47 protein-coding genes and 2 tRNA genes (2 of these 49 running past the window's edge) are annotated in these 57,671 nt (G+C 62.1%); 21 read left to right on the top strand and 28 right to left on the bottom strand.

Annotated features, from left to right (window positions below; genetic code table 11):
- Positions 1-1,208: the 3' portion of a glycosyltransferase gene (locus tag GSQ92_RS10255; protein WP_254065499.1), read on the top strand. It extends 97 nt beyond the left edge of the window; 1,208 of the gene's 1,305 nt are visible here — the last part of the coding sequence; its start codon lies off the left edge, out of view; it ends in the stop codon at positions 1,206-1,208.
- 158 nt (positions 1,209-1,366) lie between these two features.
- On the opposite strand, the gene GSQ92_RS10250 is transcribed toward GSQ92_RS10255, so the two are convergent.
- From GSQ92_RS10250 to GSQ92_RS10190, 13 genes are all read right to left on the bottom strand, one after another.
- A complete protein-coding gene (locus tag GSQ92_RS10250; protein WP_158801697.1) occupies positions 1,367-3,163 on the bottom strand; it encodes a long-chain-acyl-CoA synthetase in 1,797 nt (598 codons plus the stop codon).
- A 104-nt stretch (positions 3,164-3,267) separates the two neighbouring features.
- Positions 3,268-3,906, bottom strand: a complete 639-nt coding sequence (locus GSQ92_RS10245; protein ID WP_158801696.1) for a hypothetical protein — start codon at positions 3,904-3,906, stop codon at positions 3,268-3,270.
- Between the two features lie 31 nt (positions 3,907-3,937).
- A complete protein-coding gene (locus tag GSQ92_RS10240; protein WP_158801695.1) occupies positions 3,938-5,362 on the bottom strand; it encodes a pyridoxal-dependent decarboxylase in 1,425 nt (474 codons plus the stop codon).
- Positions 5,363-5,381: 19 nt separating this feature from the next.
- A complete protein-coding gene (locus GSQ92_RS10235; RefSeq protein WP_158801694.1) occupies positions 5,382-6,419 on the bottom strand; it encodes a homoserine O-succinyltransferase in 1,038 nt (345 codons plus the stop codon).
- Positions 6,416-7,750 (bottom strand): O-acetylhomoserine aminocarboxypropyltransferase/cysteine synthase family protein, encoded by a 1,335-nt coding sequence (locus GSQ92_RS10230; RefSeq protein WP_158801693.1) that lies wholly within the window; start codon positions 7,748-7,750, stop codon positions 6,416-6,418. Before GSQ92_RS10230 ends, GSQ92_RS10235 begins: the two co-directional genes overlap by 4 nt.
- Positions 7,751-7,892: 142 nt before the next feature.
- Positions 7,893-8,627 (bottom strand): SDR family NAD(P)-dependent oxidoreductase, encoded by a 735-nt coding sequence (locus tag GSQ92_RS10225; protein WP_158801692.1) that lies wholly within the window; start codon positions 8,625-8,627, stop codon positions 7,893-7,895.
- A complete protein-coding gene (locus tag GSQ92_RS10220) occupies positions 8,620-10,020 on the bottom strand; it encodes a class I adenylate-forming enzyme family protein (RefSeq protein WP_158801691.1) in 1,401 nt (466 codons plus the stop codon). Before GSQ92_RS10220 ends, GSQ92_RS10225 begins: the two co-directional genes overlap by 8 nt.
- Positions 10,007-10,252 (bottom strand): acyl carrier protein, encoded by a 246-nt coding sequence (locus GSQ92_RS10215; RefSeq protein WP_158801690.1) that lies wholly within the window; start codon positions 10,250-10,252, stop codon positions 10,007-10,009. Before GSQ92_RS10215 ends, GSQ92_RS10220 begins: the two co-directional genes overlap by 14 nt.
- A 15-nt stretch (positions 10,253-10,267) precedes the next feature.
- Positions 10,268-11,857 (bottom strand): alpha/beta fold hydrolase, encoded by a 1,590-nt coding sequence (locus GSQ92_RS10210; RefSeq protein WP_159013416.1) that lies wholly within the window; start codon positions 11,855-11,857, stop codon positions 10,268-10,270.
- A 230-nt stretch (positions 11,858-12,087) separates the two neighbouring features.
- A complete protein-coding gene (locus GSQ92_RS10205; RefSeq protein ID WP_159013415.1) occupies positions 12,088-13,293 on the bottom strand; it encodes a hypothetical protein in 1,206 nt (401 codons plus the stop codon).
- A 41-nt stretch (positions 13,294-13,334) separates the two neighbouring features.
- On the bottom strand, positions 13,335-14,948 hold the full coding sequence (locus tag GSQ92_RS10200) for an MBOAT family protein (RefSeq protein ID WP_159013414.1): 1,614 nt from the start codon (positions 14,946-14,948) through the stop codon (positions 13,335-13,337).
- A gap of 26 nt (positions 14,949-14,974) precedes the next feature.
- Positions 14,975-15,235 carry an acyl carrier protein gene (locus GSQ92_RS10195; protein WP_158801686.1) on the bottom strand — a complete coding sequence of 87 codons (261 nt, stop codon included), beginning with the start codon at positions 15,233-15,235 and terminating at the stop codon, positions 14,975-14,977.
- A gap of 218 nt (positions 15,236-15,453) precedes the next feature.
- Complete coding sequence (locus tag GSQ92_RS10190; RefSeq protein ID WP_158801685.1) at positions 15,454-16,353, bottom strand: LysR family transcriptional regulator; 900 nt, start codon at positions 16,351-16,353, stop codon at positions 15,454-15,456.
- A gap of 264 nt (positions 16,354-16,617) precedes the next feature.
- Between GSQ92_RS10190 and GSQ92_RS10185 the strand changes: the two genes are divergently transcribed.
- Positions 16,618-17,562, top strand: coding sequence for an NmrA family NAD(P)-binding protein (locus GSQ92_RS10185; protein WP_254065498.1), 945 nt, complete (start codon positions 16,618-16,620; stop codon positions 17,560-17,562).
- Between the two features lie 20 nt (positions 17,563-17,582).
- On the opposite strand, the gene GSQ92_RS10180 is transcribed toward GSQ92_RS10185, so the two are convergent.
- Positions 17,583-18,563, bottom strand: a complete 981-nt coding sequence (locus GSQ92_RS10180) for a glutathione S-transferase family protein (protein WP_158801684.1) — start codon at positions 18,561-18,563, stop codon at positions 17,583-17,585.
- A gap of 105 nt (positions 18,564-18,668) precedes the next feature.
- Here GSQ92_RS10180 and GSQ92_RS10175 point away from each other — a divergent pair.
- Positions 18,669-18,740 (top strand) — tRNA-Thr (locus GSQ92_RS10175).
- 72 nt (positions 18,741-18,812) lie between these two features.
- Positions 18,813-18,953 carry a hypothetical protein gene (locus GSQ92_RS10170; RefSeq protein WP_158801683.1) on the top strand — a complete coding sequence of 47 codons (141 nt, stop codon included), beginning with the start codon at positions 18,813-18,815 and terminating at the stop codon, positions 18,951-18,953.
- Between the two features lie 22 nt (positions 18,954-18,975).
- On the opposite strand, the gene GSQ92_RS10165 is transcribed toward GSQ92_RS10170, so the two are convergent.
- Positions 18,976-19,119 (bottom strand): hypothetical protein, encoded by a 144-nt coding sequence (locus GSQ92_RS10165; RefSeq protein WP_158801682.1) that lies wholly within the window; start codon positions 19,117-19,119, stop codon positions 18,976-18,978.
- A gap of 199 nt (positions 19,120-19,318) precedes the next feature.
- Here GSQ92_RS10165 and GSQ92_RS10160 point away from each other — a divergent pair, with 199 nt between their 5' ends.
- Complete coding sequence (locus tag GSQ92_RS10160) at positions 19,319-19,930, top strand: GNAT family N-acetyltransferase (RefSeq protein ID WP_158801681.1); 612 nt, start codon at positions 19,319-19,321, stop codon at positions 19,928-19,930.
- A gap of 208 nt (positions 19,931-20,138) precedes the next feature.
- On the opposite strand, the gene GSQ92_RS10155 is transcribed toward GSQ92_RS10160, so the two are convergent.
- The 3 genes from GSQ92_RS10155 to GSQ92_RS10145 form a co-directional block, all read right to left on the bottom strand.
- Complete coding sequence (locus GSQ92_RS10155) at positions 20,139-20,630, bottom strand: hypothetical protein (RefSeq protein WP_158801680.1); 492 nt, start codon at positions 20,628-20,630, stop codon at positions 20,139-20,141.
- A gap of 288 nt (positions 20,631-20,918) precedes the next feature.
- A complete protein-coding gene (locus tag GSQ92_RS10150) occupies positions 20,919-21,140 on the bottom strand; it encodes a hypothetical protein (RefSeq protein ID WP_158801679.1) in 222 nt (73 codons plus the stop codon).
- A 1,026-nt stretch (positions 21,141-22,166) separates the two neighbouring features.
- A tRNA-Gly gene (locus GSQ92_RS10145) sits at positions 22,167-22,242 on the bottom strand.
- A 736-nt stretch (positions 22,243-22,978) separates the two neighbouring features.
- On the opposite strand from GSQ92_RS10145, the gene GSQ92_RS10140 reads away from it, so the two are divergent.
- From GSQ92_RS10140 to GSQ92_RS10115, 6 genes are all read left to right on the top strand, one after another.
- Complete coding sequence (locus tag GSQ92_RS10140; protein ID WP_159013413.1) at positions 22,979-24,019, top strand: ABC transporter permease; 1,041 nt, start codon at positions 22,979-22,981, stop codon at positions 24,017-24,019.
- Positions 24,020-24,110: 91 nt separating this feature from the next.
- Complete coding sequence (locus GSQ92_RS10135; protein WP_159013412.1) at positions 24,111-25,292, top strand: substrate-binding domain-containing protein; 1,182 nt, start codon at positions 24,111-24,113, stop codon at positions 25,290-25,292.
- 96 nt (positions 25,293-25,388) lie between these two features.
- Positions 25,389-27,938, top strand: a complete 2,550-nt coding sequence (locus GSQ92_RS10130) for an ATP-binding cassette domain-containing protein (RefSeq protein ID WP_216849931.1) — start codon at positions 25,389-25,391, stop codon at positions 27,936-27,938.
- Positions 27,939-28,339: 401 nt separating this feature from the next.
- Positions 28,340-29,677 carry an oligosaccharide flippase family protein gene (locus GSQ92_RS10125; RefSeq protein ID WP_158801676.1) on the top strand — a complete coding sequence of 446 codons (1,338 nt, stop codon included), beginning with the start codon at positions 28,340-28,342 and terminating at the stop codon, positions 29,675-29,677.
- Between the two features lie 122 nt (positions 29,678-29,799).
- Positions 29,800-31,515: a GMC oxidoreductase gene (locus GSQ92_RS10120; protein WP_158801675.1), complete on the top strand. Its 1,716-nt coding sequence runs from the start codon at positions 29,800-29,802 to the stop codon at positions 31,513-31,515.
- 9 nt (positions 31,516-31,524) lie between these two features.
- Positions 31,525-32,490, top strand: a complete 966-nt coding sequence (locus GSQ92_RS10115; protein WP_158801674.1) for an NAD(P)-dependent oxidoreductase — start codon at positions 31,525-31,527, stop codon at positions 32,488-32,490.
- On the opposite strand, the gene GSQ92_RS10110 is transcribed toward GSQ92_RS10115, so the two are convergent.
- The gene (locus GSQ92_RS10110; RefSeq protein ID WP_158801673.1) at positions 32,487-33,941 is read right to left on the bottom strand and encodes a hypothetical protein; all 1,455 of its coding nucleotides are present in this window, start codon (positions 33,939-33,941) and stop codon (positions 32,487-32,489) included. The genes GSQ92_RS10115 and GSQ92_RS10110 overlap by 4 nt on opposite strands.
- Positions 33,942-34,485: 544 nt before the next feature.
- Here GSQ92_RS10110 and GSQ92_RS10105 point away from each other — a divergent pair.
- Entirely contained in the window at positions 34,486-35,487 is a 1,002-nt protein-coding gene (locus tag GSQ92_RS10105; RefSeq protein ID WP_158801672.1) for a GNAT family N-acetyltransferase, read from the top strand.
- A gap of 329 nt (positions 35,488-35,816) precedes the next feature.
- On the opposite strand, the gene GSQ92_RS10100 is transcribed toward GSQ92_RS10105, so the two are convergent.
- From GSQ92_RS10100 to GSQ92_RS10075, 6 genes are all read right to left on the bottom strand, one after another.
- Positions 35,817-36,995: a glycosyltransferase gene (locus GSQ92_RS10100; protein WP_158801671.1), complete on the bottom strand. Its 1,179-nt coding sequence runs from the start codon at positions 36,993-36,995 to the stop codon at positions 35,817-35,819.
- A gap of 189 nt (positions 36,996-37,184) precedes the next feature.
- Positions 37,185-37,979, bottom strand: a complete 795-nt coding sequence (locus tag GSQ92_RS10095) for an FkbM family methyltransferase (protein WP_158801670.1) — start codon at positions 37,977-37,979, stop codon at positions 37,185-37,187.
- A gap of 101 nt (positions 37,980-38,080) precedes the next feature.
- Positions 38,081-39,268 (bottom strand): acyltransferase, encoded by a 1,188-nt coding sequence (locus GSQ92_RS10090; RefSeq protein WP_158801669.1) that lies wholly within the window; start codon positions 39,266-39,268, stop codon positions 38,081-38,083.
- 864 nt (positions 39,269-40,132) lie between these two features.
- On the bottom strand, positions 40,133-40,666 hold the full coding sequence (locus tag GSQ92_RS10085; protein ID WP_158801668.1) for a molybdopterin-dependent oxidoreductase: 534 nt from the start codon (positions 40,664-40,666) through the stop codon (positions 40,133-40,135).
- A complete protein-coding gene (locus GSQ92_RS10080) occupies positions 40,663-41,658 on the bottom strand; it encodes a GTP-binding protein (RefSeq protein WP_158801667.1) in 996 nt (331 codons plus the stop codon). Before GSQ92_RS10080 ends, GSQ92_RS10085 begins: the two co-directional genes overlap by 4 nt.
- A complete protein-coding gene (locus GSQ92_RS10075; RefSeq protein ID WP_158801666.1) occupies positions 41,655-42,674 on the bottom strand; it encodes a LacI family DNA-binding transcriptional regulator in 1,020 nt (339 codons plus the stop codon). The genes GSQ92_RS10080 and GSQ92_RS10075 overlap by 4 nt, the downstream gene beginning before the upstream one ends.
- A gap of 159 nt (positions 42,675-42,833) precedes the next feature.
- Here GSQ92_RS10075 and GSQ92_RS10070 point away from each other — a divergent pair, with 159 nt between their 5' ends.
- The 6 genes from GSQ92_RS10070 to GSQ92_RS10045 all read left to right on the top strand — a co-directional run bounded on the left by GSQ92_RS10070 (position 42,834) and on the right by GSQ92_RS10045 (position 50,424).
- Entirely contained in the window at positions 42,834-43,940 is a 1,107-nt protein-coding gene (locus tag GSQ92_RS10070) for a substrate-binding domain-containing protein (protein WP_158801665.1), read from the top strand.
- On the top strand, positions 43,937-45,481 hold the full coding sequence (locus GSQ92_RS10065; RefSeq protein ID WP_159013411.1) for a sugar ABC transporter ATP-binding protein: 1,545 nt from the start codon (positions 43,937-43,939) through the stop codon (positions 45,479-45,481). The genes GSQ92_RS10070 and GSQ92_RS10065 overlap by 4 nt, the downstream gene beginning before the upstream one ends.
- On the top strand, positions 45,478-46,479 hold the full coding sequence (locus GSQ92_RS10060) for an ABC transporter permease (protein WP_158801663.1): 1,002 nt from the start codon (positions 45,478-45,480) through the stop codon (positions 46,477-46,479). The genes GSQ92_RS10065 and GSQ92_RS10060 overlap by 4 nt, the downstream gene beginning before the upstream one ends.
- Before the next feature lie 9 nt (positions 46,480-46,488).
- Positions 46,489-47,442, top strand: coding sequence for a cyclase family protein (locus tag GSQ92_RS10055; RefSeq protein ID WP_158801662.1), 954 nt, complete (start codon positions 46,489-46,491; stop codon positions 47,440-47,442).
- 48 nt (positions 47,443-47,490) lie between these two features.
- Positions 47,491-48,426, top strand: coding sequence for a 2-hydroxyacid dehydrogenase (locus tag GSQ92_RS10050; protein ID WP_158801661.1), 936 nt, complete (start codon positions 47,491-47,493; stop codon positions 48,424-48,426).
- Between the two features lie 93 nt (positions 48,427-48,519).
- On the top strand, positions 48,520-50,424 hold the full coding sequence (locus GSQ92_RS10045) for a bifunctional diguanylate cyclase/phosphodiesterase (RefSeq protein WP_158801660.1): 1,905 nt from the start codon (positions 48,520-48,522) through the stop codon (positions 50,422-50,424).
- 134 nt (positions 50,425-50,558) lie between these two features.
- Here the strand turns inward: GSQ92_RS10045 and glk are convergent, their stop codons facing one another.
- The 3 genes from glk to GSQ92_RS10030 form a co-directional block, all read right to left on the bottom strand.
- On the bottom strand, positions 50,559-51,551 hold the full coding sequence (gene glk, locus GSQ92_RS10040; RefSeq protein ID WP_158801659.1) for a glucokinase: 993 nt from the start codon (positions 51,549-51,551) through the stop codon (positions 50,559-50,561).
- 77 nt (positions 51,552-51,628) lie between these two features.
- Positions 51,629-52,654 carry an inorganic phosphate transporter gene (locus GSQ92_RS10035; RefSeq protein ID WP_216849929.1) on the bottom strand — a complete coding sequence of 342 codons (1,026 nt, stop codon included), beginning with the start codon at positions 52,652-52,654 and terminating at the stop codon, positions 51,629-51,631.
- Between the two features lie 5 nt (positions 52,655-52,659).
- Positions 52,660-53,298 carry a DUF47 domain-containing protein gene (locus tag GSQ92_RS10030; protein ID WP_158801658.1) on the bottom strand — a complete coding sequence of 213 codons (639 nt, stop codon included), beginning with the start codon at positions 53,296-53,298 and terminating at the stop codon, positions 52,660-52,662.
- A gap of 216 nt (positions 53,299-53,514) precedes the next feature.
- Here GSQ92_RS10030 and GSQ92_RS10025 point away from each other — a divergent pair, with 216 nt between their 5' ends.
- The 3 genes from GSQ92_RS10025 to GSQ92_RS10015 form a co-directional block, all read left to right on the top strand.
- The gene (locus GSQ92_RS10025) at positions 53,515-54,732 is read left to right on the top strand and encodes a winged helix-turn-helix domain-containing protein (RefSeq protein WP_158801782.1); all 1,218 of its coding nucleotides are present in this window, start codon (positions 53,515-53,517) and stop codon (positions 54,730-54,732) included.
- A gap of 83 nt (positions 54,733-54,815) precedes the next feature.
- Positions 54,816-55,571 (top strand): SDR family NAD(P)-dependent oxidoreductase, encoded by a 756-nt coding sequence (locus tag GSQ92_RS10020; protein WP_159013410.1) that lies wholly within the window; start codon positions 54,816-54,818, stop codon positions 55,569-55,571.
- 200 nt (positions 55,572-55,771) lie between these two features.
- A protein-coding gene (locus tag GSQ92_RS10015) for a DEAD/DEAH box helicase (RefSeq protein ID WP_158803119.1) crosses the window boundary here: on the top strand, positions 55,772-57,671 show its 5' portion. Its footprint extends 1,322 nt past the window's final position; only the first 1,900 of its 3,222 coding nucleotides appear in the window; its start codon is at positions 55,772-55,774; its stop codon lies off the right edge, out of view.

Below are 57,671 nucleotides of genomic sequence, written 5' to 3'. Positions count from 1 at the left end.
ACGCTGGCCTTGATCTGGATTTCGGTGATTTCGGCCCGGCCTGGTCGCCGGTGATGACACCGCGCGCGACGTCCCAAGCGACCATCGGGATGCGCGTGGCAATCGTCCATGAGTGGCTGGAAACCTTTGCGGGCTCCGAGAGCGTGTTGGAGCAGCTCCTGCTCTGTTTCCCCACCGCCGAGGTGTTCGCGGTTGTCGACTTCATGAAGACGGAAGACCGCGCCTTTCTACAGGGCCGCAAGGTCCATACGACCTTCATCCAGCGCCTTCCGCAGGCGCGGAAGCAGTTCCGCAAATATCTCGGGCTGATGCCGCTTGCGATCGAGCAGTTCGATCTCACGGGCTTTGATCTCATCATCTCCAGCAGCCATGCCGTCGCTAAAGGCGTGATCACTGGGCCGGATCAGATCCATATCAGCTATGTCCATTCCCCGATGCGCTATATCTGGGATTTGCAGCACCAGTATCTGAGGCAAGCGCGGCTGCGCTGGGGGCTCAAGGCGCTCTACGCGCGCTGGCTTTTCGCGCGGCTGCGGCAGTGGGATATGGCGAGCGCCCAGCACGTCGATCATTTCATCGCCAATTCTGCTTATATTTCTCGCCGCATCGAGAAGAACTACCGGCGCGAGGCCACCGTGATTTTTCCGCCAGTCAATGTTGACGGTTTCAGGCCGGGTGCCGGTAAGGAGGATTTCTATCTCCTCGCCTGCCGCTTCGTGCCTTACAAGCGTGCGGAAGTGGTGGTGGAAAGCTTCAGGCAGCAGCCTGGTCGTCGCCTGATCGTCGTTGGTGACGGACCAGAGGCGGCGAGCGTGCGCGCGGCGGCGCGCGGGGCGAAAAATATCGAGTTCCGGGGGGCGATCCCCAAGAAGGATCTTGTCGCTCTGATGCAGGCCGCGAAAGCCGCGGTTTTCGCGGCCGAGGAGGATTTCGGCATCACGATGGTCGAGGCGCAGGCCTGTGGCACGCCGGTAATTGCTTTCCGGCGCGGCGGTGTGACCGACATCGTCGTGAGTGAAGGAGAGGGACCGCCCACGGGTGTTTTGTTCGACCGTCAGGATGCGGCGTCTGTTACGGCGGCGATTGAGGAGTTCGAGGCGATCGGTTCGGCGATCACAAGTGACGCTTGCCGCGCCAATTCTCTGCGTTTCTCGCGGTCTCGGTTCAGGCGGGAAGTCTGCGCGCTAGTGGACCGGATTGTCGCTTAGCTCGATCTAACCCGCCGCACTTCGTAACAATTCCCCGACGTCATCCTCGGCGAAGCCCGGGGATTCACGCCTTGCTTCTGGCGGTGACGGCAGGCGTAGATGCCCGGCCTCGCCGAGCATGACGAGTGCTCTCGGAATTAGTCGTGAGTAAGCAGCTACTACAGCCGCAATTCACCGTCGCAGATTTTGCGCAGCAGCGGTTGGTCGCATTTTACGAACGCCTGTCGCGTCCGGTCATCGAACCACACCGCCGACTCCGGAGCAGCATTCGACAGACCCTCGCGGGAAAGCGAACCCTTCGTCGTCTTGAAGGTGCCGGTGATCTCGATGCCGTCCGTGAGGCGCACGAAAAGCGGCCGGGCGTAGTCCGGCAAGCTCGCATGCATATGGGTTCTGAGAGTTTCGAGGTTGAAGCGCTTGTCGGCGGCAATGGCGGCCATGCCGACGCGGCCCTCTACACCCGGTATCGCCACGCCGTAGACGACCGCGTCGGTCACGCCATGGCACGAGCCGATGACGGCGGCGACTTCCGTGGTCGAGACGTTTTCGCCTTTCCAGCGGAACGTGTCCCCCAGCCGGTCGACGAAGTAGAAAAAGCCGGCCTCGTCTTTGCGCATCATATCGCCGGTGCGAAACCAGCGATCCCCCGGCGCGAAGACATCGCGTAAAATCTTGCGAGCTGAAGCCGACTCGTCTGTGTAGCCATCGAAACGGCGGGCGGGCGAGGAACTGTCGGACAGAAGTTTCCCGAGAGCCTCGCCGGGTTCGTCGGCCGCGCAGCGGATGCAGAATCCGGCCTCGTCACGCAAAGGCTCGCCCGTCTCGACATCGATCTTGACGAGCGCCACAGGAAAGCTGTGCCGCAGGAAACTCGGGATGCGGCCGATCGCGCCGGGCTTGCCCTCGCAATTGTACAGCGAAACATTGCCTTCGGTCGCCGCGTAGAATTCGAGGATGCGGGGCACGGCGAAGCGCGCCTGGAAACGCTCCCAGACCTCGCCCTGAAGACCATTGCCGCAGCACAGTCGCAGTTTGTGAGCGCGCTCGCGGGGATGCTCGGGGGTCTGAACCAGGTAACGGCAAAGCTCGCCGATATACTGGAATACCGTGCAGCCATGATCGACCACATCGTCCCAGAATCGGCTGGCGGAAAAGCGGGTGCGGATCACGATCGAAGCGCCCTGCGTCAGCATCGAGCCGATCGCGACGACACCGCCAACGCTGTGATACATCGGCAGGCAATTATACAGCCGGTCTTCGGGCCGTGCGTCCATCAGACCGGCGAACCAGTAGCTCCATTCGAGTATTCTGGCGTGGCTGACAAACGCCGCCTTGGGCAGGCCCGTGGTGCCGGAAGTATTTATCAGCAACGCACGGTCATGAGCCTTGGGCAAACGCGCACGCGGCGTCTCGGAGGGATCGCAGCTGCCGGTCGCGACATCAAGGTCAATCCGAGGATAACGGATCTCGTCACTTTCGCCGTGGAGCCAGATGTCCATGCCCTCAGGCAGTTTCGCGGAAAGCGCGGTGACGCGGGGCAGCATTAAGCTCGCAACAATAATCTGCTGGGCATTTGCCAGGCGGATGCAATGCGCGAGCGCATCGCCCGTGAGGTTCGTGTTGATGAGCGCGACGGCACAGCCGATCTGCGACAGACCGAGCCAGATCGCCACATAGTCGGGGCAATTCGGCATGAGGAGGCAGACGGTGGCGCCTGGCTCCAGCCCTTGCTCCAATCCCCAGCGCGCATAGCGATGGGACAAATCAACCAGCGCGCGATAGGTCAGCGCGCCATCTTCCCCGATCAGCGCAAGGTTCTCGCCTTTCGTGGCGACCAGATCACCGAGCGCCGACAATAGCGTTGTATGGCCGCTGATCTCGATCTGCTTCCTGTATTGAAGCGCGCGGCTCCAATCCTCGAGCGCAGAACGGGAAGCCTTGGCATCCTCAGTCACGCGGGTATATCCCCTTATGGGAGCCCCGGCGGCCCATTCTCCGGCTCAGATAGCTTTCTGAACCGAACAATGAGCCGCGACCGGTGCTCGAGGCGAGCCTGGCCTCAGGACGACAGTCTCGGAACGCAGGTCACGAGCAGCATCTTGAAGGCTTCCCAAAGCGGCAGCACGCGGTCGTCGAGCTTGATGTGCCGGCTCAGCGCGCCATGGCCCTGCTCCGGGTCGCTGTCGAAACGGACATGCTCGGCCAGGAAGTGCTCGAAGGACCGCAGGAGAGCGTTGTCCCAGTTGCTGTACTGCAGGATCGCGCGGAAAACGGTCTCGAGACCGCCGTCCTCATAGCTCGCGATGGAAGCCGCGCGCGAGGTGTTGTCGAGCTTCTGGACTTCTTCCAGATAGGCCGCGCCGACATTGGCGAAGTAAACGGCCTTGCTGCGCTCGATCGGGAGAAGATCGAGGGTGCGGCGCATATACTCGTCGTGGTTGACCTTTTCGCCGTGCATGACGACGCCGGGCCAGGGCGACAGGTTGTCAGTGTCGCACTCTTCCTGCTCGAGCTGGATCAGCTTCTCGTCATTCGGATAGAGGCTGCGAGCGATCTGCAGGTTCTCGCGGAACTGGATCGAGAAGTAGTAATAGGCCCAGGCGACGGCCGTCATGTCCTCGGACGTCAGCGAGGTCCAGCGCAGATTTCCGATGTCATCGATGACTTTGCGGAATTTGTAGGTTTCAAGAACGGTCATGGTGAGATGCTCCAAACGATGATGAAATATACTAGGAATCTGCGGTCGCCGGCTGCTTGAACTTTTGGAGTAAGCGAGCCAAGGCCAGGACGTCTTCAGGCATCGTCTGACCATTCGTGACACACATACGCACGACATCACGCCCGCGGAACGAAGTGCTGGACACCCAGGCGGATTGTGACGCGACGATTTCTCGCGTGATCGCACGCGCGGACGGGAAGCCCGGCGGCGGATCGACGCATAGCACCCCGAGCGGTGAGTCGTTCGCGGAGGTCCATCCCTGCGCTACGAGTTCCCGCTTGAGGAGGTTGGTCAAAGCGACCGAACGCTCGACATGTTCGCCGTAACCGTCCCAGCCAACCGAGGCCAGAGAGAGGAAGAGGCGAAGGCCAAGGAAGCGGCGCGACCATTGGACCGTGTTGAGGTAAGGATCCAGCGTTCGCGTCGTCGATGGCATGAAGGTGACTGCGACGTGGAAGGCGTCCGACATAACCTCGGGTCGGCTGGTAATGAACATGCCGCAGGCCATGGTCGTCGCGAACCACTTATGCGCATCGATCGTGACCGAGTCGGCACTTTCGATGCCGGCGAGCAGATGGCGCAGCTTTTCGGAAGCGATCAGCGCGCCGCCCCAGGCGGCATCGACGTGGAACCAGGCGCCATTGGCCCGGGCAATCTCGGCGGAAGCGGTGATCGGATCGATCATCCCCGCGCCCGTCGTGCCAGCGGTGGCGACGATCATCACGGGAATCCGGCCCTCAGCCTTATCGGCGCGGATGGTGTCGGCGAGTGCCTGCATGTCCATGCGGCCATCGCGATCTGTCGCCACGAGACGGAGCGAGGAGCGGCCGATACCCGCCAGATGCGCGATTTTTACCCAGGCGAGATGCGCGTCTTCGGAAACATACAGCATCGGCGGCCCGGCATAAGCGCGGACGCCTTCGGTGGCGAAAAGAGGATTGGCTTCCGTGAGCGCGCAGATCAGCGACGTGAAATTCGCCTCCGAACCGCCCGAAGTGAAGTGGCCGCCGGCACCAGGCGCCAAGCCAACACGCGCCGCGATTGCGCGGATGACGTGGGCTTCAATCTCGACCGGAACCGGCGATGTGGTGGCGCTGGCAAGCTGCGGGTTGAAGGCGGAGACGATTCGCTCCGCGCATTCCGCTGCGAAGGAAGGCTGCGGATTGAAAAGGCCGAAATAGCGCGGGTGGTTGAGATGGACGATGCCATGCTCAAGCTGCTCGATGACCCAGGGCAGCAGCTCGGACAATGAACGCGGGGTCTCGAAGTCGAATGACTTGAGGCTGTCGCGAAACCTGCCGAAGTCCAGATCCGGGCTGACGTTTCCCGCGGGGATCCGCTGAAGGGACTCGGCCAGTGCCTTCGTCAGGAAATCTTCCCACACCTTGCGATCGCCGGGGTCGGCGAACAACGGCGCGGGCGCGGCGATTTGCATGGAGTCAGTGCTCATTGGCTCAGCGCACGGTCGCGGTTTCGTTGTCGGGCACGAGGATCTTCCCGCCGGCGACATCGCCGAGAAGTTGCTTCAGGTGGCAGGCGTGATCCCGGCGGACAGCCGTGTTCAGCCAATTCTCATAGAGGCGGGTGGCCGGAGCCTGCCATGAGCCCGAATGAGGAGCGGCCTTCGCCAAATTCGTGATTTCTTGCAGCAGAGCAAGATCGCGCTGACCATCGAGCGCGCGCTGCCGGATACGCGCGAGTTCGCTGTCGATTTCCGCACCAAAGTAATGCGAGGGCACGGAAGGATACAGGTCCCGCTCACCGATGAGGTAGCGGCGCGCATCGCGGGTATATTCACGGAGGAGAGTGTCCGCGTCATATTCCGGATGGCCCTGAAGGAACAGGAAGGGCAGACCGTCCTTCACGAATGCATCGACCCCAACTTCGGGGCAGCGCGAAAGAACGCGGTAGCCGCTCACGACCAGGGATTCCTCGGGAACACCAAACTGGCGTGAATGCGGGATCGCCCAGCGCGGGCTGATCCCCGCCATCAGCGGATGCTCGGTCGAGGCGACCTCGCAGTCGAAAACGCCGGAGACCTTTGTGCCGGCTTGCACTCTCTCCACACCATCGAGATGGAGCACGGCCGCATGAGCGGCGAGGCAGGACCACATCACCGGGAGCGACCGGTCCTCGGCCCAGTCCACGAGCTTCTTGAAGCTCGCCCACATCGGCTCGTGATCGAGCCGCGACGTTTGCGGCTCCATCCCGGTCACGATCAACGCATCGACATTGGTGTCGTACAGCGCCGCCAGATCGGCATAGGCGTCATCCATGCAGCCACGCGGGGGAGTGGCTCGCGGGATCTCCGGAAAGGTGAAAAGCTTCAGGTGCAGGGGAACATCCGGCGCGGCGGCAAGCAGCAGCCGGAGAAACTGCGTTTCCGTCACCTTCAGCGCGCGGTCGGACGTGTTGTTGACGAGTCCGATTACGATTGGCCGGTCGCTCGATCGGCGATCGGTCGCGAGATTCTGTTCACCGAGCCAATTCATCGTACCACCTCGGGGATGCGCACCCGGCCCTGCGGGGCGTCAGGAAGGTAGATTTCGCCAACGGCTGTCGCGAGCGCCTGATCGAGATCGGCGATGATGTCATCGACATGCTCAATGCCGATACTGAGACGGATCGTTTCGGGTGTTACGCCCGCCTTGCGCTGCTCTTCCGCCGACATCTGGCGATGCGTCGTGGAAGCAGGATGGCAAGCCAGGGACTTCGAGTCGCCGAGATTGACGACCCGCTTAATCATCTGCAGGCCATCATAGAACCGCACGCCGGCGCTGAACCCGCCTTTGACTCCGAAGGTCAGCAGCGAGCAGGCGCGGCCGCCGAGATACTTCTCGACCAGGCTGTGATAGCGGCTGTCGGAGAAGCCGGCGTAATTGACCCAGCCAACCCGCGGATCGTCACGCAGGAATTGGGCAACGCGCTTGGTGTTCTCGACGTGTCGATCGACGCGGACGGCGACGGTCTCGATGCCCTGGAGAAGCAGGAAGGCGTTGAACGGGGAAAGTGCCGCGCCCGTGGTGCGGAGATGAACGCTGCGGCAGCGCGCGATATAGGCGGCGGCGCCGAAATGCTTTGTGTAGACCAGGCCGTGGTAGGAGGCGTCCGCCTTGCTGAACATCGGAAAGCGCTCTGGATGGTCAGCCCAGGGAAACTTGCCGCTATCGACGATCGCGCCACCGAGCGTGGTGCCATGCCCACCCATGAACTTGGTGAGCGAATGGATCACGATATCGGCGCCATGCTCGATGGGCCGCAGCAGGATCGGCGTCGCGACGGTGTTGTCGACCATCAGCGGGACGCCGTGGCGGTGGGCGACTTCGGCGAGAGCGCCAATGTCCGAGATATTGCCGGCCGGATTGCCGACACTCTCGCAATAAACCGCGCGGGTCTGGCCATCGATGAGCTTCTCGATGTCCTCGGGGCGGTCGCTCTCGGCGAAGCGGACGGTGATGCCGATATCCGGCAGGTAATGCGCGAACATCGAATGGGTCGTGCCATAGAGCTGCGGCACGGAAACCAGGTTGGTGCCCGGCGTCGCCAGATTCGCAACGGCGTAATGGAGTGCGGCTTGGCCAGTGCTCACAACGAGCGCCTCCAGGCCGCCCTCCAGCGCGGCGACACGCTGTTCGAGCACGGAATTGGTCGGGTTGCCGATTCGGCTGTAGCGATAGCCGGGCACTTCGAGGTTGAAGAGCGCAGCGGCGTGGTCGGCGTCATCGAAGCCATAGGCGACGGTCTGGTAGATCGGCACGGCGATCGCGTTCGTCGCCGGGTCCATATCGAAGCCTGCGTGAAGGGCGAGAGTCTCGTTCCGCATTGGAAATGGGATCCTGCTTGCAGTGGTCTTCGGGCGCCCGTTTTGTCAAGCTTGACTACCAACGGCGACAGACACAAAAGACCACGTTACTTGAATTGAAAGCAATTCATCCGAAAGGGTGGAGCCGCGTCATAAATGCCGATTAAGCGGTATTGCCGGCGTCCACAGTCATGACAGTTCCAGTGATATTTCTGGCTTTGTCACTGAGCAGGTAGTCGACCATGTTCGCGATGTCCGAGACTTCGGGCATCCGCTGGAGGGCGCTGCGGCGCATGATCTTCTCTCGCTCGGGCTCCCCAACCCCGTGAGTCATCTCGGTATCGACGAATCCCGGCGCGACGGCATTGACGGTTATGCCGAGTTTTCCGGCTTCCCTGGCGAGTGACCGTGTGAAGCCGAGCAGAGCGGCCTTCGTCGCGCTATAGACGGAAAGGCCAGAATATCCAGTGAGTCCGACAACAGAGGAAATATTCACAATACGGCCATCGCCCGCGGCGAGCATTGTGCGAATGACGTATTTGGTCAGCATCATCGGCGCGGTGGTATTCAGCGTCACCAGCCGCTCGATATCGGCGTCTTTCATATTCGCCAGAACGCCAGGCGTACCGATGCCGGCGTTATTGACCAGGCCATAGATGGGGCCATGGGCGGCTCGCACGGCTTTCACCATCGCCGGCAAGCCGGCGAGGTCCGTGAGATCGCAGGCGTGGAAATACAATGTGCCCCGGCCCGCGCCCGCGACTTCCGCCATTGCGGTCGTCAACTGCTCGGTTTCGGTTCGCGCGATGGCGATGACCTGAAAGCCGGAAGCGGCGAGGGTGCGGGCTATTCCGAGCCCGAGCCCGCGACTCCCGCCCGTGACCAGGACGCTACGCACGAGGTCGGACCAATTTGCCAGAGGCGGCGACCTCGATTGACGGAACCTCGCGGAATGTCACCGGAACCTGATGCGGGTCCAGCCGGTCGTGGCACAGCTTGCGGATCTCCTCGACGATCGCTTGGAACTCCGCGTTTGCCGGAGTAGCTGTGGGTTTCAGCACGATTTCGGCAACGACGACCGCGCCCGTTATCGGGTTTTTCCGTGCCGAGACGCGGGATACGCTGACGGCAGGGTGCTCGTTGATGACTGCTTCAACAGCCTCAGGATGCACCTTCTGTCCGCCGACATTGATGATTCCCTCGCGGCGCCCGATGAAATAATAGCGATCGCCGCGCAGTTCGAGCAGATCCCCGGTGTCGATGAAGCCGACCTCGTTCGAGAGGGCAGGCGCGACATCGCCGAGATAGCGGGCTGCCGTGCGGGAGGATCGGATGCGGAGTGAACCATCCTCGACCCGCATCTCGACGCCGGAGCCCTTAGCATCGATGAGCGCTGCCGGGAAGCCGGCCTTGCCATCACGCACATCGAAAGCGACGCCGGCCTCGGTTGACGCAAAGGCGTGGGCGACATTGGCGTGTGGATAGGCGCGCTGCAGGCTGTCGAGAATCGCCTGGTCGCAGGCCTCGCCTGAAAGTCGCACGTAATCCGGTGCCATGCTCGCGGTCGCGCCGCTCATCAAAGCCCGCCGCCAGTGCGATGGCGTGCCGGAAATATGAGTGACGCCGCATTCGCCAGCGCGTTTGAGGAAATCGGCGACGGGCTCGGCGGCGCTGGAGAAAACCTGCGAACCACCACCGGCCAAGGCGCGCAGCATGATTTGCAGGCCGCCATAGCGACGAATGTCGTAGAAAGTGCTCCAGACCGGAATGCGGCCGGCTGCAGGATTATCGACCAGCGGACCCACAAGGCTGGTGAGCGTATGCATGGCGAGCTTCGGGCGGCCGGTGGTGCCGGAGGTGAAAAGTATCCACTCCGTATCGACGCTGCGATCGGCCGTCACATGGGTTTCACGAAGTCTTGTGCCGATACGGATCGTCTTGAGGGTGTGGTCAACCTCCCGGGTCGGGCCGCCGCCATCCGTGACGACGACATCGACTTCCCCGTCGATCATCGCCGATTGCACAAAGGCGGGCGACAGATCGGGCGTGCAGAGAACGATACGCCGTGCGATGCCGTCGAGCTCGATCAGCGCAAGCGCCGTCAACAACTGGCGGTCGGTCGAAATCATGACCGAGAGACCACGCAGCGTTTCAGGCTTCGCGCTGAGAGTCGTGCTGTCAGCGAGGTCCCGAACCAAGATCCGCGTTTGCGGATCGGCGAGGAAGCGCGTCGGCGATGCCGCCTCGGGCGCTACCAGATCCCAGAGGGACCGGCGGCTAGGCTGCAGCATTTTCGTAGAGCTTGATGAATTCGCCGAGTGTGACGGGGAATTCGACATCGTCACTCGCCGAAAGAGGGTCGAGGCCAAGCTCGTCATCCAGTCCGGCGACGATGATGGCGAGGCATAGCGAATCGAGGCCCGAATCCAGCAGCGGCAGGCTGTCTGTCAGCGGCGCGAGCTGGCGTCTCTGCTGCTCCCCGACCCGGGTGATTTGCTCCAAAATGACTGAACGCACGGTCATTGTTTGAAATCCTCCTCACGAGGTCAATGCATGTGCCGGCGCCAGAGAGGCGGCGGACTCAGAATGGATAGATTGGTGCGGCCGGCGCCGATCTTGCAGAAAATCGATCAGGCGGCGCGCGACCAATTGCCGCATCGCGCTTCCGGTCAGGTCGTGGTCGATGCCCGCGACAGTCGATGTCTCGGCGCCCGGAAATTCCGTCAGGCCAGCAGCGTCCGTGCCGAAATGCGCTTCGAGCGGTTTCAGACCGGCATCGCCCTCGGAATAGAGCATGAGGGTTTTCGCCTGACGCTCGGAAAGCGTGGTCATGGCGCGCCGCGTGAAGCTTGCTGGCCGCGGTCGATCGAGACGCAGGCTGAACCAGGGCAGATTGATGGTCAGCAGCGTATCGATTCGCTCGTCCGTCACGGCGGCGTGAAATGCGTGATAGGCGCCGGAGCAAAGCCCTTTGACGGCGAAGCGCTGAAAGCCGAGCTGTTGCAGTTTTGTGATGGCAGCCGCGAAATCCGCGCTGCGATCGGCCTCAAAGGCATGAGTCACATCCTCGGCGCCGTCGTCTTGAGCGTTGCTGCTATCGCCGAGGCCGGGGAAGTCGAACCGCAACGACGCGATTCCTTCTGCGGCGAGGCTGCGGGCCAGTTCAACTGAGAAGCGGGCGAAGCCGTGATGGGGGTCGCCGCCGGTATTGCCGATGACAACCACGAAATGAGTTTTCGCTCCGTCGGGTTCGCAAAGAATCCCGACCAGAGTGGCATTGCCGCCGAACCGCAGCACGGTCTCGACACATCCATCGGGACGCAGCGGCGTCGCCTCGGGTGACTTAGAGGTGAACGGAAGTGCCTTTTGGGCAGGCAAAGTGGCCGTCAGCCACGACAGGAGCGGCGTGAAATCAGCGAGAGGTTCGTCCGCGAAATGGGTCGGGCGGAGCAAAGCGTCCAGACCTTCGAAGTCTGAGCAGGCGACTAAGGCGCCCTGATTTTGCCAAGTCTCCACGCAGGCCGTGAGGAGTGCGCTCGGCGCACGGCTGAATACTGAAATTGCACGAACAGACGGTAGTGCCACCTGTCGCAGATCAACCTGCGTGATGCGATCGAGGGTTTCCCGCGTGAGCGGCAACCCGTCCAAATCGAGGCTGTCGCTGGTGTCAGCAACACCTTTGCTACGGAGCCGCGCCTCGACTGTGAGTTGCGCCACATAGGATTTGCCGCGCAGCACGGGCTCGAGCAACACCAGCCCCGCGACATCCTCTCTCGCGGCCGCGGTCAGCGTCGCGAGCATTGCCCCGGCCCGCAAGCCAACCAGCACGATGCGCTGGACATTCGTGGTTGCGCGCAGCGTGTCGGCGGCGAGGTTTACGCCGTTCTCCCAAGCGGCCCAGGAATCGGCTGTTGCGATTTCGCAGGAGTCGCCGGTGCCTGGATAGTCGAAACGGACCGTCGGATAGCCGTCGGCACAGAGGCGATCGGCTAGGAGCCGGAAGGACCGATGAGCGGTGGCGGAATCTCGCCCCAACCCGGTGCAGAGTACCACACCGATATCGCTGCCGGATGACGCGGAACCGTCATGGAGCCAGCCGAAGCAATCGCCGAAAGTGATCGCCTGCATTTTGGATCCTCGCATGGGCAAGGTTGCGTCAGGATGGTTGTCGGGAAGAAAATCCAAGGGGTCCTGCCATCATCCATAAGTGTTACGGGTCTGCGATCGTCTTGCAGCGAACCAAGTCGGAATAGACGTAGCCTAGGGATCAGATGGGAGCTTGTAACGCTCGCCGTTCGGGTGATAGCGAGGCGGCGGTTCCTGCCTTTGGCCGAGTGCAAACCGCCGGCTCGCCCCAACTATCCCGGTAGTTTGCAGTGATTCGGCAGTGCCTTAGGCGATCCCCCGGCTGCGATGTCCTGCAACCATGGGCCCAATTCCGCGCTATAGGCGGCGGCTCCGCTGGCGTTGAGGTGCCATGCATCGCCGTAATATTGATCAGGCCAGCAGGGAATCGCGGGTCCGACCACGTGGACGGCGGGAAATTCCTTGGCTTTGGCCTGGAAATAGGCGGTCAGCTGGTCCTTCAGCTTCGGCGATGTCTTGTCGAAGGTCGCCTGGTTGATCGGCATCGTCAGAACCACCACAGGAATGTGGTGCGCGGCGAGAAGTGCGAGGGTCCGTGAGAAGTACGAGTCGATGAGCGGCGAAATCGCATAATTCCGCGCGAAGCCCGGTTCGCCTTCGATGGCGATCGCCGAGGTGCCGGGATCCTTGCCGAAAAGCCCGTGGCCGTCGTTTTGCTGGATGTCACGCGCGATGCCGCGATTGTGGCCCCAGCGCGAGGCGAAATAGCCGTTCACCAGGCTGTCGAAATAGAAGGGCGGGAAGCGCAGCGCGAAAAGCCGGTCGCGCAGGGCCAAAGCGAGGCCGTCGCTGCGGCGCTGGCGGGCGATTTGATTATCGTGCAGCCGCGCCGCGTCGGCGTCGACGGCGCGCATCTGGGCATAATTCAGAAAGCCGGTGCGAGCGCTGAAATCCCAATAGCTCGAGTCGTCCATGAATTTCGGCGAGCTATGGGAAATCACCACTAGCTTGGGCGGCGTAGGGCAGCGCAGCGCGCGTGAAACGGCGAAATAGGTCTCAATCGGACTTGTTCCGGATAGCGCGAGATTTGCCACCGGCATCGGCATTTTGCTCGGGTCCATGCCGGCCATGGCGCGGCTGTCGCCAAACACCGAGACATCGCCGAGCCGGCATTCGTTCAGCATCGCTCGCTTGGCGACCCAAACCGCATAGTCCTCGGTGAGGAAGGCCATCGGCATCGTCGCGACATAGAGCCAGATGAGGCCAAAGGATGCGACGAAGCTCAGCGCGGACCATACGAGGAAGCTGCGGGCAGAAACCGCGCTCACGCGCTTCGCGGCGCGGGTGGCCGAACGGCTTTCCGCCGGTGACTCGGCGCCACTCTGAGCCGAGCCGCCACCGGCATAGCCGGAAGCCATAGTTGCCGACGCTAAGCGGCCCTTTCCGCTCATCGATGCGCCGCGCGTCCCATCCATCATCGGCCGCCGTCCTTACTAACCGTCATTCGACTGATTTGTTGCTAGAACTGGAAGTAGAGAAATTCGCCGGTGCCGCCGATGGCGAGCACGCCGATCGAGGCGACAACCCCGATCGCCACGGCCCAGCCGCGGCTCGGCCGCCAGGAATAGGCGTCGAATGGCCCCGGCTGGATGCGGCCGAGTGCCGGCGTGAAGCGACGCATGATCTGCTGCGTATTCGGCATGCCCCAGATGATGACGAAGAGCAGGATCAGCCAGGCGAAGTGCAGCGCCTGCCCCATGAAGTCGATCCGGGAAACACCCACGATCACGCCATGGTTTTGCAGGATCGCGCCGACATGGCCGAGCAGCCCGAGGAAAGGCGCCGGGAAGGTCAGGCTCTCGACGCCGTGCAGCCCGATCATGCCGCTGATCAATTGTCCTGCGGCTTGTACCGAAGGCGCACGGAAGAAGATCAGTGAAAGCACCACCGCACCGTAGGTGAGCAGGATATTGAAGCCGCGAACCAGCCTGCGCTCGTCAGCCGCTTTCTTCGTGTGGGGCCAGAAGATGCGATAGGCGTGGTTGATGGTCAGATAGGATCCATGCAGCAGGCCGAAGATCAGGAAGGTAACGCCGGCGCCATGCCACATGCCTGCAAGGCCCATGGTGACCATGGTCGGGAACATCACCATCGCGGCGAACCCGCCGAGCTTCGACTGGGCCTCGCGGTTGATCCCCATTCCGCGCTTACTGCGCCACCGGGCCACCGCCAGAGAAATCGGACTGTACAGATAGAGCGCGAGGTAGCGCGAGAGAGTGATATGCCAGCGCTGCCAAAGGTCGATGATCGAGGTCGCCTTGTAGGGCGAATTGAAGTTGAGCGGAAAGCGAATGTTGAACATCCGCGCTAGGCCGATGGCCATGTCGGAATAGCCAGAAAAGTCGAAGTAGAGTTGCAGCGAATAGGACAGCGCGACGTTCCAAGCGGCGAGCGCCGGCAGATGGGCGACGTTGCTGAATCCCGGCCCGATCGAGGTCGAAATTGGATCGGCGAGCAGGCACTTCTTGGCCAGACCGATGACGAAGATCGAGAGCCCGACAGCCAGGTTTTCACCGGAGAAGCGATAGGTCGCGGTATCCGAGAATTGCGGCATGATCTCGCGGTTATGCAGGATCGGGCCGGCGATTAGATGCGGAAAGAAGGTGACGAACAAAACGTAGTCGAGGACGCCACGGTCCTTGACCAGATCCTGCTTGCGATCGACCAGATAGCCGATCTGCGTGAAGGTGAAGAACGATATACCGAGCGGCAGGACAATATCCGGCGTGGCGGCGTGTATCACGCCCAGGCCGGTCAGCGCGTGAACCATCACCGCAAGGTACTTGTAATAGACCAGCGCACCGACATTCGCCGCGATAGCGACGGTCAGACAGCTTGCCTGAAGTGTTGGCCGGTTCTTGCAGGCGGCGATCAATTCGGAAGCCGCGTAGTTGAGGACGATGGACAGCACAAGCAGGATAACGAACTGCGGGTTCCACCAGCCGTAAAAGGTGAAGGATGCGAGGATCAGCCATCCGGCCGCCGCTCGCCGGCCCAGGCGACTGACGAGGTAGAACCCCAGCAGCGCCACCGGCAAGAAGGCGAACAGGAAGGTATAGGAATTAAACAGCATGATGCGCTGCCGCTCGCTCGGGGGTGTTAAGCGGCTGCCGCGGTCGCGCGCGACTTGATCAATTCGACCAGGTCACGAACGCTGCGGAGCTCTTCCATCTCGGCCGATTTGAACTTCACCTTGAAGTGGTGCTCGACCTCAACGGCCAAGGTCACCTGGGACATCGAATCCCATTCGGGAATATCATCCGCCGTCATGTCCATCTCCGGAACGAGCGTCTGATCGTCAAAGACGTCGCGGAAGATTTCGGTCAGTTGCGCGAGAATATCGTTGTCGGTTAGAGACATTCTGGTCAGCTCCCAGCTGAGGGACGTGATCTCGTGATCGATGTTGGCCCCCCGCGAAGCTCCGGAGGAACGTGGTGGTCGATGTCCAAAGGATAGCAATTGAGGGCGAGCGCGTGATGACCGCTCTTAAGGGGATAAGCGGCGGAGAAATATCATCCTTACGCACTACAGATCCGGCCGAGCGGGGCTGCGGACCCTGTGGAGGGGCGCCTTAGCGGCTAACGGAGCGCCTGCAACACGAATTCGATGAAGGCCCGCACCTTCGCCGGCGGGTGATGCCGGGACGGGTGGAGCGCGTAGAGCGGGAACAGCTCGCCCGGCCAGTCCGGGAACAGCTCGACCAGCCGGCCCTCATCCAGCAAATCCTGGACGCCAAGCGCCATGACCTGCGCCACCCCGGCGCCGGCGAGGCATTCGCCGAGCATGGTCCCGACGTCGGCGACCAGTAGCCGGCCCGTCGTTTTCACGGGCAGAACTTCGCGGCCCCGATGGAATTCCCAGGCGAAGGGCTGCTGCGTCACGGGGTCGCGGAACTGGATGCAGGCATGGGCGGTGAGATCGCTTGGGTGCTTCGGCCGTCCGTGGCGTGAGAGGTAGCTCGGCGCGGCGACCGTTAGGATCCGCGTCTCGATCAGCTTGCGCGCGATGGAGGAGGAAGGCTGAGGCTCCCCGAAGCGCATGGTCAGGTCGATGCCGTCCGCGACCAGGTCGCCTAGGTGTTCGCGGGTGGTCAGTTCCAGGGACAGCTCCGGATGGCGCTCGAGAAACTCACCGAGATGACCCGCGAGCATCAGCCGGGCGAAGAAGGGGTCGATATCCACCCGTAACCTGCCTCTGGCGATGACGGAGGATCCAGAGGCGACTGTCGCCGCCTCCTCGATACCTGCGAGCAGGGGGCTGACCTCCTCGTAGAAGCGGCGGCCTTCATCCGTCAGCGTGACGGAGCGCGTCGTGCGGTCGAGCAAGCGTATGCCGACGCGGCCTTCCAGCCGGGCAATCGCGCGGCTGACGCCCGAGGGGGAGAGGCCCAAAGCCAGGCCGGCGCGCACGAAGCTGCCGCCTTCGATGACGGCGGACAGGACGCTCACCCCAGCGAGAAGCCGGCCATCGAAAGCCATGGTCGATCCGTGCGGTTTCGTCAGCAATGATGTGACGGAAGCGCACTTAGGTCAAAACCGGATTGGTGGCACAACCCTGCGACACTGAGCCGCAAGACCGGCTTGAACCGTGCTCAACCCACCGACGTCATGCTCGGCGAAGGCCGAGCATCAACGCCTATGCTCGCGTGACGAAGGCAAGGCGTGGATGGCACGCCTTCGCGTGCCATGACGGATTTGGGTCGAACGGGCAGGTTCCGCGGAACTCGGCGCGGAGGTTGAGCGATGGCCCGCATTGCCGGAGAGCCGTCGCAATCCTCCGCTCATCGAACCGGCTCGGGCGCGCCTCAGGAAATGGAGAAGACGATGTATGCAGTTATGGGAATCACCGGCCAGGTCGGCGGTGCGGTTGCGCGCGAATTGCTGGCCCAAGGCAAGGGCGTGCGCGCCGTTGTGCGCGACGCCGACAAGGGGCGCGCCTGGAGTGAGCAAGGCTGTAAGGTGTCGCTTGCCGAGATCAGCGATGTCCGCGCGCTGACTGCCGCCTTCACGGAGGTTGAAGGCGTGTTCGTGATGATCCCGTCGTTGTTCGACCCTGCGGAAGGCTTCCCCGAGGTCCGGGCGATCAGCGCCACGCTCCACGCCGGCCTTCTCGCCGCCCGGCCGCCTCGGGTGGTCTGCCTTTCCACGGTCGGCGCTCAGGTGACGCGGCCGAACCTGCTCTCCCAACTCGGGATCATGGAGAAGGCACTGGGTGATCTGCCGTTGCCGATCGCCTTCCTGCGCGCCGCCTGGTTCATGGAGAATTCCGCCTGGGATGTCGCGCCCGCGCGTGACAAGGGGGTTGTGCCGAGTTTCCTGCAGCCGCTCGACCATGCGGTACCCATGATCGCGACGGCGGATATCGGGCGTGTCGCGGCGGCTCTGTTGCAAGAGGATTGGACGGGCCGGCGTGTGGTCGAGCTTGAAGCCTCGCGACGCTATGCCGCGCAGGATATCGCCGCCGCTTTCACCAAGATCCTCGGGCGCCCGATACGGATGGAACTCGTGCCCCGTGATGGTTGGGAGACATTGTTCCGATCCCAAGGTGCCGAGAATCCGATGCCTCGCATTCAGATGCTCGACGGCTTCAACGAAGGCTGGATCGCCTTCGAGGGCGGCGCCGCCGAGTCCAGAAAGGGCGAGACGGCCCTGGAGACTGTGCTGCGTGAGCTGGTGGAACGCGGCTGAGCGATGCGGTGCCCGCCCGCTCAGGTCAAAGGACTGCGCCGCGCGGTCGGCCCGGTGAAGTCGAGCAGCGGTCCGGCGGGGACGATGCCGGTTGGATTGATCGTCCCGTGGCTCTGATAGTAGTGGCCTTTGATGTGGCGGAAGTTGACTGTCTCCGCCACGCCGGGGGTCTGGTAGAGGGCACGCGTGTAGTCCCATAGCTGCGGATAATCGACGAGCCGCCGCAGGTTGCACTTGAAATGCCCGACATAGACGGCGTCGAAGCGCAGCAGGGTGGTCAGCAGCCGCCAATCGGCCTCCGTCACCTGCTCGCCGCAGAGGTAGCTGCGCGCCGAGAGACGCGCTTCGAGCCAATCGAGCGTCTCGAACAGCGGGAACACCGCCTCCTCATAAGCCGCCTGGGTCGTCGCGAAGCCGGCTTTGTATACGCCGTTGTTGACGGTGTCGTAGATGCGGGCGTTGAGGGCGTCGATCTCTTCCCGCAAGGCCGACGGGTAGTAGTCACCCGGCCGGGCGCCGATGCCATCGAAGGCGGCGCCGAGCATGCGGATGATCTCGCTGCTCTCATTATTGACGATGGTTTCGCGCTGCTTGTCCCACAGAACCGGCACGGTGACCCGCCCGGAGTAGCGCGGCACGGCGCGGCGATAGATTTCGAAAACGGTCTCGGCGCCCAGAGGATCGGCGATCACGCCTGCGGCGGGCACGAAGGTCCAGCCTGCCTCGGCCATGACCCAGTTGGTGACGCTGACCGAGATCTGCCCCGTGAGGCCCTTCAGCACGCGATAGATCAGGGTGCGATGTGCCCAGGGGCAGGCGAGCGAGACATAGAGGTGATAGCGCCCGGCTTCCGCCGCGAAGCCACCATCGCCGCTTGGACCTGGGGCTCCGTCTGGCGTGATCCAGTTGCGAAATTGCGTGGTGGTGCGCTGGAAGCGGCCGCCCGTGGCCTTAGTATCGTACCATCCGGTGTTCCAGACGCCATCCTCGGCATAGCCCATCACAACCTCCCGCTGACGCCCCGCGCCGCTGGCGGGCCTGCGATCCTAACCCATCTCCGGCAGTTGCGCCCTCCCTCCGATCACGATACACGACCCGCCTCCGGCGCCGACATAGCTCAGGGGTAGAGCAACTGATTCGTAATCAGTAGGTCCTCGGTTCAATTCCGAGTGTCGGCATTTTCCTTCAATGACTTGGCGGGCGTCTGTTCCGTTGCTCGGCCGAGAGGGTCCACCCCTAGGCATGATTCGATGAAGATAATGCTTCTGGGACTGCTGCTCGCCGCTCTCGCCGCGTGCTCATCCAACGATGACGTGGGTGCCCCGGGTTCCGCGACCGCCCATCTCAACGGTAGGTCTAATTTCTACGTGGGAACGGCGGCGGCGTCTTAGCGGAACGGGCCTTGCCCACGGCCTACCGCTTGCCGCGACGGGGCAAGAGCGATGGGATTTCCACCAATACGGCGCAGGCTATGAGCGCGACCAGGATATCCACGGTCAGGTTCGGGTGACCGCAGTTGCCGGATACCAGGCCGAAAAGCTCAGCAAAGCGACACATCAGTCTCCTCCCTTCCGCGCCCTGCATCCTACGGCGGATTGGCCGCTAGGTAGCGTCTGAATCTTTACCGAGGTCCCGCATCTTCGTCATGGGCGACTGCCAATCCAGGAGGTCGGCCGGTACTAGGTAGCCGGACCAGTTTGCGATAGTCCCTTCGCCGGCTGCACCTTTATCCGCGCCGCGCAGGAGCCTGACCGGGATGACCAAGACACCGCCTGAACCCCTCGCGCCAGTCAGCCTCGCTGGCCGCTACGTCGAGCTGGTTCCCCTGTCGGAGGATCATCACGATGGGTTGCAGAATGCCGTGCGCGACGGTGAGCTGTGGCGGCTCTGGTACACGAGCGCGCCGAGCCCGGAGGAGATGACTGGCGAAATCCGTCGCCGCCTCGCCCTTCAGGCGCTGGGGACGATGCTGCCCTTCACGGTGATCGACCGGTCGCGTAACCGCGTCGCCGGCATGACCACATATATGAACGTTGATACCGTGGGGCCGCGCGTGGAGATCGGCTCGACCTGGACCGCTCAGAGCGTTCAGAAGACCGGCCTCAACACCGAGGCGAAGCTCCTGCTGCTGACCCATGCCTTTGACACTCTGGATTGCCTGGCCGTTGAGTTCCGGACCCATTTCCTCAATCAACAAAGCCGGCGGGCTATCGAGCGGCTTGGGGCCCGGCTGGATGGTGTTCTTCGCTGCCATCAGCGCGCGAAGGATGGCACGTTGCGCGATACCTGTGTCTACAGCATCGTCCCGTCGGAATGGCCGGCGGTGCGCTCGCACCTGACCTGGCAGCTCGATCGGCCGCGCTTGTGACGCACTCTCCGGCTGGTGACCGGTCGCCGCCGAGCCAGACGGCGGCCTTGCGTGCTCTATGCTTTCGCGGGTGCAGAGGAAATGGAAAACACTAGGCCGTGGCTGCGACCATGCGCTTCCGCCGGTCTCTCGGCGGTTGCCGCCTAGAGTCTGGACTCAAGAAACGGACGGGGTGCCTATCCCGCAAATCCGACCAAAGTCGTGGCTGCTAGCCTAGAAATAGCGTGCAGATGGCTTCTTCAAACGTCTCGAGAACCAGCGGCTTGGGTTTGCCCGGATTGTGGGTGCGCCGAGTGATGCGCCAAGGTCCCTCTTCGCCATCAGAGGCGAGCTTGTAAATGAAGAAGGGGTCAGGGCGCGACGCGTTGTCCGTGCGGCGCATCTTGATCTCGTTTCTGATGGTAATCGAAGGCGCGCCGGTGGGCGTGATGGATACGCCCACACCCACGTTCGGGCACGGATGCACCGACAGGGTACAAACCTTCAGCTCACCGAGTTTTGCGTCAACCACCCTCACGGCCTCGCGGGAGGTCTGGATCTTGCCTTCTGCCACCAGAGGCTTCAGCCAATCGTCGAGGCGGCGGAACAGGTCATCATAGGTCTCGGTCTCTGTCTCCCGCCGCTCGGAGAGGCTGGCCTGGGTTGCCTCATGCGCTCGCGCGCGCTGGTGGACGGTCTCAATGACGTCTCGCAAACCCATCTCACGACTCCCCGCAGCTTTTGTTCTAGTGACATTAGTCTTTTGAGGAGACTGAAGCACGCCGCAAAGATGCGTGTCCAATAGGTTCGGACTGTAGCGGCACGCTGGAGGTCACATTATGCGGCTTTGGGTTCGCCACGGGCGGCAACCAACCTCGCCGGCGAGCTTTTGCCCTCACGGATCCGCGAGTGGTGCGGGTAAGTCCGGGCCCCGCCGGGCCCCGGCGACGCTTTGCGCCGGACCCCTGTAGGATAAGGCCGGGCGAGGCGTCCCCGCCTTACGCGTGGTTCATAGGCTGACATGCCATCGGTAGGATGACGGCCGATGGGCGGGCCCGTTATGGGCGGCGCGCCATTCGATATACTCGACGCACATGAGCCCGAGGGCGAGCATGCCGAAGAAGCCGGCGATGGCGAGGAGCCATATCACGACGTTGCTCATCGGGAGGGTGGTGACGGACCAGAGACCGAAAGCGATCATCAATACGGCGAAGGCGAGCATGATCTTCATTGGGGCAAACTCTTTTTCTGTTTGCTGACCTGAAGCTATCCATGGATCTGTGTTCGAAATAGGCATGAATTCGACTGAGCGCGGCGGCGCGCAAAGGTTGGTCATCCAGATGGCCAAGCTCGCAACGTCCATCATGCATTGGAAGAGGGAGAGCCCTAGCACCGCCTAAGCAGAAGACTCGGGCCGACGTCTGGTCATTAAGGTAGATGCCGCGGAACGGCGGCAGCACCTCTGCCGCCGCGCTTCCGTCGGTTCCCGAGAGCATGATCATCGGATCATGCTCTCCTCGCCACGATCGAATGGTTTTAGGCGTCGATCGCCGTCTTTGTCTCGGAGCGGAGCGGGGCGCGCGATAGAAATGTCAGCGCGGGAGGCAGCGCGATCGGATCAAAACGCGGAGCATGACTCGAGGAATCGTCCAATCGCCGAGTGGCCGCGCGCTGGTTTTGCAGCCAGCCTTGCAGCAGCGAAGAAAGATCCTCGGCCTGCTGAGAATCAATCGCGAGGTAGACGGGCAGCGTGGGCGAATCCGCACGGCCTCGGGGCCAGAGTGTCAAAACAAAATTGTCTTGCCCAGGTATCGTAGTCAAACGCTCGGCTTCCTTCACGACGCCCGTCCCCTAGATCTATCATGGCAGTTTCGCAATTCGTTCCGAAATCGGAGCATCGAAACTTCCGTCAACTTACGCCAGCTCAGCGCTTGGCGCGGCTCGGCTCTAGTGATTACGGAATAATCCCGAACGATCGATGCCCTGCTACCCTGAAGGTAAGCAGCGGCGGCGCTACCACATGCCGCGACATGCCAGTGAAATTTGTTGCTACAACGAGTTGTCTTGGTCAAACGGCGTGGCCAGTGCACGCGGCCAAGTATGGTAGCGCGGCCAAAGGATCGGGTGGGCGTTGGGATTTCCTCTGGCCGCTCGAAGCAATAAAACTGAACATCGTGTCGAATGTGCTGCGCGGAAGTAACGGCCTGTAACTGGAGAGCGAGCCGCTTACGCCGGCTGCAAGATCTCCTGTTGTCGATGGAGCGGGCCACCGGAATCGAAAACCGATACCTGTGGTCGGGAAGACCACTGCATAACCACTCTGCCAAGCCCGCTCAATCACCGAGGCACGATATCGGCTTCGCGCGCGGCGAGGCGGTGCAGCGGCGCAGGCGAGATGGCATTGCGGGTAGCATCCTTGCAACCCTTACCCCTTCTGACGGAGCTTCGATGCCACTACGACGATTTGCCAGACTTATCGCTCGAGCAGTTGTTGATGGGATCACGAAGTCGCGGCGCAGGCGGCAAAAGCATCTGATGACGCACGGGAAGGTTTACATAAGTCCCGGCGCGTGTATCTTGTGAACAAGAACCGGTACTGGAAATGAAACCGGATGGATAATAATTGGCCTTGGTCCGCGGGGTCCATTTCGGCGAGCGATCGTCCTCCGGAATGTTGGATGGATGGCTTGGGAAAGAGGCGGGCAGGCATGGCGGACCATTCTCGAACGGCCGTTGAGGCCGGTGGCTCTTTGGAAACATGGTCAGTCAGGATATCCGCGCATCGCCGTGGCGTCCTGGTCCGGCTTCATCTCCAACGATAGTAGCGATCCCATGGCGCAGGCTGCATTATGGAGATCGCGGCCCGGGCAGATCATCCATAGGAGGTAGCTATGGAGCAGCTGCGTCAGGCTGAACTGATGAGGCTCCGTTCCACAGGCGAGGGCTTGAGAAACTTGTCGGTTTGTCGCATCGGCAGACAAATGTGCTTGGAGGGGAGGCGCATGGGATGGACGACTCTACAGGGGGTGGGCCCGTGAGGCTGCGGAACGCGCCGGCCGGTAAGTCGACATGACGAGCGACGAGGACGTCGCGCCGGCAACCACCAAGGTTGCACGCTCGCGGAGCAGGGGCGAGCTCTTCCGCTCCAGCCGCGGTATCCTCCTCGCGACTATTTTGCTGTTTGTGCTGAGCGGCATCGTCGAACCGGAAAGCCTCAGCCGGAGCGCGCTGAGCGGCATGCTGCCCTTCGCCGCGATCCTGGCGCTCGTGGCACTCGGCCAGACTCTCGTCATTCAGCAAGGCGGCATCGATCTCTCGGTGCCGGGTGTCGTCTCACTCAGCGGCGTCATCATTTCCTACTACTCGAACAGCCAGGGCGGACCGAACAGCTCGGCCTTCGGCCTGGCGATCGTCTATGTGATTGGCGCCGCCTTGGTGTCCGGGGCGATCAACGGCCTTCTTGTCAGCCGCGCCCGCGTCGCGCCGATCGTCGCGACGATCGGCATGAACGCTCTCCTCTATGGCCTCGACGTGGAAATCTCGGGCGGCACGCCCGTCGCTGTGCCGGATCTTCTGTCGCATTTCGCGAATTCCAAGATTTTCGGCGTGACGACGCTGGCCTATGTCGCCGTCATTGTCGCCTGCCTGGTGATCTTCATTGTCAAGAAGACGGTCTTTGGCCGCAGGTTCGAGGCGGTTGGCGCCAGTCCGCGTGCTGCGCGCGCAGCAGGGGTGGTCTCCGGCCGATACCAGATCCTGGCCTATGCCGGAGCGAGTGTTCTCTATGCGATGGGCGGCGTTCTTCTTGCGGGGCTGATGTCCCTGCCGAGCGCATTCCAGGGCGACAGCTACCTCATGCCGTCGATCGCGGCCGTGGTTTTGGGTGGGACATCGCTTTTCGGCGGCAAGGGGAATCTCGCGGCCACCGTGATCGCGGCGCTCTTTCTGACCCAGCTTCAGCAGCTTGTGCTGACGACGGGTCTGAGCGTCGGTGTGCAGTATCTGTTCCAGGGCGGCGCGATTGTCGTGGGTGTCGGCGTCTACAGCGTCAACTTCAGCAAGCTGACAGGATTGTTCCGCAAACCGGGCATGGCGGGAATGGCGCACTAGGGAGCGAGCGGTCCACACTAGCAGACGGGGTATCGAGGCGCCGCGGCGCTTCGGGATCGGCGTAAAGCAACAAATGTCGGAGGAAAAAGAAATGAAATCGAAACTTGATCTGTGGCTGTCTTCGGGAGTTATGGCGGCTGCCTTCATGACGGCAGGAGTGCTACCCGCCGCAGCAGCGCCAGGTTGGTGCCAGCAGATCGCCAACGGACTCTATTGCGCGAAACCCGAAACGCCGCCGCCTGATTTCTGCGGCACGAAGCCGGTTTCTGTGGCTTTGGCAGATGGATTCGCTGCCAATCCGTGGCGCCAGATGACGACCGCGAATGCGATCAACGAAGCGAGCCGCTGCCCCAACGTGACGAGCTGGACCCATACGGACGGCCAGGGGAATACCCAGAAGGCGATCTCCGATGTTGAGGGCCTGGCGGCGCGCGGCGTCAACGCGATCGTGGTTTTCCCCGACGCCGGCCCGGTCATGCTGCCGGCCATTCGCGACGCCTACAAGCAGGGGAGTGCCGTGGTGCCCTTCCGCGCCAAGGTGGGCGGCAAGGAGGGTGTCGATTACACCGTCTTCGTCGGCACGAATTTCTATGATCATGGCGTGATCTGGGGCAACTGGCTGGTCAAGGCGCTGAACGGTAAGGGCAACATCGCCTATCTGGGCGGCCCGCCGGGCACCAGCGAGAGCACCGAGAAATCCAAGGGCCTGCACGACGCGTTCAAGGACCATCCGGGGATCAAGTGGATCGGCCAGGAGCCCTTCGAGGTGACGAATTGGGATCCGAGCCTGATCGCGAAGGCCGAGGGCGCGCTGATCGCGCGGTATCCGCAAATTGACGGCATCATCGGCGATCTCTCCATCCCGATTCTGACGTCAGGCGCCTTCCCGCGCGCCGGACGCGATCTGCCGCTGGTGGCGGGTGAGGACGCCAACGGCTTCGGCTGCGAATGGGAGAAGCTGCACGCGAATGGCGCGAAGTCCTCGTTCCAGTTCACGACGACCAGCGCGGAGCAGTGGAACGTTCGGCTCGCCATCCAATGGGCGATCGCATCGGCGGCTGGCGGGAAGGTGGATCAGCCTCTCGTGGTCGTCGACACCAAGGGCGGCAAGCATGTCGTTGCAAAGCCCGGGGACAAGATCGTGACGAACTTCACGATGGATGATTCCCTCAAGGGCGTCGTGTTCTGCAACCCGAACCTGCCGGCATCGGCTGGCAATGGCAGCAGCCTCACCGTCGAGCAGACGCTGGGGGCGCTTAAGGGCGGTCTCTGACAATCGAAACCGGCGCAAGGAGGGGACCTTCCCTCCTTGCGTGCCTATCATCCGGCTTGACGCGACGGGACGGGCCTTTCGCCAGAGGAAGCAATCGTGACTGTGATTGAGCGATCGCCCGTTACGGGCCAGATCTCCGCGACCGGAGCCGTTCCTCTACGGTTGGAACACGTTTGGAAGCGCTTCCTGGGTGTCGTCGCCGTCAAGGACGTTTCCTTCGCGGCGGCGGCCGGTGAGGTCCATGCGCTTCTGGGCGAAAACGGCGCTGGCAAATCCACCCTGATGGGGATTTGCGCGGGGAACCTGCGCCCCGACGGCGGCACGATCGAGATCCAAGGCGAAATCGTGGAGCGACTGACGGCCGGGCAAGCGCGCGACCTCGGCCTCGCGATCGTCCATCAGCACCCCGCGGTGCTTCCAGACCTCACCGTGGCGGAGAACATGATTCTCGCCGTGCCGCCAAGGCTGCGGCAGGGCGGCGCTGGCAGCCTGGAATGGGTCGCCAACCAGCTCGAACGCGTCGGCTGTCTGGTCCATCCGAAGACGCGGATGATCGACGTCGATATTGCGCAGCGCCAGCTCATCGAACTCGCCAAGGCGCTCGCGATCGAGCCGAAGGTGCTCATTCTCGACGAGCCGACGGCGGCGCTGACAGCTGATCTCGTTGACCTGTTGTTCGAGCAGGTGCGGGCGGCGGCCGCTCGGGGCGCCGCCATCATCTACATATCGCACCGGCTGCAAGAAATTCGTCAGATCGCAGATCGTGTCACCATCATGCGGGACGGCGAGGTGAAGGGCCACGCGCGGGTCAACGAGATTTCGGACGAAGAGATTCTTCAGCTCATCATCGGCAGGACCCTGACGAGCGCCTATCCGCCAAAGGGTTCCGGGGTGGCGGAGGGGCGCCGCAGCCTCTCGGTCACCAACCTGTCCGGGCGTAACTTCCACGATGTGAGCATGGCCGCTTCGGGCGGCGAAATCGTCGGCATCGCCGGGATTACGGGCAACGGGCAAAGCGAATTCCTGAGCGCGCTGGCCGGGCTGGTCAGTGCGTCCGGCGAGGTGATGCTTGGGGGTACGTCCCTGCGGCTCGGGCATCCGGAGGCGGCTCATAAGGCGGGAATCAGCTATCTTTCCTCCGACCGGCAGAAGGAGGGGCTCTTCATGAGCCTCTCGGTGCGCGAGAACGCGGCGCTTTCGGCGCTGTCACGCTTTGCCCGTTTTGGCGTGATTCGGCGCCAGGCCGAATATGCGGGGGTCGAGGAACAGCGCGAGGATCTCGGTATCCGGACACCCACAGTTGATACCAATGTGGCGAGCCTTTCGGGCGGCAACCAACAGAAGGTCATTCTGGCGCGTGCGCTGCTTGCCCAAGCCTCGCTTGTGCTGGCGGAGGAGCCGACGGCGGGTGTCGATGTGGGCGCGCGTGCCGAGATCTATCGCATCCTGAGGGAGGTCTCCAACAGCGGGACGCCCGTCGTCATTGTGTCTTCCGACGTGCTGGAGCTTGAGGGTCTCTGCGACCGCGTTCTCGTCTTTTCGCGCGGCCATGTTGTCGGCGAGCTGTCCGGTCGCGATGTGACGGAGGAGAAGATCGGCCGCGTCATGGTGAATGCCACGACGCACCGGAAGTCGGATCAGACGGTCAGGCGGCGGGCCCGTGAAGGCTCCCCGACATTGGGCGCCCGGCTGCGCCAGTTCGCGGCCGGTGACTATGCGCCGAGCCTGGTCTTGGCGGTTCTGATCCTGATCCTCGGTGTGCTCACGGCCAGCCACAACATGCGCTTCGTCTCGTCCTTCAACGTGGGGAAGATGCTGTTGCTCTGCACGGCGCTGTCCTTTGTCGGGCTCGGCCAGATGTGCGCCGTGTTCACTGGCGGCATCGATCTTTCCGTCGGGCCGCTGGTCGGGCTCAGCGTGGTCATCGCGTCGTTTTTCTTCGGCGACGGGGCGCCAGCCTGGATCCTTGTCGTCGGCCTTCTCGCCATGTTCGGAGCGGGGGCGGTGGTGGGCCTCTCCAACGGCTCTCTCGTGCGGTTCGGAAACTTCACCTCGGTCGCCGCGACCCTCGGTGTCTACATCATCATCCAGGGCATCTCGGTGCTGCTGCGGCCTTATCCCGGAGGGGCCATAAGCTCGGGCGTGATATCGGTGATCCAGACGGACATCCACGGCATCCCAATCGCCTTCCTCCTGGCAATCCTCCTGGCGATCGCCCTCGAAGTGGCGCTTCGTTACACTCGTTGGGGTCTCAGCCTGCGCGCCGTGGGTTCGAACGAGCAGGCCGCCTCGCGCATCGGCGTGAGAACGAACTGGTCGATCGTGGGCGCCTATGTGGCGTGCTGCCTGCTGACGATCCTGGGCGGCATCATGGTGATGGCCCAGCTCGGCATTGGCGATCCGAACCAAGGTATAGGGTACACGCTGAGCAGCGTCGCCGTCGTGGTGCTGGGCGGGGCGAGCCTGTTCGGGGGCAGGGGTTCCTTCATCGGCGTGCTGTTTGGAGCGCTGCTGATCCAGGAGATCAATTCGGCGACATCCTTCCTCGGCCTCTCCCAGGCGTGGCAATACTGGTTCATCGGCTTTCTTACGCTGGGCGCCGTGGCGATCTATTCGCAGGCCCGCCGGGCGCCGGTGGAAACCTAAGCCTCCGCGAGCCGTGCGAGGTCCATTTCTGGGCGATTGGCCCGAGGCCCGTGCCGTCACTCCTTTTATTTTGAACGCTGGCTGATCTCCGCCTTTTGGCGGGGAGAGGGATGAAGTCAGCCGTTTTGCGGCTATTGTGCCCTGCGGCATAAACAAGATTATGCGCCCGGACTGCCGTGCCCTTCCTGCTCGATCTGCGACGCGCGGGTTTGGGGGGTGCGCCCTATTCCGAGGACTCTATGGCTGAGGATTCACGCTATAACCGCGTACGGATTGATGACGCATGCGGCCGGCATCCGCATGCTAAGTCGGCCGGCCAGCGTATATCGAGCGAATTTTAGTCGGGGAAATTGAACTGCTTGGCATCAACCACCAAACTATTTCCCTAAACGAGGGCTTTTATGGCTGACCGCTCAACCACGCGCCGACTTTTTAAAAATATCGCCTCAATCACAGTCTTCCAGGCGAGCGGTTACATTCTAGCAATGTTGAACGTGCCTTACCTCACCCGTGTTTTGGGTGTGGCGGATTACGGCGTACTCGCCTTCACGATGAGCGTGAATGCTTATCTTTGGCTGGTGATGGATTGGGGTTTTTCGCTCGGCGCGACGCGGGATATCGCCCAGGCTCAAGGTGATGAGAATAAGATCCGTGAGATCTTCTGGCGGACCATGACGGCGAAGGCCATTCTGTCAGTGGTGGCATTGGTGGCGCTGGTCGGTGTCGCCGCTCTCGATAAAGTTCCTGATGTATTCTACATTATCTTCCTGCCTGGCGCGCTGAACATATTGAGCGCGATTCTGACCGTGGACTGGCTGGTCCAGGGCCTTCAGCGCATGGGGCTTTTCACGCTCTATTCCATCGGCGGGCGAGCCTTCGTTGTCGCCATGACGTTCATTCTGGTCCACGGTCCGCAAGACACCTGGATCGCCTGCTGTTTGCAAACCTTCGGCAGCCTGGTCGCAAGCTCCGCGAGCTTCATGATTGTCCGGCGGTACTTCAAGATGGGCCGGCCCGTTTTCCCGTTCCGTTTGGCGGCCCGGCAAATCTGGGATTACCGTCACTACTTTCTGTCGCAGAGTAGCTGGATTGCCTATTCGACGGCGGCGCCGCTGTTGCTCACGATCGTCTCGGGCTCGGTAGCGGTCGGCCTTTTCGCCGGAGCAGAGCGCATCACCCGCGTCGCCATGTCGATGATCTATCCGCTCAGCACCGCGATCTATCCTCACGTGAACGCGTTGGTCTCCGAATCGCGGGAAGCGGCGGCCAATGTGGCTGGCTTGCTGCTGGCCGCCCAAGTGCTTTTCGGCTTGGCGCTGTCGGCGTTCTTCCTCTTGGCTGCCAGGCCGATCGCCGTCCTGGTGCTGGGCTCCCGGTTCAGTGCCGCCGCCGAGGTGCTTCGTTGCCTCGCGGTTTTGCCGCTCCTCACCGGCGTCGGCAGCACTCTGTCGAGACAGTTCATGATCCCGCTCGGCTATCGCCAAGCCGTCTCCCGGATCACGCTTACCTGCACCGCGATCTACCTGGTGTTGTTGTTTCTGCTCGGACGCGAGGTCGGTGCTCTGGGTGCCGCCATAGCTTTGATCACCACGGAGGTTCTCGTCACGCTCGGCTGCGTCGCGTTCCTCGTCCGGCGGGAACGCGAGTTCACGACTAACGCATGCCTCGCGGTGCTGAGTGCGCCCACGCGTTTCATGCAACTCTACACGGGCTGGAGAGGCCGCTTGCGATCCAGCTAGGCCTCAAAGCCACTGCACAGGCAATTCAGCCTGCAATAGTGGTAAGCCACTACTACTTCGGACGACTTTCTCTTCACTAACAACGCCGTTACCCACAACGCTACAAGTTGTGGTGTGCCGGAATGAAGGTCGAAAACCTTTCTACTTTTGAAGCGGGCTCGTTGTTCGAGACTGATCTGGTCATCGTGGGCGGAGGACCTGCGGGCCTCACAATCGCACGCGAGTTTTTTGGCACGCCGGTCAGGGTTCTCATCCTCGAAAGCGGTCTGCTCGATCAGACGCCGGATCATGCGGTACTTGCCGAACTCGAAAGCGTCGGGGAGCCTCGTACAGAGGCTCAGAGGGACAAGCGCCTGGCCTTCCACGGCGCGAGCGCCGCCACCTGGTCGCATGAGGGGCAGCCCTACGGTGTCCGCTGCCGGGCGTTGGGCGGCTCAAGCCATGCCTGGGCCGGTAAGTCGGCGCCTTTCGATCGCATCGATTTCGCCGAGCGCTCCTGGATCCCCAACTCGGGCTGGCCAATCGAGCGTGACAGCCTGCAGCCGTATCTGGATCGCGCGACACATATCATGAACCTCGGCCTCAAGCAGCCGGAACCGAGGTTCGACTCCGAAAGGCTCCAATCCTTCTATTGGCAATTCGCGCGGTCGCGTCTTGACCACCTCGATATCATGCGTTTCGGCCCGGAATTCGTGACCTTCGAGGCGGAGAATGTCCGGGTACTTCTGAATGCCACCGCGACACGCATCGACCTCGCCGAAGATGGTGGCAGCTTCAGTGAAATCGAGATCTCGACCCTCGACGGCGTGCGCTCGCGGGTGAAGGCGAAGGCCGCGGTGATCGCCGCCAGCGGCATCGAAAATCCCCGTCTTCTGCTGGCGTCCAATACGGTTCATGCCAATGGCATCGGCAACACGTATGACCAGGTGGGGCGTTTTCTGATGGACCATCCTGGTGCGCGGGTCGGGCGGTTCAGCCCCGAAACCATGGCGCCGATCGTCAAGAAATTCGGCTTCTACGGCGTCAAGAGTGATGGGCGCATGGACATGTTCATGCACGGCCTCGCTTTGACCCCCGCCGTTCAGGAGCAGGAAGAGCTGCCCAACTCCGCGATCTACTTCATGATGGAACGCTCCCCCGACGATCCTTGGGACGCGCTGAAGCGGCTGCTTCGACGGAAGAGCGACAAACCGTTTCAAGATCTGCTGTCTCTCACCTCGGGCGGCGGGCTGCTGGTAAAGGGCGCCGGCATGAAGGTGCTTGCCAGCGACGCGACGCCAAAGGCGCTTAAGGATCTCATCGTCAATACGGCGATTCGCTACAATCCGAATTTCGTCGCCGAGGAATTTCAGAACGGCGGCGTGCCGCACAAGCTCACCGGGATCTCGATCGACGCGATAACCGAGCAGCGTCCCAATCCCGACAGCCGCGTCATGCTCTCTGGCACGACCGACCGGCTTGGCGTTCCGAAGGCGAAGGTGGATTGGCGGATCGGTGACCATGATCGCCGAGGGCTGGTGCGGATCGCTCAGCTTGCTCAGGAGATCTTCCCTCAGGCTGGCCTCCCGAGGCCGGAGCTGGAGCCCTGGATTACCGAGAACCGTGCCGACGACAGCGTCATCATCGACATGGCACACACGCTCGGTGCCACGCGGATGTCGGACGATCCAAGGTCCGGGGTGGTGGACAAGAACTGCCAGGTGCATGGCGTCCACGGCCTGTACATCGCTGGCGGCTCGACCTTCCCGACCAGCGGCCACGCCAATCCGACACTGATGATTCTATCGCTTGCAATTCGCCTCGCGGACACGATCAAGTTACAGCTTCTCCGTCCCTAGGAGACTGCAATGGCTAAGGTCCTTGTCACAGGAGCGACGGGGAGGAGCGGCGGCCACGTTATCTCGAGCCTCGTGGGGCGAGGGCACGAGGTCCACGGCCTCTACCGAAGCGCTCCCGGCGCGAATTCCGCCGTAATCTGGCACCAAGTGGACCTGAGCCAGCCCGAGGCCCTCGCGCCCATTCTCGACAACTGCGACGCCGTCATTCACCTGGCGGCGGAGCTGCGCGACCAGCGCGTGATGGATGCGGTCAATGTCGAGGCGACCCGGCGGCTCGTCGCCTTGTCCGAGGAACGCGGCATCCGTTATTTCGGTCATGCGAGTTCGATCGTGATCTACGGATCACCCCGCACGAGATTGGTGGACGAGCAAACGCCTCGCCTCGACCCCTCCGCCCCCATGACCAAACAATATTACGCCGAGCCCTATATGCTCGACTATGCCCGGACCAAGGCTGCCGGGGAGGCCGCCATCGAAGCACTGGCGCCGAGGATGACCGTCGATTTCTACCGGCCGGGCGTGGTCACGGAGGATGCCGATCTGCTGAACGCCGGGAATTGGAGCAAGGCGCGGAAGACCTTCGCCGCCTATCGCCGCAACCAGTTCATCACCGCGTTCGATACGGCCGCCGCCATTACGCATCTGATGGAGCGCGGCCTCTCGGTTTCGCCAGCACCGCGAAAGACGATCGAGGCATACAACATCGTCGACGATGATGGGGGCACCTATCGCTCGCTGCTCGCCAATGCCTATCGAGCGACCGGGGACGATCGCTTCAAGGTGTCACTGGATGTCCCCGTGTTGCTCGATATGGGGAAGGATTTCGCGCGCTACCGCAACCCGGGGATCCGCTTTCCGCTCGGGATGCTCAAGCTCTCTGGCACCAAGCTGCGCGCCGCGGGCTTCGTCTTTCCTGTCGGCATCAACCGCGCCATCGATGCGGCGATCGCGCGTCTCGGATCAAAGACAGGCTAAGACGCTGTCTGCGAGTAGCCTGTGCCGGCCCTCAACACGGCTTGCCCCGGCAGGCTTGCGCTGCGGAGACCGAGGAGGCGCGGTTCGATCGACATGCGCGCGAGCACGCCCACCACGCAGCCGAGCTGAAGGAAAAACGCGAGCGAGGTTATCATCGGTCCCGAGATCAAGGCCGCGCCGAATTGGCCGCACATCGAGGCGGTGAAGCCCGCGGCCAGCACCTGCCCGGGATGGGTTGGTGAGGCGACGCGTGCCCGCCGGCTGAGGCGGTAGAGACCCCAGATAAGCCAGGACACCATCACCAGCCCGAACACGCCGCCATTCGCGAGGAGGCCGGGTATCAGACTGGAACTGCGATAGCTTCCCCAGCCGACCCCCAGCCCGTCGGAAGCCGCCAGAGCTTCGATCGCACCGGAGTCGAGGCTTGACCGTGCCTCATAGGAGTCGCTGTCGCCCTTGGTCAGCGTCGCGGTGACGACGGTGTCTACCGAGTCGATCAGACCGGGCTTGATCACGAAAAGCGGCCCGAGCACCAGCACCGCACCGATTAGCAAGACCCCCATGGTCCTGAATGCCCGTTTCAGCGAGCTGAGATCGCCACCCACCGAGGCCAACCCCAGGACCAGCGGAAGGCCGACGACGAGCGTGACGATTCCGGTCGTCGATGTCGAAAGCAGCACGCAGAGGATCGACAGGGCCAGCAGCAGATTGGGCTTCATAAGCCGGTATCCGCGAATGGACAGCCACAAGCAGCACAGGGCTACGCCGGACAGGTAGAAGGCCAGCGCCGCGGGCTCAGAGAACGGCCCCTGCATCCGCGGAACCGCGCCGAAGCTTTGCGTCACGATGGCGAAGCCGGGGTTGGAGTGCAGGAGATCCTCGGGATACCAAATCCCGCCAAGACGATTGGCGAACTGCCAGAAAACCAGCGCGACCACGATATAGCCGCCGAACATATATCCCGCGATGATGCGCTCGTAAGGCACCGAGCCGCGCGTGACATAAATCGCCGCCGTCAGGGCGAAGAGAACGTTCATGCCCAGGTACAGCACTTGCGTGATATTGCCGAAGGTGAATTCAAGCGGCACGAGCGCGCCGAAAGCCAGCGGATCCGGCTTCTGCGGCGAAACGAAGATGCGGCCGGCGAAGGTATCCGGCAGCAGCCAGGCCGAGATAACCGCGTAGACCAGTAGCAACAGCAAAGGGGCCATGGCGCGGAACACGGTGCCCTCACCCGGGTAGCGCATGCCAAGCGCGTATTGGGAGATGATATAGATGATAAAGAGCAGGCCCGGCACCATGGCCGGCTGCAGGCCGAAGCTGCCAAAGGTCAGCGCCGAAGCCGCTTCGAACACGGCCGATAGCAGTGCCAGCTGCAGAAGCCGCACCGGGTTGTAAGCCCAGAGCAAGCTGAGCGGTATCAGAACGATGCCGAGCTGCGTTATCTGCATGGTGTGGTAATTTGCCTCACGAGGGGTACGCGATCCCAGGCCGCGCCGCAGTCAGCCAAGTCCAGCGGCTACTATACGCTGATGCCACAGTCCGGGCGACGCCCATTGTGCTCAGCCCGGCCGTGCTGTCCGCTCGCGCGCCGGACCGGGCCGCGGAACGAGGTGTATGGCGTCTTCCATGGCCCCTCATGCACAGTCACGCCGGTCCAAGGCAAGTGAATCCCTGTCTGCATTTGCTATTCAGAAGGTATTACGCTTCAATACTCAGATTAGCCAAGGTCGAAAAGGCGGAGGACCAAGGTGGGCACTCCGCATCAATTTGAATAGGAAGTGACTTGAGGAAGCGCGTTATGACGAGGCCCGCCCGGAGTTTCGACGTCGCCAACCTTCGCGGCGAGGCCGCAAAACGTATCCGGCTGGTAACGCTCGCAATCGATGGTGGAAAATTAGCTATCTTGCATCTTCATCTACCGAATCAGGTCAATGGTTCAAACACGCTCGGGCTGCTATCGTATTTTCGGGATTATAAATTGGGTATTAGGATATGTTGGATCACGCGCCGATTTTTGAGCAAGAGTGGTGGTATCAGGCTGCAACAGACGGAAAATGGAAGCAAGTCGAATACAATGACGGGAAGAATCTCACAGCAAAGCTGATTTTCGCGGAACATAGGTATCGGGGCCTAACGGTCATCGGCATGCCGACGCTCGCGCGTGTGATGCAACCAATTATTCATCTTGGGGCGGCCAAGCCGAAAGAGGATCTTTCCTACAGCGTGAAAGCGCTCAAAGGATTGGCTGATCTGTTGCCGAAACATGATCAGTTTAAATATAGCCTCCCGCCCGACTCGAAGATGGACATCGCCTTCTGTCTTGCCGGATACACTGTATCCGCGAACTATACCTTTCGCACCGATCCCAGCGGTGGCCATGATCCCTGGGTAGAGATGGATCAGAAGGTTCGCTACAATATCAAGACCGGCTCCAAACGCATGGGCGTCGAATTTCACGACGACATTGCCCGGTACATAAAGCTGTCGAGCCTGTTCATTAAAGACAGGGCATTCACCGACATCGTCGATTACGGCGCCATCACCCGGATCTGGGAAGCTTGCTTTAGCCGGAAACAGGCCACGATCCTGTCCTGCGTTGATGCCCAGGGGCAGGACATCGCGAGTGCGATACTGATTTGGGACAACCGCCACCTCTACTACTGGCTGAATTGCCGCAACCCGGAATCGAACGACTACACGGCGAATAGTGTTCTGATCTGGAACGCGGTTGAATTTGCGCAAAAGGCGGGTCTGATTTTCGACATGGATGGCTATGCCACTCCGAATGCGGGAATTTTCCTCTCGCGCTTCGGTTTGCTGCCCCATCGCCGCTTTGACGTTTCGATGATCAAGAGCGCGGCGCGTTTGAAGACGGCGTTCTCGTCTCACCTGGTCGAGATGGTCGGGCCGAAGCTCCGGAAGCAACTGCTGACGGCGAGAAACGTCATCCGGCCGCCGAAACAGCGCTTCGCCTTGCCGAACGTGGCGACCTGAGGGTCGTGCCGGGGGTCGCGCTCGGCCTGATGGGACCCCATGGAAAACGGAAGCTCCTCTCCTCGCACCGCAGTAGGTTGCGGCGGCGGGGAGAGGAGCTTCCGGTTTAGATGCGGGATGTCTTTGGTTTGAACCGGCCTCAACCCACCACGTCATGCTCGGCGCAGGCCGGGCATCCACGCCTTCCTCCCTCGACGAAGGCAAGGCGTGGATGGCACGGGGTGCCCCGCACGCCTTCGCGTGCCATGACGGATCGTTGGAGCACGGTTCAAGTTAGAGCCGTCGCGCTTTAGATGCTCAGAGAGCTTCGCGCAGCCGCCATGGGATCATCAAAAGGCGGGCATCTCAGACAGTCTCAGCCGGTCCAGCACCGCCTTCGCTTCCCCAGTCCGATTGAAGGTCGCGTGGTAGTTGCGCGCCGCTATCCGTGCCGCCGCGAGTTTTTGCTCGTTGCCGAGTAGGTTGGCGACACTCGCCTCGCTGATCGGGAAGACGGCTTGCTCGTAACCCGGCGGAAGGCCGTCGAAAGCCTGTTTCGAGGCAAAGGCTGGAATCCCGGCCTCCAGGGCCGCCATGATCTTCATCTTCAGCCCGGTGCCATCGACCGGCGAAAGAGCCGCCTTGCTGCGGGCATAGATATCGGCAGGGCGCTCCACATAGCCCAATAGGCTGACATTGGGGAACCGCTCCGCCGCGGCGATGACATCCGGGTCATTGCAGACAAGGCCGCAGACCGCGATCTTGTAGCGCGACAGCCAGCTTCCGTGTTTCTCCAACATGTCACAGAAGCCGCGCGCATTCATGCTGTAGCCGGACCCCACGAAGACCAGATCGATGTCGGGCACAGCCCGCTCGACTTCCTCGGCGAGGATACGCGGCGCGGCCCAGGATGACACGTAGAAGACATCGTCCCCGTTCAGCATCATCCGGAAGAAGGCCGCCTCGGGTGGCGAAATCGCGATGACGGAGCTCGCGGTTTGCAGCGCCGCGATTTCGCCCCTGAGCTTGCGCAGGGATGTCGTCGAGACCGAGCTCGAATTCGTGAGTTTCGCCCATTTGGCGAAGTTGATGTCATGCGTGTCCACTAGGCAGCGTGCGGGATCGACCCCGTTGAGCTGGTTGAGCCCATGGGCGTAGTTCACGAAAACAGCTTGTGACTCGGATTTCAGCCTGTCGAATTCGGGGCTCCAGCCATGGACCGAGAGACGAAGAAGGCGATCCGCCGAGCCGGGGAAAACCGAGATGAGGAGATTCTTGACCCGTGTGAGGATTTTGAGCTTCGACGTATAGGGTTCCAGCACCAGCTCGACATTGGGCCAGCGCTTCCGGAACGCAGCGATATTGGCCGGTGTCCAGGGGAAGTCGGGGTGGTTGTCGTAGGAATAGACCGCGACGTCCTTGTATGTCTCGCTCAGCCGGTCAACCAGCGAGCAGACGCGCGCGTGACACCCATCCGATTCAGGCGTGAAGGCGCCGTAGAAGTAGACCGTGACCTTTGTGCGATTCATCGGTTCGTTTCTCTCAAAGCTCACTCGAATACGGGACGATCGGCCGTTTTCGTCGCTGGCGAGCCAGTATCCTTGCGACGGGTTCGAGAGGGTTCCGCGGATGTCCGCGCGCGTCTCTCATAGGGACGACGATACCGGAACGGGGCATGCGGCTCAATGCCACCAAATGTGGGGGGCATATGAACGAAGTCATGATGCCGGCGGCTCGTAAAATGACGGATTATACATAATGCAGTCGACTTCATTTAAGTCGGGGAAATGTCCGGCATTGTTCGGAACGAGGGCGGAGAGTCTGAAGCCAGCGTTTTTGTAGAATTCGAGAACCTCCGCGAAACCGGGCTGGTCCTTGTACAGGTTGGTCAGGGCAAGTTCACTTTGAAGGCCGGCAAATCGGACCAGGTAGGGTCCTGCGCCCTTGGCGACAGCGACATCGTGACCTTGCGTGTCCATCTTCAAAAATGGACGGCTGAACTTGTATTTCGCGTGCAAAGCTGGGAACACGGTGTCAAGTGTCTGCGTTGTGACATCGATCCGCCGCTCCACCGCATTTAGTTCGACGAAAGTTGCGACACCAGTGTGGTCTGGTTCGTGCAATGAGCTGAACTGCGAGCTCTTCATGACGTTGAAGGTCAGTGGGCGACTGATCTCGTCAAGAGCCAGTTCTTCGACGACCCATTTGTCGTCACCGCGTGCCGCGTTCCGCAAAACCTGAGCGACGTCGGGGTTGGGTTCGAAGGAGACGATCAGACCCTTGAAACCGATTTCCCGCAGCCGCGCCGCGTATTGGCCGATATTCGCGCCGACGTCGAACACACAATCGATCCGAAAGACCGCCAGGAAACGTTCGAGCTGTTCAGGCTCTATAAGCTCCCAGGCCGCGCCTTTGCGCGTGAAAGTGACGCCCAGGGGCTTGCTCAGAACCTCTACGATTTGCCGTTTCCAGCTGGCCATTGGCGCCCCAGACAGTTTATTGAGATCAATCAATAGGTTAAACGGCTAATGTAACTGATGCATTTCGATGCACTCAAATTCGCTAGGAGCCTAATATATTTGAAATCGTAACATTCCGCCACCTCATCGTCAAGTCAAGCGGGTTGCTTCCGCGAAGAGCTTGAGAGGTGAACCATGCGCTTCCAGCTTTCCCGAAGCTTTCGCTGCACAGGCAGCTCGAAACCGCGGAAAACGACAAGCGAGAGGGCTATCAAGATGCCGCCGTAGACTAGGAGGAAGACATCGGAGTTCTCGGTTTTGAGAGACAGGAAACCCCGCATGATGGCGAGCGCGAAGATGAGCTGAAGCGGGAAATGCAAAAGATAACTCGAATAGGAAATCTCGCCCAGCCACGAAAGGTAGCGGTATCTGAAGGTCGTTGTCGCTGTGGTTTCGTGCATGGCCAAAAGCAGGATGGTCAATGGGAACAGGATGTAGGCCACGCTCAATCTCAGCGCGATGCCATTGACCGGCAGGATGAATCTCGCGAAATCGCCATGCGCCATCAGCGGGGCGTAATTGCCCGCCAGGACGGCGAGCCAGCCGGCCACGCAGGCGAACATCGTCATCAAGAAGATCTTCGGCCGGTGAACCGAGTTGCGCACCCGCAGGAAAAGATAATACACCAACCCGCCCTCGAAGAAGCCGCAGATGCCCATCGCGATGTTCTGGTGCTTCGAGTAAATGAACAGCCCGAGCAGGAAGATCACGAATGGAACCAACGCGTATCTGAGCAGGCCGAACCAGGCCACGGCGCAGAACAGGCCGTACATGATCAGCTCTATGGTGATTGACCAGGTCGGCCCATTGAAGGATGCACCTGCACCATTGGACTGAAAAAACAGCAAACCCCGCAGGAAATGCGAGAGGTCATTGGCGCCGTATATGAAAAACTGCCCGGTTTCGCGACGGAACGTTAGCTCAAGCGCGGCGACGACCAGCAGTGTCACGAGATGCAGCGGATAGAGCCGGGTGATTCGCAGCACCCAAAAATCGATCACCGACAAGGACCTGTCCCCAAGCCTGTCCGCGTAGAGCCAGAAAAATATGAAACCGGAGATCAGGAAAAAGAGATCAACAGCGATGTAGCCGCTCGAATAGAACAAACTCAGGGCCCAAAAGAACGGCTGATGGGAGTGATCCAGCGGTGGCGCGGTGTTCGACCAGGTCAGTTGGTGTGTGCCGAGCAATTGGAAATGCTGCCAGTGCCACAGAACAACGGCGAGCGCCGCGAGACCGCGCAGGGCGTCCAAAGCATGAAGTCTAACTCTGGTCTCTGGCAAGATAATCCCCAATAGGTAGGCGGCCGTTAGTGCTTGGACCGAAGTCGCGGTATGTTCGGGCGCAATAACCAATCTCGATTGTAAGTTGTCGTCGGTCAACGTAGTGGAAATCGGGAGATGATCTCATCCCTTCGAACAGTTGCTGTGAGCTGTAGCAAAGACGGGGGATTCGCCGCAGGGATGATCGGCGTCACCCGTTTGCGTGGCGCGACTACGAATCCTCGCCTTCCGGCCACTGTCGGGGTTCAAACCCTGTCCATCGCGGGGGGTGAGAGCAAAGGCACTATTCCGGCAGGCGTCTCAACGCGGCGAAGGCCATGAGATCGGTGGGGCCGAAGGACAGTGATCGAGGCGACGGTGCCAAGGGCACCCGCCGGCGGCCGCGATGCTGCCGCGCAGATCGACTGCCTTGACAGCGAACGTTGAGCATCGATTTCTCGCTCCAGAGCAGCGAATCAAAAGATTTGCCTTCGGGAAACCTCAGCTTTTGGAGAAGAATCGACCAAATATCAAAGAGTTGCCCTGTAACCTGATCGCCCTACCTCACATTGAGGAAACTCGTTCCGAGGAACAACAATGAGTAGGCATCTCGGTGACTGTCAGGTATCAACTCATTCGTCTTGATGACTAAGGATGATTCAAAATCATGGGCTCTCCGCGGGCGCGGCCGACCGGACTTGATGTATGGAGACTAGTCCATGGCGAGGGCGGCTCGATGAAAAAGGCTGCGGCGACGCTGGGCATTTCGGTCAGCGAAGCTTACGAATATTTGGCTGACGAACGGCTGCGACGAGACATCTTGGCCCATAGGCAAGCGGCGAGCACGTCGATCCTTCCTCCTCGGAGGTAGGGCGTAAGGGCCCGTCACTTTTCCAGCGACGGCGCCTCCACGACCGCGATGCGGACCACATCCCGAACGCTTCGGCCTCCGCGGCGATCCCCCGGCACCACAACACGGAGATGATCCGGCCCGAGCGGCTTACCATCCAGCCGCTCCGCCAGGAGGATCTGTTTACCCTCGAATTCCGGCGCGATCTCTCCGGCTCCGAATACGGCGGTATATCCGTCGCTCCCGGTCACGAGAATGGTCTCGCTGACCTGCTTGTGGGGTTTCTTCGGATCGACGGCTTCCGCATTTTCGAGGATCGTCCACAGCAGAGGGCCTTCGAAGGTGCCTCGAAGTGCTCCGTTCATCGTCCCGATCGAAACGCCGACTTTGATCGCGGGAAGCCGCGCGAGAGTCTCCGCCGAGAAATCGACAGCGACGCCAGGCCCCGTGACGATTACTGTTCCAGTCTGGGCCGATGCCTCGGCGCACCAGGCGGAATCGAGCGCTCCGCAGGCTAGAATAGTCATGCTAGCGAGCGTGAGGGCGAGACGATCACGCAGATAATTCATTCGGCGGCTCCTTGATCTGGCCATGGCAGAACGACCAATCCAGTGCAGGCAAATTGATCCACGATGCTCGCCGGAACCGCGTCATCGAAAATCAATATCAAGAAATCCTCATCATGGCCGCTGCCGGGAGGCGCCTCGACAATCGGGTAGAAGGTGTGATGAACGGCTTGGATGATCACAGGCGCCTTGTGTGCGTCAAAGCTCAGTCGACCTTTTAGCCGGAGAAGCCGCGGACCAAACTCATTCAAAACGTCGTTGATCAAGGTTTGGAAAGCAGTCCAGGTTAGCGGACGTTCCGGCCGTAAAACGAGCGTTGTCGTTCCTGCCAGATGGTCCGAGCCACTGTCGCAGGATATCGAAGGGGGCAACGGCCGACTGGCTGTTCGGCGGAACAGGTGATCCGGTTCGATCACGGCATCGCTTTGCCGGATGCTCGCCAGCGGGTTCATTGCGATCAATCGATCGTGGAGATCTGAGACCTCGGTAGGCGTTACAAGATCGCATTTTGAAACAGCAATATAGTCCGCGACGCGAATCTGGTTGCGGCACGTCGCCCCTGCGATCTGGCTGGGCGCATATTCGGCATCGACCAGCGTCGTGATGCTCTGCAGCGCGAAGGCATCTGACAACATCGGATGCGACGTGATCGACGCAACCAGAGGAGCTGGCTCCGCCAGTCCAGTGGTCTCGATGAGGATGCGGCCGAAATCGGGGATCGACCCCATCAACCAGGCCCGATGGAGTTCGCGGAGGGTCTGCACAACGTCCTGGCGAATCATGCAGCACAAACAGCCATTCGGCAGCAGAATGACGTTGTCGGTGACAGCCTTGATGAGGTGGTGATCCAGGCCGATTTCGCCGAACTCATTCACGATCACCATCGTATCCGCCATATCGGGATGGCGAAGCAGCCGGGTAATCAGGGTCGTCTTCCCGCTGCCCAGATATCCGGTAACGAGCGCGATCGGCCAGGGCGGGCGCGCATCCGTCATGTTTCGCGAAGGATCAGCCTCGGGGCGATCAGAATGCGTTCCGGCGCTCCGTCGGGCATGGCGATCCGCCGCAACAACAGCCGGGCGGCCTGAATGCCGACCTCGACCGGCAAGGTCGCAACGGTGGTGAGCGCCGGAACGGAACTGGCCGCCTCGGGAATGTCATCGAATCCTATGACGCTCAGGTCCCGTCCGGGTGTCATCCCCCGCCGCCGCAACTCGGCGATTACCCCCAAAGCCAGAAGGTCATTGTGGCAGAGGACGGCGCTCGGCGGTGAGGCGGAAATCAGCGTTTCTCCGATACGGTCGGCGGCCTCGGACCGGGAGGAGGCTCCGGGTGTCACCATACCGGGGCCAAGCCCATGATGGCGAAGCGCCGACAGGAAAGTATCGATGCGCTCTCGTGCGGCGGAGGTATTCTTGGCGCTCGGCATAAGAGCGATATGCCGATGCCCGGCGGCAACGAGATGGTCGATGGCGGCCCATGTGCCGCGCGAGAAATCCGGCGAGACGAAATCGGCGTCGATCCCGGCGATCGACCGCAGGATCTGCACCACGGGAACCCGCCACTCCCGGAGCTGCCTGAGAAGCCAGGGCGAGCTTCCCTCGGCCGCGCTCAAGATGATGCCATCCACGCCTTGTTCCCGGATGCGACGGATGAAACGCTCCTGCCGCTCCGGCCGGTCATTCGAGGTGGCGAGGTAGGTGAGGCGCCCCTCGACATCAAGAACCTCATCGATCCCGGCTGTGAGTTCCGCGTAAAATGGATTGGTTATTTCCGGAACGATGAGCCCGATCGTTCCGGAGGTTCCCGTTCGCAGCCGTGCCGCGCCGCGATTATAGACGTAGCCCACAGTCAGGATCGCGCTCTCGACGCGTTCTCTCGTGGCCGCGGCGACCAATGGGCTTTGACGCAAGACGAGCGAGACCGTGGCGCGCGAAACGCCGGCTTCCGCCGCCACTTCTTTGAGCGTCGCGTCGCGCCGCTCCGCGACAGGGCTGAGTTCGGAGTTCAACGTGCCGACCGGTTCAAAACTCGCGGACCATAGGAAGGCAAGCCGCCACTGTCGACAGAATTTAGATCGATCTAAAATACGTTGACCGCTTTGCCCGCTTTGGGGGAGAGTGGCCGGAAATCGATGCGCCACCTGAAGAGCGCGATGAGGGAGAGAGCGATGCGATTAGGAAATCTGGCTTTGAGTGCCGTCGCGGGTGCCGGGCTCGCTTTGATCTGCCAGGGCGCTTTCGCGGCGGATGACACGGTCGCTGCGGCCAAGGCGGCGGTGGCCCGTTACGCGGGACCGCAAACCGTTTGGCAGGGGCCAACCTCGGCGCCCAAACCGGCAGCGGGCAAGTCCATCGTGTATTTGTCCGGGGATGAGCAGAACGACATTTCGCGCGAATATGGCCTCTACATGAAGCAGGCCGCGGCCAAGCTTGGGTGGAAGCTGACCGTGATCGATGGCAAGGGCAGCCCATCGAACTGGGTCGCCGGTTTCAACCAGGCAATCGCCCTGAATCCAGACGGGATCGCGATCTTCGCGGATGCCAAGAGCCTGCAGGATCCAATCCGCACGGCGGTCGGCCGGAATATTACCGTGATAGGTCTGCACGCGGCCTCACTGCCGGGGCCTCAGCCTGACCTGCACCTTTTCGTGAATATTCAGGAAGACCCACGCGAAATCGGCAAGGCCGAAGCCGACTGGGCTATCGCGGATAGTGACGGCAAGGCCCGCGCCGTGGTTGTCACGCACAACGAGTATCAGATCGCCGCGACGAAATCCGGCCAGACGCGCGACACTTTCCAGGCATGCCCCGGCTGCAAGATGCTCGATTATGTGAATTTCCCGGCGTCTGAGGCCGCTCAGCGGATGCCGCAGCTAACCACGAGCTGGGTTCAGCGTTTCGGCGTTCCGATTTACGTTACATCGGTCGGCGACAATGATCTCGACTTCGCCATTCCCTCTTTGCGCAGCGCCGGCGTTCCTCCCGCACAAGCGAAGCTTATCGGCGCGGACGGCAATCGTTCGGCCTATGAGCGGATTCGCAAGGGCGATCAGTATCAGACGGTGACGGTCTCGGAGCCCATCGAGCTGCAGGCCTATCAGGCGATTGATGAGTTCAACCGGGCCTTCAACAAAGCGCCGCCGAGCGGCTTCGTGCAGCCGCCCTACCTCGTAACGGCGGAGAATGTCGGAACGGAAGGCGGCGACAAGGATATCTTTGTTCCGTCCAATGACTACAAGAACCACTACCTCAAGCTTTGGGGCGTGTCGCCTTGAGCGAAGGCGGCGCCAGACCGGCACAGGAGCAACCGCTTCTCGCGCTGGAAGGCGTCGCCAAGCAATTTACCGGTACGCTCGCCCTTGATGGCGTCGATTTCGACGTTCGCAGGGGCGAGATACACGCCTTGCTCGGCCAGAACGGCGCCGGGAAATCGACGCTGATCAAGATCCTGGCTGGCATCTATCCGCCGACGGCCGGGCTCATACGCTGGAATGGCGAGGTGGTGGATCCGGCATCGGCGCATTTGCCGATTACCTTCATTCACCAGGATCTCGGCCTCGTCGATTTCATGACGGTGGCCGAGAATGTCGCGATCCTGGCTGGCTATCCGAGGCGCCGCGGCATCATCGATTGGCGCGGTGCAGCATCGGCTGCGCGTGAGGCACTGGGACGCATGGATAGCGCGATCGATCCGCAAACGCGGGTTGGCGCGCTTTCGGCAGCCGAGAAATCCATCGTCGCCATTGCCCGTGCGCTCGCCACGCGGTGTGATCTGCTCGTGCTCGACGAGCCGACAGCCGCTCTTCCCGCAGCCGATGTCGATCTTCTGCTCGGCACATTGCAGCGGCTGAAGGCGAGCGGCATTGGTTTGTTGTATGTCACGCACAGGCTCGATGAGGTGTTTCGCATCGCGGATCGGGTGACGGTTCTGCGCGATGGCCGCCGCATTGCGACGCGTGACATCGCCGCGACCTCGCCACCCGGTCTTGTCGATTGGATTGTGGGAGGCGCGCTCGCGCAGACCGAATTCGCAACGGTTCCTTCGTCCGACGAAGTATTGCTGACACTGGATGGTGTGGTCGTCGGTCAGGAAGACGGTTCCGGCTTCGTGGGACCTGTCAGCCTAAATGTTCGCAGGGGAGAGACGCTTGGCCTCGTTGGTTTACGGGGCGCCGGCCATCATGCGCTGGGGCGGGCGTTGTTCGGAGCGCTGCGCGTCCATGCAGGCAGCGTGAACTTCAAGGGCCATGCGATCGCGAGCGCAAATTCAGGCGAGGCAATCCGCAGCGGGATCGGTTTCGTGTCGAGCCGCCGTGCCGAGGAAAGCCTCGCCGGCGGGCTGAGCGTGCTGGAGAACCTTTATGTCAACTCGCGTGCCAGGGGCATTTCGCCGTTCCGACCAGTCGGCCGCGCAGGGGAGTTGGAAGCCTGCCGAAAGGCTCTGGCACGCTTCTCGGTGCGGCCTCCCGATCCTACACCCCCAATCGTCACCTTGAGCGGCGGGAACCAGCAGAAGGTCGTGGTCGCGCGCTGGATGGAATCGGATGTCGAGCTTCTCGTTCTTGAGGAACCGACCATCGGCGTCGATGTCGGTTCCAAGGCGGAAATCTATCGGGATCTCGAGCTGGCACATAAGCGGGGCCGCGCCGTTCTCCTGATCTCGTCCGATTTCGAGGAGGTCGAGAAGGTCTGCCACCGCGCGCTTGTCTTCAATCGCGGCCAGGTCACGGCCGAGATCCTGCGCCCCGACATCACCGTCGCGAAGCTCACAGCTCTCGCCGCCGGCCCGGAACCTTCCTCGGAGATTGCCGCTTGAGTCCCCGGGTGCGCGGCTCAGGAGGACGGGCTTTCTCGCAGGCCATCTCCGTTTGGGGCTTGCTGGTTCTGCTGGTTGTGTTGATCGCGGTGTTCTCCGCGCTGAAGCCTGATACCTTCCCGACCTATTTCAATTTCCGTTCGATCATCAACAACAGAGCGATTTCCGCGCTGCTGGCTTTGGCCGTGTTCTTGCCGATGACGGCGAATCATTTCGACCTCTCGGTCGGATTCCTCCTGGGCATCGCTCAGGTTCTGGTAATCGGTCTGCAAGGCCAAGGGCTGAGCTGGCCGGAAGCGGCAGGCGTCGTGCTGCTGCTGGGAGCGCTCGTCGGATTGTGCAACGGCGTGCTGGTCACGGTGGTCGGCATCGACAGCTTTATCGCGACACTCGGAACCGGCACGCTGCTCTATGGATTCAACGAGTGGTACACCGGCGGCCAACAAGTCGTCGCCAGGCTGCCGGAGAGTTTCATCGGCCTGTCCGGCGTTCTCTTCGGCATTCCTCTTCCCGCGATCTATGTCCTCGTCCTCAGCCTCGCATTGTGGATCGTGTTCGAATTCCTCCCGGCGGGCCGGCATCTTTACGTGCTTGGTGCCAATCCCCGTGCGGCCGAACTCAACGGCATCTCCGCCAAGCGCTATGTGACGGTGGCTTTCGTCGCAGCCGGAGTGACCGCCGCCTTCGCGGGCATCGTGCTGCAGTCGCAGCTTCAGGTCGGTCAAAGCTCCGTGGGGCAGGAGTATTTGCTGCCCGCTTTCACCGCGGCACTGCTGGGCGCGACCTCCATCCGTCCGGGCCGCGTCAATGTATGGGGCACCATCCTCGCGGTCGCCGTTCTGGCGGTGACTGTGGCAGGGCTCAACCAGCTGGGCGCGCCATTCTTCGTCGAGCCGATCTTTGATGGCGCCATGCTCATCCTGGCCGTCGGCCTCGCGGTGACCGCCGCGAAGCGACGGGTTAAGCTCAGCGCCGCGACCATTCCCGCCAGCAAGTGAGAAAAGCCTGTGCCTGAACAACGGAATGACGATCCGGATCAAAGCCCGGCTTTAGGCGCGGAATGGTACCCGTCGCGGTGGGGTGCGGAGGATCAGCGCGGCAATGGCAATCTCATGGGTCCGGAGAAGATCCGCGAGGCGCTGACACTTGTTCAACGCAACGAAATCATCCGGCTCGGCCATGAATACGATTCCCGGATTCCCCTCGCGCCCGGCCGTATCTTCGGCCTGCGCATGCCCGGCGGGCCGACCGGCGGACCCCATGGCGGGCGAAGCAAAACCGTGTGGAACGATGAATTCCTCGCGACCGAGATCGGCCAGATCGGCACGCATATGGATGCGCTCGGCCATCTCGGGCGGCAGATCGGCGACAAGGCAGATCACGGCAATATCCGGTTCTACAATGGTAACCCGCTCTCCGAAATCTGGTCGCCCTATGGGCTGACCCGGCTCGGGATCGAGAACGCGCCCATCTTCTTCACCCCTGGCCTATTGCTCGACGTGCAGGGGCTGAAGGGCCGCGTGATGGATCCGGGCGAGGAAATCACACCCGCCGATCTACAGGCTTGCCTTGAACGGCAGGGGCTGGATGGGGCCGCGTTCTCGCCCGGCGACGCTGTCCTGATCAGGACGGGCCATGGCTCGCGTTTCCGCACGGAAGCGGCGACTTTCTACGACGGCGCGCCGGGGCTGGGTCTACCGGCCGCCGAATGGCTTGCGAAGAAGGCGCCCTGCGTGGTGGGCGCGGACAATTTCGCGGTCGATGTTGTGCCGCCCGTGGACCCGGAGGTCTTCCATCCCGTCCACCAGCACCTCATCATGAAACACGGCATCTATCTTCACGAGGGCATGAAGCTTGACGAACTCGCGGAAAAGCAGGCTTGGCGTTTCGCCTATGTCTTCGCGCCGCTGCCGATTGTCGGTGCCACCGGATCACCTGGCACGCCCTTTGCGTTGACGTGAATTGCGCTGGTGTGAAACGACTGCCGAGACGCGACAAGGGAGATCAATGTGAAGCCTCGCCTGCTCCAACTTTGCACGCTGATGCCCTCGACCCAGGCGACGCTCGATGCGCTTTATGAAGTGCATCATTGGCCCGAGCCAGCGCTGCGCGAGGCGTGGCTGCGTGACTACGCCGCGGAAACACGCGCTGTCGTCACCGGCGGTCATGTTGGCATCGATACAGCACTAGCGGCGCGCCTGCCCAATCTCGGCATCGTTGCGATCAACGGTGTGGGTTACGATCGCATCGACTTGGCCGCCGCACGGCAAGCCGGCTTTCGCGTCACCAATACGCCCGACGTGTTGACCGATGATGTCGCGGATCTCGCGATCGGCCTGATGATTGGCGCGATGCGGAATTTCGCGTCCGTCGACCGGCACGTGCGGGATGGTTTATGGCCTCAGTCGCAACCTCCGCTCGCCCGCCGGGCCTCTGGCTTGCGCTACGGCATCGTCGGACTTGGGCGGATCGGCCGAGCGATCGCGGCGCGGCTCGCCGGCTTCGGCGGCAGCATCGCCTATACCGGCCCTACGCCTAAAACCGGCGCCTATGATTATTTTCCCGATGCCACGTCGCTGGCATCGGCCTCCGACGTGCTCTTCGTCGCAACGGCGGCGTCGCCCGCGACCAAGGGCCTCATCAGCCGCGCCGTGCTTGATGCGCTTGGTCCGAACGGCGTGGTGATCAACGTGGCCCGCGGCTCGCTGATCGATGAGAGCGCGATGGTGCAGGCGCTAGTGGAGGGCCGGATCGCCGGAGCAGGGCTCGATGTCTTCGAGGACGAGCCGAAGGTTCCGCAAGCCCTGTTCGCATTGCCGCAGGTGCTTCTCACCCCCCATATCGGCAGCGCCACAACCGAGACGCGAGAGGCGATGGGCCGCCTGATGCTCGACAATCTCGAGGCATTCTTCGCCGGCCGCGCCTTGCCAACTGCCGTCGTCTAGGGCCCGCCCGCCCACCAGTCGCGCGATTTTCTGTGCCGACTCCTGGCAATGCCTTGTATACAGGGCAAGTTTTGCCGCCAGGGAGCGAATGGCATGCGGGCGCAAGCGCAGAGTCTGATCCGGCTCCTGCGGTGGCTGGTACGACACAAGAGGTCGTCATCCACCGAACAGGTGCTGCTCATGACCGGGATGGTGCTCACCCGCACCACCTCCCTGGTTGCAGCCTCGATCTGCTCCTCGCTCGTGGCGCTGGAGATCTGGTTGCGTACCCAGGCCATCTGGCCGCTGATCTGGCTGGGACTGGAAGCCGTGTTCCTCGTCCTGCGCTGCGTCCTCATCGTCAATGCGCGCCGGGCGCATCGGCACCGGCGGGAGGGGCCGGTGCTGGTCTATATCGCGAGCGGCTGCGCCTGGGCGGCGATGATCGGTATCGCCGCCTTCGGCTGCGCCCTCAGTCCGGATCCCATCGTGGTGCTGATGGCGGCGCTTATGGTAGTCGGCATCATCGGCGGCATCACCGCCCGCAATTCGCCTATCCCACGCACCGCCATCCTGCAGCTTCTACTTTGCAGTCTGCCCTACATGTTGGGGATCGCGCTCAACTTCCAGCGCTGGGAAATCATCCTCTGCATACTGGTGCCGGCGAGTATCCTCGGCATGATCGCCCTCACCGGGCGGCTGCATGAACAGGTTCTCAACCTCATAGTCGCGGAGCGGGAGAATGCCTTCCTCGCCAATCACGACAGTCTGACGGGCCTGCCCAATCGCGCCGGCTTTAACGATCATCTGTCCCGCATGCTGGAGCGCAATGGTCGCGCCGAGCCGTGGTTCGCGATGCTGTATCTCGACCTCGACGGCTTCAAGGGCGTCAATGACACGCTGGGCCATGCGGCGGGGGACATGGTGTTGCGCGCCGTTTCCGAACGCCTGACGCAACAGGTCGGCCAAGATGCTTTTGCCGCCCGGCTCAGCGGCGACGAATTCGCGGTCCTCCTCCCCGCGTCCACGATCAGCACGGCGGAGGCGCTTGCGGCCAAGATTATCGAGGCGGTTTCGCAGCCCATCGAATTCGGGGCTGCCTGGCCGATCCGCGTAGGGGTGAGTGTCGGGATCGTCAGCGTGCCGGAGCATGGGCACGACCCGACAATCCTGCTCTCGCGCGCCGATGCGGCGCTCTATTCGGCCAAGGCGAGTGGAAAAGGCCTGGTCTGCCTGTTCCAGCCGGGGCTGGACCGCCGCGATCTCCAAAGCGAGTTGAAGGAGGCCATCGGGAATCCGGACCAGCTCATTCTGCAATACCAGCCGATTATCAGCAGCCAGACCGGCGAAGTGGTCTCGCGCGAGGCCCTGATCCGCTGGCGCCATCCCCGCATGGGCATGCTGCCCCCGTCCGAATTCATCCCCGTCGCCGAGCAAAGCCGGCTGATCGTGCCGCTTGGAGAATGGGCGCTCCATCGCGCCTGCCGGGATGCGGCGACCTGGACCGACGGCGCCACCGTCGCCGTGAATGTTTCGCCGCGCCAGCTGGGTGGCCGTGGAATAACGGAAGCGATCGCCGACGCACTTGCCCAGTCTGGCTTGCCCGCCGCACGCCTCGAAATCGAGTTGGGCGAGACCTCTCCCTTGGCGCGCACGCCGGAGGTCTTCGACGATCTCAACGCCATTCGGCAGATGGGTGTGCGCATCGCGCTGGATGATTTCCCGACCGGCTATTCAAGTCTCGCCGCGCTTGACTGGTTCCCCTTCGACCGGATCAAGATCGAAGGTGGCGTGCTGCGGTCTGTGCCGCATCAGAGGCAGACGGAAAGCATCGTGCGGAACCTGATGTCGCTTGCTCAGGAACTCGGCATCCGTGTGACCGCCGAGGGAATCGAGACGGAGCAGCATCTCGCGATCGCCCACCGTCTCGGGATCGACGAGTTGCAAGGCTACCTGATCGGACGCCCGCAGGCGGAGCCTATGAGCGTCCAAAAGGCGAAGCGAGCCTCGGCGAAGTAGTCGCGCCGGGGGTTGTCATCGACCTGTTCAGCGGACTCTTCGTCATGCTCGGCGAAGGCCGAGCATCCTCGCCTTGCCTTTACGCCGGAGTATCCTTGCAAAGACTACTCTCTATCACGGATGACTTCCGAAATTCACCCGCGTGCCTCCTGCTCCAGCCCGTACATCGACGCTCCGAGTAGTGCCGCGTTCATCGTGATGATTCGCACCGGGATCGAGCGCAGCAGATTCGCGAAGCGGCCCTTGGCGGCGAAGGTTTGCATGAAAGCGCCGTCCTGAAGCTGCGGCACAAGGCGTGGGGGCAAGCCGCCCGCAAGATAGACACCGCCAGTCGCCATCACCTTCATGGCCAGGTTGCCGGCTTCCGCGCCCCAGACATCAATCACGATACGCAGCGTTTGAGCGGCCAGAGGATTGTTGTTCGGGTCATTCAGCGCGGCATCGAGGATCGCGGGTGTGCGGTCATGCGCGGCATGTAGGACGGCCGCGAAGGCGGGAGTTTCCGACAGGGGATCGAGCGACCTCACGTAATCATAGACGTTCGGAATACCCGAGCCGGCGCAGACCCGCTCATAGGCCGCGTGCCGGAAGCGATCAGTCAGGTAGGCCCATAGCCCCGCCTGAATCTGATTGATCGGCGCGAAATCGACATGGCCGCCTTCGGACGCACAGGCGATGTATTCCGTGCCGCTCCAGATCAGGAAGGATTCGCCGAGCCCAGTTCCAGGCGCCATGACCGCGATCGGGCCATGGTCGATCGCCTTACCCGGATTGATCTCCGCCAGTTCCTCGGACCGCAACTGCGGAACCGCATGCGCGATCGCCCTGAGATCGTTGAGCAGAGTGACGCGTTTCAGCCCGAGGCCTTTGGCCAGGGCCGCTTCCTCGAGGTTCCAGGGCAGATTGGTCAGCCGCGCGCGGCCACCGACAACCGGGCCGGCAACATCGAAACAGGCAGAGGTGGCGGTTCCGCCGTGATGCGCCAGAAAGGTCTCCACGATCGGCTGCAGCCCGTCGAACTTGCCGCTCGGAAATTCCTCCTCGGCCAGGAACTTGCGGGGGCCGCCTTCCAGGGAGACGAGGGCCAGCCGCGTCGTCGTGCCGCCGATATCGCCAGCGATCAGCATCAGTTCGGTTCCTTCCAGAGCTATCCGATCTCAGCGCGCGACAATCCTCCGGTCTCTCCCGCAGTGCAACCGAGGGTCTATGAAGAAGAGGTCAGCCGCATCGCCAAAATGCCGAGCCAATAGCAGGCCGCGGCCACCAAGGCAGAGGCCGGCACGGTGATTCCCCAAGCGACAACAATGCCGCGCGCTACACCCCAGCGCACCGCCGAAACGCGACGCGCGGTGCCTACGCCGATTACGGAACCCGTGACGGTATGCGTTGTGGAAACGGGAATCCCGAGCCATGTCGCACCGAAAAGCGCCGCGGCGCCGCCAGTCTCCGCGCAAAAACCTTGCACGGGCGTAAGATGCGTTATGCGCGACCCGACCGTACGCACGATTCGCCAGCCGCCGCACAATGTCCCAAGCGCCATCGCGGCCTGACAGCTCAGAACGACCCACATCGGCACATGAAACCCACCGGACAAGCGCCTCTGAGAGAATAGCAGGACGGTGATGATCCCCATCGTCTTTTGCGCGTCGTTGCCGCCATGCGCGAGGCTCAGCAGCGCCGATGAGATGAGTTGCAAGTAGCGAAAGCGTTTATCCACGGCGAAGGGCGTGGAGCGGAAGGCTAGCCAGGACACGCCCAATACCAGCGCCATCGCTATGAGCAGGCCTGTCACTGGAGAAAGGATGATTGCCGAGCCAATCTTCGCCAATCCGCCCCAAACGACTGCTTCCGGCCCGACCTTCGCGACCCCCGCGCCGATAAGACCACCGACCAGCGCGTGACTGCTGCTGGAGGGTATGCCGAGACGCCAGGTCAAAACATTCCAGAAGATCGCGCCCGCGAGCGCCGCGAAAATCACAAGAGGGTCAACGATGCTCGCGTGAACCACACCATTGCCCATCGTCGCGGCGACATGAAGCCCGAACACGGTGAAAGCGATGAAATTGAAAAAAGCCGCCCAAATTACTGCCGTGATCGGACGCAGCACGCGCGTCGACACAATGGTCGCGATAGAGTTCGCGCTGTCGTGCAGTCCATTGAGGAAGTCGAATGCCAAGGCCGTAACGATGAGAAACACGAGCACGGGCATGCCGACAATCATGCTGCTCATGGCCGCTAGACCTGCTCGACCACGATGCCGTCGATGACATCCACTACATCCTCGCAGCGATCGACTACGGCCTCGACAAGGTCATAGACTTTCTCGACCGTCAGCTTGTAGCCAGCGGATTGATCACCCGCGAACAGCCGTCGCAATCCTCTGTCGAGTAATTCATCGGCCTCGCTTTCTATGCCCCGAACGGCCACCGACATGGTCGTCAATTGTTGCTCGAACTCGCCGATCGAACGCAGGAGCGGCATTGCATCCCGAATCTCGGTTGTGGCGCGCACGGCGCAATCGGCCATGCCCTGCATTTCGGCCGTGAAGCCGACACCGTAGCGAATCATGCGGCGGCCGGTATCCTTCATGAGGTCGATCGTGTCATCGAGCGCCGTTATGAGATCGAGGATCTGCGAGCGATCGAACGGAGTAACGAAGGTGCGGTGAATAGCCAGTATCGTCTCGCGCGTGATCTGATCGGCCGCATCTTCAAGCCGGTTGATTTCTACCGCATGCCGCTCGGCGTTCCCGTCTCCGGACATAAGGGCACGAAACTCTTCCGCGGCGGGAACAATCAACTTCGAATGCTCAGTGAAACGTTCGATGAACTTCTGATCGCGCGGCATCAGGGAGCGGAAGAAGTGCATCAGCATGAAGGGTCCTCATAAATGCACATCCGTGGTCGGCATAGCCGCCCTCCCACGCTCAAGCGGGGATTATGACAGCAACCGGGAACGGACGGCGAGCAGGAAAGGCCGCCAATGCCTGCCCTTGGTGGGGGAACGGCCCCGAGGCTGGAAGGATGCCCGTTCACCCATCGTGAGTGATCGAAGGTTGCCCCCTTGACCGCGAACCGGCTTGATAAGGCCATGGAGAGAATTTCGGCACTCATGGCCCGGCGGATCGCGCTGGCGGCCCAAGGAATCGGTCGTGCCCGGCCCGATGCGCCGGCCCGCCGGCACGTTCTTGGAATGGTTCAGCGGCTGGGCGCGCTGCAGATCGACAGCGTCAATGTCCTGACGCGCGCCCACTACATGCCCGCCTTTTCGCGGCTAGGCGCCTATCCCCGAGCGGCACTGGAAACCCTGGCCTGGGGAAACAAGCGTGAGCGGGCGCTGTTCGAATATTGGGGTCACGAGGCATCGCTGCTGCCCTTCGCCATGCAGCCCTTGTTCCGCTGGCGCATGGCGCGCGCTGAACGCGGGCAGGGGCTGTGGTCTGGCCTCGCCCGATTCGCCGCCGAGCATAAGCGGCAGGTAGCGGCGGCCATGGCCGAAATCCGCAACAACGGCGTAATGGCGGCCGCCGATCTCACCGATGGCGGCGCCTCGCAATCAGCCTGGTGGGGTTGGAGCGACGGCAAGAAGGCCTTCGAATACCTGTTCTGGAGCGGCCAGCTCGCCGTGGCCGGTCGGCGCGGCAACTTCGAACGCCTCTATGACTTGCCGGAACGCGTTTTGCCGGTTTCGATTCTCGCCATACCCACCCCTGACGAGGCGGATGCACAACGCGCCTTGGTCGCGATTGCCGCTCGCGCCCTGGGCATTGGCACAGCCGGCGATTTCGGCCGCTATTTCCGGTTGGGTCCGGCGGCCGGGGACCGAGTCGCTGAGTTGGCGGAGGCTGGCGAGTTGATCCCGGTCGAAGTTACCGGCTGGGGGCGCTCGGCCTATCTCCACCGGGATGCGGTCATTCCCCGCAGGATAGCGGCCCAGGCGCTGGTCTCCCCCTTCGATCCGCTGCTTTGGGAGCGTGATCGTGCCGAGCGAGTCTTTGGCTTCCACTACCGGATCGAGATTTACGTACGGGCCGAAAATCGCCTGCACGGCTACTACGTTTTGCCGTTTCTGCTGGGCGACAAATTTGTCGCCCGGGTCGATCTCAAGGCCGACCGGCAAGCGGGCGCGCTCCATGTTCTCGCCGCCCATATGGAGGAGGCCGCGGATCTTAGGGCTGTGGCGGAGGCACTGACCACCGAGCTGTCCTCCCTTGCCGCTTGGCTTGGTCTGGACCGGGTGGAGATTGCTCGCCGCGGGGACCTTGCCCCGGCGCTTAGGGCGCAGGCAAAGTCCGGCGGCCGAAACTGAGGACGAATTGCCGCGCCGACCCTTTTACGGTTCAGTCAGCTTAAGAAGAGACGACCCCAAAACGCATTGAGCGGAGCCGAGACATGAGCGATCTCACACTAGCCGGGAGGTTTGCCGGACGAGTCGCGATCGTGACGGGGGGTGCGGCTGGCATCGGCCTGGAGATAGCGGCGCGCATTACCCGCGAAGGTGGCCGGGTGAGCCTTTGGGACCGCGACACCGCAAGGCTCGATGCGGCACGTGTGGAAAGCGGGGCGGCCCATAGCCACAGGCTTGATATCTCGGATGCCGATCAGGTCGCGACAGCTGCCGAGGCAACAGCGGTGGATTTGGGCAAGATTGACATTCTGGTCTGCAGCGCGGGCATCACCGGACCCAACACGACGGTCGCCGACTATCCCGTCGCGGATTGGCGAGAGGTCATCGACGTCAATCTCAACGGGCTGTTTTACTGCAATAAATTCGTGGTGCCGTTCATGGTGAAGAACGGCTACGGGCGCATCGTCAATATCGCGTCCGTGGCGGGCAAGGAGGGCAACCCGAATGCCTCGGCCTATAGCGCGTCGAAGGCCGGGGTCATTGGCCTCACCAAATCGCTCGGCAAGGAATTGGCGAAGACCGAGATCAGGGTGAACTGCGTCACGCCGGCGGCGGTGAAAACCGCGATCTTCGATCAGATGACGCAGCAGCACATCGACTTCATGTTGTCGAAGATCCCCATCGGGCGCTTCGGCGGCATAAGCGAGGTCGCCTCCCTCGTCTGCTGGCTGGCGAGTGCCGAAGCCTCGTTCAGCACCGGCGCCGTGTTCGACGTTTCAGGCGGCCGAGCGACTTATTGAGACGCCAAGCCCACTGCCCTCCCGGCGGGTTTGAGTTCTCCGCGCGTGTCTCCTACATCCTACCCGTTCGGCGGCTGCCCGAGCTGCAGGACGGATAGCTGACGGCATCCACCAGCTCTGCTACAACCAATTCCCCCCAGTCCCGCCCGCTTGCCGCCGCCGGAAGCAGTGAGTCTAGAGCCGAAGGTTTCCCTGCTCCGATGCTGACGCCGTTCTCGCCCGAAGATCTTTCCCATGTTTTCGACGCGAGCGTGCTCAGAAGGGGCCGGTCTCTAATTTTGCTCGAATCGGTGAGCGTCACCCTCGGGGATGCGGCGATCGCGGTCGTGGTCGATCAACTCGGCCAGCGTCACACGGCCACCATCACGCCCTCGGCGCGCGGCAGCCGGGTAGGCTTTCTGAACAAATGCAGCTGCGGCCAGTCCGCCTGTGCGCATCTCGCGGCGGGAGCCCTCGCGGCTCTCGATCGCTACCCCGCGTTGCGCAAGCCGGAGCCGACCAGTTTGCTGGAAAAGCTGGAGCCGGTGGGCGAGGAGCGTCAGCGTCTCGTTTTCGAGCTGTCGCCGGGCGAAATGCCCCATGCCTGCTTCGTCTCCACGCTCCTTGTCGGGGAGCGTACTGGCGCGCCGGGGATCACGACCCCGGCGCGGATCCTGGCCGATCACCTATCGAGCGGGTCCACCCGCATCATGGCCAAGCTCCTTGGCGGTGGAACCGTCAGCCGGGTTCCAATCGCGCCTTCCTCGGTTCCAGCAGTGCTCGGGCTATTGCCGAGGCTGGGCAAGGCGCGCTGGCATGCGACGGGAAAGCCGCTCATTTTGGGCGAGGAACGCAGTTTCCCCTCCAATGTTCCGCCCAAATTGCCGCCGAAATCCGCGGTCATCCTCGGCGACACCGGCCCCTGGTATGTCGATGCGGCAACCGGTGCCGTGGGCCGCGTGAGACTTCGCCCGGCATCCGTGCCGCAACCCCGCACGGAGCTGACGCCGCAACGCCTGTTTCGCCCGGCGGCGAAACCGCAAAGCCCAACCTTTCGCCGGGGCGAGCCGCCTCGCTTTGGCGCTAGCCGTCCGGCACCCTCGCGCTCCAGTCGCAGCCGGGACAGTGAACTCCGCGCTGAACCGGTGATCGTCGCCGCGGCGGAGCCGGTGATTCTGGAGCGGCCTCCCGTTCCCATTCTCCGTCTGCGCAAGATCGATTGCCCCGACGACTTCGGCCATATGCAGAGCATCGACGCGCTGACGATCGACTTCGATTATGAAGGGATCCTCACGTCGGGAGACGACGAGCGCCAGTTTCTCCGCCTGATCCGCCCCGGCGACGCCGGTGGCCCAAGCTTTGTTCGCCGCGACCGGGTCGCTGAGGCGGCTGCTCTCGAGGCTCTCCGCAAGGAGGGGCTCGCCCAGATGCGGATCGCCGAGGGCCTTTCCGCCAGAGGGCGCATGGTCTTCGTCTATCGTGGCCGCGATGCCTCCGAGCGCTGGCAGGGTTTCGTCGGCGATCGCGTTCCGTTGCTGGAGGCGCAGGGGTGGCGCAACCAGATCGACCGCGACTTCGGCCCGACTCTGGTCAAATCGGTCGGTGACTACGATGTGCGGGTCGAGGATGCCGAGGCCGGCAAGTTCTCACTCGATTTCGGTATCGAGGTGGATGGCACCCGCATTCCTTTGCTGCCCATTCTCTCCCGCCTCCTCGACCGTGGCGGCATCGACGCGGCCAAAATCGTCGATGGCGAGCTGATCACCAGCCTTGAGGATGGCCGCATCCTCAAGCTGCCGGCAGAGAAAATACGGCGCCTTCTCGCGGTGATGACCGATCTCATCGAGGCCGCGCGGCGCACAGGCGAAGGCCGCCTGCTGCTGCCGGAGGCCGAGGCCCCTGGCGTATTGGACCTCGAAGATCTGCTCAGCACGCGGTGGGAGAATGCGAGCGCCATCGAAGCTTATGCCCGCCACTTTCGCGGCGAGATGGCAATCCCGAGGGTCGCAATCCCCACGAGCTTCACCGCGACGCTGCGGCCATACCAGCAGCAGGGTGTTGACTGGTTGCAGCACCTGCGCACCGTTGGCCTCAACGGCTTCCTTGCCGATGACATGGGCC

This window comes from Acidisoma sp. S159, assembly GCF_009766125.1.
Taxonomy (GTDB): Bacteria; Pseudomonadota; Alphaproteobacteria; order Acetobacterales; family Acetobacteraceae; genus Acidisoma.
This window is presented reverse-complemented; position numbering and strand designations above follow the sequence as displayed.

Coding starts and splice junctions, on each gene's coding strand:
- GSQ92_RS10245 (WP_158801696.1), bottom strand. CDS start 3,906: ATGACCGTTCTTGAAACCTACAAATTCCGCAAAGTCATCGATGACATC.
- GSQ92_RS10240 (WP_158801695.1), bottom strand. CDS start 5,362: ATGCAAATCGCCGCGCCCGCGCCGTTGTTCGCCGACCCCGGCGATCGC.
- GSQ92_RS10235 (WP_158801694.1), bottom strand. CDS start 6,419: ATGAATTGGCTCGGTGAACAGAATCTCGCGACCGATCGCCGATCGAGC.
- GSQ92_RS10230 (WP_158801693.1), bottom strand. CDS start 7,750: ATGCGGAACGAGACTCTCGCCCTTCACGCAGGCTTCGATATGGACCCG.
- GSQ92_RS10220 (WP_158801691.1), bottom strand. CDS start 10,020: ATGCTGCAGCCTAGCCGCCGGTCCCTCTGGGATCTGGTAGCGCCCGAG.
- GSQ92_RS10215 (WP_158801690.1), bottom strand. CDS start 10,252: ATGACCGTGCGTTCAGTCATTTTGGAGCAAATCACCCGGGTCGGGGAG.
- GSQ92_RS10210 (WP_159013416.1), bottom strand. CDS start 11,857: ATGCAGGCGATCACTTTCGGCGATTGCTTCGGCTGGCTCCATGACGGT.
- GSQ92_RS10205 (WP_159013415.1), bottom strand. CDS start 13,293: ATGATGGATGGGACGCGCGGCGCATCGATGAGCGGAAAGGGCCGCTTA.
- GSQ92_RS10200 (WP_159013414.1), bottom strand. CDS start 14,948: ATGCTGTTTAATTCCTATACCTTCCTGTTCGCCTTCTTGCCGGTGGCG.
- GSQ92_RS10195 (WP_158801686.1), bottom strand. CDS start 15,235: ATGTCTCTAACCGACAACGATATTCTCGCGCAACTGACCGAAATCTTC.
- GSQ92_RS10190 (WP_158801685.1), bottom strand. CDS start 16,353: ATGGCTTTCGATGGCCGGCTTCTCGCTGGGGTGAGCGTCCTGTCCGCC.
- GSQ92_RS10185 (WP_254065498.1), top strand. CDS start 16,618: ATGGCCCGCATTGCCGGAGAGCCGTCGCAATCCTCCGCTCATCGAACC.
- GSQ92_RS10180 (WP_158801684.1), bottom strand. CDS start 18,563: ATGGGCTATGCCGAGGATGGCGTCTGGAACACCGGATGGTACGATACT.
- GSQ92_RS10170 (WP_158801683.1), top strand. CDS start 18,813: ATGAAGATAATGCTTCTGGGACTGCTGCTCGCCGCTCTCGCCGCGTGC.
- GSQ92_RS10165 (WP_158801682.1), bottom strand. CDS start 19,119: ATGTGTCGCTTTGCTGAGCTTTTCGGCCTGGTATCCGGCAACTGCGGT.
- GSQ92_RS10160 (WP_158801681.1), top strand. CDS start 19,319: ATGACCAAGACACCGCCTGAACCCCTCGCGCCAGTCAGCCTCGCTGGC.
- GSQ92_RS10155 (WP_158801680.1), bottom strand. CDS start 20,630: ATGGGTTTGCGAGACGTCATTGAGACCGTCCACCAGCGCGCGCGAGCG.
- GSQ92_RS10150 (WP_158801679.1), bottom strand. CDS start 21,140: ATGAAGATCATGCTCGCCTTCGCCGTATTGATGATCGCTTTCGGTCTC.
- GSQ92_RS10140 (WP_159013413.1), top strand. CDS start 22,979: ATGACGAGCGACGAGGACGTCGCGCCGGCAACCACCAAGGTTGCACGC.
- GSQ92_RS10135 (WP_159013412.1), top strand. CDS start 24,111: ATGAAATCGAAACTTGATCTGTGGCTGTCTTCGGGAGTTATGGCGGCT.
- GSQ92_RS10125 (WP_158801676.1), top strand. CDS start 28,340: ATGGCTGACCGCTCAACCACGCGCCGACTTTTTAAAAATATCGCCTCA.
- GSQ92_RS10120 (WP_158801675.1), top strand. CDS start 29,800: ATGAAGGTCGAAAACCTTTCTACTTTTGAAGCGGGCTCGTTGTTCGAG.
- GSQ92_RS10115 (WP_158801674.1), top strand. CDS start 31,525: ATGGCTAAGGTCCTTGTCACAGGAGCGACGGGGAGGAGCGGCGGCCAC.
- GSQ92_RS10110 (WP_158801673.1), bottom strand. CDS start 33,941: ATGCAGATAACGCAGCTCGGCATCGTTCTGATACCGCTCAGCTTGCTC.
- GSQ92_RS10105 (WP_158801672.1), top strand. CDS start 34,486: ATGTTGGATCACGCGCCGATTTTTGAGCAAGAGTGGTGGTATCAGGCT.
- GSQ92_RS10100 (WP_158801671.1), bottom strand. CDS start 36,995: ATGAATCGCACAAAGGTCACGGTCTACTTCTACGGCGCCTTCACGCCT.
- GSQ92_RS10085 (WP_158801668.1), bottom strand. CDS start 40,666: ATGAATTATCTGCGTGATCGTCTCGCCCTCACGCTCGCTAGCATGACT.
- GSQ92_RS10080 (WP_158801667.1), bottom strand. CDS start 41,658: ATGACGGATGCGCGCCCGCCCTGGCCGATCGCGCTCGTTACCGGATAT.
- GSQ92_RS10070 (WP_158801665.1), top strand. CDS start 42,834: ATGCGATTAGGAAATCTGGCTTTGAGTGCCGTCGCGGGTGCCGGGCTC.
- GSQ92_RS10045 (WP_158801660.1), top strand. CDS start 48,520: ATGCGGGCGCAAGCGCAGAGTCTGATCCGGCTCCTGCGGTGGCTGGTA.
- glk (WP_158801659.1), bottom strand. CDS start 51,551: ATGCTGATCGCTGGCGATATCGGCGGCACGACGACGCGGCTGGCCCTC.
- GSQ92_RS10035 (WP_216849929.1), bottom strand. CDS start 52,654: ATGAGCAGCATGATTGTCGGCATGCCCGTGCTCGTGTTTCTCATCGTT.
- GSQ92_RS10030 (WP_158801658.1), bottom strand. CDS start 53,298: ATGCTGATGCACTTCTTCCGCTCCCTGATGCCGCGCGATCAGAAGTTC.
- GSQ92_RS10025 (WP_158801782.1), top strand. CDS start 53,515: ATGGAGAGAATTTCGGCACTCATGGCCCGGCGGATCGCGCTGGCGGCC.
- GSQ92_RS10020 (WP_159013410.1), top strand. CDS start 54,816: ATGAGCGATCTCACACTAGCCGGGAGGTTTGCCGGACGAGTCGCGATC.